Origin of the sequence: Polynucleobacter victoriensis, assembly GCF_900187875.1 — a bacterium.
Classification (GTDB): domain Bacteria; phylum Pseudomonadota; class Gammaproteobacteria; order Burkholderiales; family Burkholderiaceae; genus Polynucleobacter; species Polynucleobacter victoriensis.
Genome location: NZ_FYEX01000001.1, coordinates 173,015 through 230,685, shown reverse-complemented (window position 1 = coordinate 230,685; position 57,671 = coordinate 173,015). Strand labels below are relative to the sequence as shown.

The following is a 57,671-nucleotide window of genomic DNA, read 5'->3' as shown; positions in this document are numbered from 1 at the left end:
TCCATTTGCTGGTCGTGTGGAGTCAGTCGAAGTCCAGTTGGGTGAGACTGTTAAGAAGGGGCAGTCGCTAGCCTATATACAGTCCCCAGAATTTGGAGTGGCACAATCAGATGCTCGTAAAGCGCAGGCTGCGGCAATATTAGCTAAATCAACTTTAAGCCGTGCCAAAGAGCTTTATGCCCACGGAATCATCTCGAAAAAAGAGTTTGAGCAAATTGAGTCGGATACTGCACAAGTAATTGCAGAGTTTGATCGGGCTAGCGCCAGAATTAAAGCACTAGGCGCCAGTTATAACTCTATTAATCAGAAATTTCCACTCAACACCCCAACTGAGGGGGTTGTAGTAGAAAAAAATATTTATCCTGGCAGAGAGCTAAATTCTGATTTATCAAATGTACCCTTACTGACCATTACTGACCCAAATAACATGTGGGCTGTTTTAGAAGCCTCAGAGGTTGATCTTGGGCGCTTTGAAGTAGGTGCGGAGGTAACTATTTATAACAACACGCTGCCAAACGAAAAGCTAACTGGAAAAATTATTCAGATTGCTGACTTCATTGACCCAGTTACTCGAACTTTAAAGGTCAGAGTGGAAGTTCCGAATCAAAATAAAAAATTGCGTGCTGAAATGTTTGTTCAGGCAGATATTCCAGTAACCAACTTAGAGGGAATCATTGTTCCAGCTAGAGGAGTATTTTTAATTGGGGACCAGCACTTCGTGTTTGTTGAATTAGATGTCAATAAGTACGAGCGCCATGAAGTGAAAGTGGGTAAACGTTTTGCGGATAAAGTTGAGATTCTTGAGGGTTTGAAACAAGATCAAAAAGTTGTGACAGAAGGTAACTTGTATCTTCAAGAAATTCTTCGATCAAGTGTGAGAGCTCAAAAGGGGAAAGTTGAGTCATCGCCAGCCCGACTCTTGGATGATGTGTATCAAGGTATTACACACTAAGGGTTGATTGAATGCTTAATCGGATTATTCGCTTTTCTTTAGATCAAAAACTATTTGTTAGTTTAGGTCTTTTAATACTTATTTTGGCGGGTACTTTTGCCTTTAAGAGTTTGCCAGTTGAGGCATTCCCTGATGTTTCGGATATTCAGGTGAACGTCATTACCCTATATAACGGTAGAGCAGCTGAAGAGGTCGAAAAGCAAGTAACTATTCCTATTGAGGTAGCTTTATCAGGGCTTCCAAACTCAGTTCGAGTTTTTTCTCATACTCAGTTTGGCTTGTCATTTTTGATGGTGACATTTAACGATAAGACTACTGACCTCATAGCAAGGCAGCAGGTTATTGAACGCTTGCGCAGCGTTGATTTGCCTAATGGTGTCCAGCCTGATGTGGCGCCTTTATCTACTGCTATTGGTGAGATTTATCGATTTCGCTTAAAGGGTATTGGTAAAAGCACTCAAGAACTTAGAACTTTACAGGATTGGGTTGTTGAGAAGCATATGCGACAAGTGCCAGGTGTTGCAGACTTGGTCACCATAGGTGGTCAGGTCAAGCAGTACGAGGTTAATCCTAACTTGGCTAAGATGCGGGATTACAAGATTAGTCTTGCTCAATTATTTAATGCTTTATCAAGAGCCAACTCTAATGCGGGTGGTGGTCGTGTAGAAGAAGGTCATCAGCAGTTTTTATTGAGATCAATCGGATTATTTAAGTCTTCTGCAGAGATTGCTGGCGTGGTAGTTGCTGAAAATCGGGGTGTACCGATTTTGGTGAGAGACATTGCTGAAATTAAAACTTCATTTGCGCCTCCGCAAGGTCTAATGGCACAAGATCAAGAAGACGATATTGTGGTTGGTACTGTTTTAATGCGCAAAGGCGAGAACCCAACTAGGGTGCTTGAGGGTATTAAAGAAAAAGTGGAGAAATTAAATCAAGAAATCTTGCCAAGAGGGGTAGAGATAGAGCCTTATTACGACCGCTCATGGCTGATTGATAAAACGCTCAAAACTGTATTTGGCAATTTGGTTGAAGGCGCAATATTGGTTGTTTTGGTGCTCTATGCATTTTTGCTAAATGTTAGGGCTGCTGCGATTGTTGCAATCACTATCCCATTAGCATTACTTTCGACCTTCATAGGTTTGACCATTGTTGGTATACCCGCCAATCTTTTATCTTTAGGAGCGATGGATTTTGGCATCATTGTTGATGGTGCAGTAATTGTGGTTGAAAACATCTTTAGACGTTTGGGTGAACTTAGCCCTGAACATTTGGAGAGTTCTCGTCAGAGAAAGAGAGCGATTTTTAGAGCTGCAACAGAGGTGGGTCGTCCCACATTGTTTTCTATCATCATCATTATCGCAGCTCATATTCCAATTTTCACCTTGCAAAGGCACGAGGGAAAAATATTTGCGCCTATGGCCTATACCGTAACATCAGCACTGATAGGCTCATTGATTATTTCATTAACAGTAATACCGATGCTATGCCATTTGTTCTTAACGAAAGACATTGGCCATGAGGATTCTAGGTTTGTCCATTGGTGTAAAGATCGCTATAAAGCAGCTTTAGATTGGGCCCTAAATAGCAAGGCTAAAGTGTTGAAAATAGCAGGCGGTCTAATGCTGATAACAATTGTTGTTGCTAAATTGCTAGGTAGTGAATTTTTGCCAGAGTTGGATGAGGGTGCTATGTGGATCAGTGTTGATTTACCCGCATCGGTGTCAATTCAGGAGGCGAAAGAGCAGGCTAGGGTGATGAGAGAGGTGATTTCTCAAACGCCTGAAGTATTAACAACTATTTCTAAAGTGGGTCGTCCAGATGATGGCACTGATCCGAAGCTAATTAATACAGTCGAAATTTTGGTTGATTTGAAACCTGAAAAAGATTGGCGCTTTTGGCATAAAAAGTCTCACATTGTTAGTGAAATTGATGCCAATTTAAGATCATTGCCTGGTGTTGAGCCTAATTTCTCACAACCAGTTAGAGATAACATCCTGGAGAGTATTTCTCAAATCAAGGGTCAAATCGTCATCAAAGTTTTAGGTGATAGCTTGACTAGAAATAAAGATGTTGCCTCCGATATTTTGAATCAGGTTTCAAAAGTAGAGGGTGTTGTGCGAGCCTTTATCGATAGGGAAGGTGAGTTACCTCAATTTATTTTAGAAATTGATCGGGTACAAGCTGCTCGTTATGGTTTGAATGTTGGCGATCTTCAAGACGTCATTGAAACTGCTTTAGGCGGTAAAGTTGCTACAGAGCTATGGGAAGGAGAGAAGCACTTCTCAGTAGTTGTGCGTCTAAAAGAGGGCGAGAGGTATTTGGGTAATCTACCTAATACCTTGGTGTCAGCCCCAAATGGTGCACAAATTCCTCTATCTGAAGTTATGAACTTCAAGACAATTTCAGGTGCTATGAATATTAGTCGCGAAAACGGACAACGAGTCACTTCTATTGGTGTGTTTATTCGTGATAGAGATATGGGTAGTGTCGTGAAAGATATGCAAGCTGCAGTTGCTAAGAATGTAAAAGTGAATGATGTCAGAATTGATTGGTCTGGAGAGTTTGAGAATCAAGAGCGCGCCATGGCTCGCTTGTCGATTGTGATTCCAATTTCAATTTTGGTTATTTTCTTACTATTATTTAATGCCTTTAATTCGCTACCCAGTGCGTTGTTGATTATTTCAAACGTACCATTTGCGATGATTGGTGGCATTTTCTTATTGTTTATAACTGGTACACCATTGTCCGTTTCTGCAGCAATTGGGTTTATTGCTTTGTTTGGGCAAGCTGTTCTAAATGGTGTGATTTTGGTGACCTACTTTAACCAGTTGCAAGTCGAAGGTTACAGTCTCAGAGAAGCGGTGATCAAGGGTTCGGTTGAGCGTTTGAGAACAGTATTGATGACAGCGCTCTTGGCCATGTTGGGTTTGTTGCCAATGGCGCTATCAACAGGCATAGGATCAGAAACTCAGAAGCCCTTAGCAATAGTTGTTATTGGCGGCTTGGTAACTGCAACATTACTCACCTTGATTGTGTTGCCAATTCTTTATGAAACATTCTCGAATTACTCAGCAAAACATTTGTCTAACGATTAGCTAGATGGGCTTTGATTAAAAAAGGGGCTACAAAGCCCCTTTTTTAATCTTGATCATGACTAACTATCTTCTATCTTTAAGCATTGATCGATTAGATACTTTTCTATAGTCAATGTTATTTTCATGAGCATTAATTGATTTTTGAATAAATCGTAATGTTTCATTTGTAACGATTTCTCTTTCATTATCAACTGTAATGATGTGGTAGCAATCACCAAGCCATACTGCTTTTCTTGTTTCGCTTCCAACCTCATCAATTATCTGCTCCGTGTTGCGTGGTGCAGCAGTTTCATCGTCAATGGCATGTATGCACAACACATCCGCCTTTACCTCAGATAATGAATTTCTCACTTCTTTCATCATTTTTCGGGCAGTGTAGAGATGTCTTGCTGAAATTTGAGCTGCACCTACTTGAGATACGCCATCTTTGAGCATTGATTTCGCTACACGTCGACGTAATTCAATATTTTTAATGCCAAAAGGATCCTGCTCCTTATATGACCAATTTCTTAATCCCAGTAGGTAAGGAACTAGCATTAAATTTTCATACCATTTAATTGCCCAGCCGTCGTAACGTAATATGGGTGAGAGTAGGGATACAGAAGTGATATCAGATCTCTCTGATGCAACTGCGAGAGCTAATGTTGCTCCCATGCTCAATCCGCACAAAGAAACTGTCACATGTTTTTCAAGAAGCTCGGTAACAATCATGTTGACATGCTGACTCCACAGCTCCCAGTCAATTCTTTGTGATTTATTGAGCATCGACGCTGTGTAGTTTTCAATTTCGCAAATGTGAACTTGATACTCAGCATCTTTTAATGCTTTAGGTATTGAGCCTAATTCCATGGATGTGCCGCATAAACCATGTATTAAAACAACGGCATGTTCTGAATTGGAGGCTTTAAAAGTAGTCACTAATAAAAATTTTAGATGTGAGGTGTAGGCACAAAAAACTAACTGTATTATTTGCAGTATAGATAAAAAATAAGATTTAAAACATTATGAAAATTAAAAATAGTAAGCGCTGGAGCTCTCCAGATTGGAAGCCTTACCTGATTGGTGCAATTGGTTTCTTTTTGGCTTTTTTTCTAAGATTTTCATTACATGATCGTTTGGATGAGCATTTCCCAACTTTATTTTTTGCAATTAATTGCACTATGCTGGCTTACTTTTATGGATTTTGGCCCTCATTTGTATTTTTATTGATGAGTATTCCTGTTTCTATTTATTTCTTTATTGAACCTTATGGTGCGTTTGATATTGGAATTGATACAGATGTGACTGATCAAATAGTTTTCCTAATTATTACTTTATTAACAGCCGTGTTTTTTGAAAAATTAAGACGGGAGCAATATCGTGCGACTCTCTTACAAAGAGTCTCAGAAAGTCGGTTTCAATTATTGGTGGAGAATGATGCGGAGCTGCGCCAAGCAATTTTTGCAGCCAAATCGCAAACAGATAATTAGCGGGTATCAGGATGTCAAATATTAAAAAAGGGACTTTAAGTCCCTTTTTTATATTGTGAATTTGGCGGAGAAAGCGGGATTCGAACCCGCGGTAGGCTATTAACCTACGCACGCTTTCCAGGCGTGTGACTTAAACCACTCATCCATCTCTCCGTGAAGAGCGCAATTATATACGCCCCCATGATTTGAAGAGTTTGGCTTACTCAGCCTCAGCCATGCCGCCAACAACGTGGCTAAAGCCACCGTCAACGTATGTGATTTCGCCAGTAATACCGCTAGCAAGGTCAGACATTAAAAATGCCGCTGCATTACCTACATCCTCAATGGTGACGTTACGACGCAATGGTGCATTAGCTTCAACGAAATCCAAAATTTTGCCGAATCCTTTAATGCCTGAAGCCGCCAAAGTTTTGATGGGACCTGCTGAAATGCCGTTACAGCGCACACCCTTAGGGCCCACGGAGTTGGCTAAGTAACGTACGCTGGCCTCTAGAGAAGCTTTTGCTAGACCCATGGTGTTGTAGTTAGGTACCACCATTTGTGAGCCAAGGTAAGTTAATGTGAGTAATGCTGACTTGTCATTAAGCATTGGTAGGGCAGCTTTAGCCATCGCTGGAAAGCTGTACGCTGAAATATCGTGAGCAATTTTGAATGACTCTCTTGATAGACCATCTAAGAAGTCTCCGGCAATTGCTTCACGCGGTGCAAAACCAATGGAATGGATCAAGCCATCAAATTTTGGCCAAGTAGCCGATATGTCGGCAAATAGCTTGTCAATTTGTTCGTCGCTACCGACGTCACAATCAAAAATCAGTTTGCTGTCGAATTCGGCAGCAAATTCAGTGATACGGTCTTTGAAACGTTCCCCTACATAAGTAAAGGCTAATTCAGCACCTTCACGATGGCAGGCTTTGGCGATACCATAAGCAATAGAACGGTTAGAAAGTAGGCCTGTAAGGACGATTTTTTTGCCGGCTAAGAAACCCATTTTTGCTTCCTTTTATCTTTTTGATGCATTTGTTAATGTCTAATTACAATTGTCACACATGCTGATGATTAGACCCTTACTTCTGACCGCTATTTTAAGCCTATTCACCATGGCTGGAATAGGTCTGTCTGGCAATGCTTGGGCTGCTCATGGGTTTGCTCAGTACGGAGATTTGCTCTACCCAGCAGGGTTTAAGCATTTTTCTTACGTTAATCCAAATGCCCCTAAAGGTGGCACCCTCAACCTGCCTAATCCTGATCGAAGAACCAGCTTTGATAAATTCAATCCATTCACACTCAAAGGTGTGACTGCACCTGGTGTGGCTCAGTTGATGTTTGAAAGCCTACTGATTGGCAGTTCTGATGAAATCGCATCCTCCTATGGTCTTTTGGCTGAAGACGTTAGCTTGGCCAAAGATCAGTTGAGCGTTACTTTCCGTTTGCGAGCAAACGCACGATTTAATGATGGAGCCCCTGTTTTAGCCAAAGACGTCAAATATTCTTTTGATACCTTGATGAGCAAATTGGCCAGTCCGCAATTTAAAACTGTTTATGCAGATGTGAAGCAGGCGGTTGTGGTTTCTGAGCGAGTGATTCGTTTTGATTTTCATCGTAAAAATACAGAGTTGCCACTATTAGTGGGATCAATGCCTGTCTTTTCTGAAAAGTGGGGCAAAGACGCCACGGGTGCGGGTAAACCATTTAACCAATTGACCTTTGAGAAGCCCATTGGAAGCGGACCGTATCTGATTGAGTCTTATGATATTGGTAAAAGTATTGTCTTCAAGAAAGATCCTCAATATTGGGGGGCTGATTTAAACGTCAGAGTAGGGTTCTTTAACTTTGATCGTGTTTCTTATCGTTTATACAAAGACGACACAGCTAGGTTGGAGGCGCTGAAGGCTGGTGAGTTTGATACTTTGGTTGAATACCGAGCTAAAAATTGGGCCAAGAGTTATGTTGGTCCTAAATTTAGAGACGGCACATTAAAGAAGCAGCATTTTTCTCATAGGAATGGTGCTGGCATGCAGGGTTTTGTAATGAACATTCGCAAGCCGATTTTTCAAGATCAGCGTGTGCGTGAGGCTTTGACCCTTGCGCTGGATTTTGAGTGGATGAACCGCTTATTGTTCTACGGTCAATATCATCGTATTGATAGTTATTTCTCAAACAGTGATTTAGGTGCCTCATATCAACCTGCGAGCATGCCCAGTGCTGCTGAAAGAAAAATATTAGAACCTTTGCAAAGAGCTTATCCCAAGCACTTTCCTGCAAAAGCATTGGGTCCTATGACCTTGCCTGTGACAACGGAAGCGCCATCAAGCTTGCGTCAAAACTTAAGACAAGCCAGAGAGTTGTTGGCGCAAGCAGGGTGGGTATACAAAGATGGTGCACTCAGAAATGCTAAGGGACAAGCTTTTGAGTTTGAGTTCATGGATGATGGTGGCGCCATGTCTCGCTTGGTGTTGGCTTATGCACGTAACTTAGAAAAACTGGGTATCAAGGTCGATATTAGGACTACTGATTACGCTTTGTATCAAAAGCGCCTAGAAGAATTTGATTTCTTCATGACTAGTATGAAGTTCCCTGACTCTCAAAGCCCAGGCAATGAGTTGTGGGATCGATATGGCAGTGAGTCTGCAACAACTAAAGGCGCTGACAACATCATTGGTGTGCAATCACCAGTGGTGGATGCGCTTATAGGAGAAATTGTCAAAGCCCAAACTAGAAAAGATTTAATCACAGCTACTAGGGCATTGGATCGGGTTTTGACCCACAGTTATTATGTGGTGCCACATTGGTATAGCCCGACCCATCGCGTAGCCTATAAATCAGATTTAGCATTCCCGCAGCCGCCAAATTATTTTGCCGCCGAGTCATGGATACTTTCTACGTGGTGGCGCGTGCCACCATCAACCAATAAAGCTGGAGTCTCTCAGTGAACGGTGCTTTATTCCGCTACATCTTCAAGCGTGTCTTATTGATGATTCCTACCTTGCTGGGAGTAATCACTTTGACGTTTGCCGTGATTCAATTTGTGCCTGGCGGTCCTGTAGAGCAAATGATGTTAGAGCTCAAGGGTCGGGGTGAGGCTAGCGTGGGGGCGGGAGAGTCATCAGGTGGTGGAGCAACTTATCGAGGACGTCAGGGCGTTGATGAAGAGCGTTTAAAAGAAATTAAAGCGCTCTATGGTTTTGATAAGCCTGTGCATGAAAGATATTTTCATATGCTCAAACGTTTTGCGATGTTTGATTTGGGTCAAAGCTACTATCAGCACAAGAGTGTTTGGGAGTTAGTTCTTTCAAAGATGCCTGTTTCAATTAGTTTGGGACTGTGGACTTTTTTAATCACCTATCTGATATCGATACCACTTGGGATTAAAAAAGCGGTACGTGCAGGGACTCGATTCGATACCGCTACGAGCGTAGTTATCTTGATTGGTTATGCCATTCCTGGTTTTGTCTTGGGTGTGCTCTTATTGGTTTTATTTGGCGGCGGCAGTTTTTTACAGCTATTCCCTTTGAGAGGTTTAACTTCTGATAACTGGGCTCAGTTAAGTTTGATCGGTAAAGTCATGGATTATTTATGGCACTTGGTTTTACCTATTACAGCTTCTGTGTTGGGTAGTTTTGCTGTCATCACAATTCTGACCAAGAACTCTTTCTTGGAAGAAATTCGCAAGCAGTATGTCATCACTGCAAGAGCTAAAGGGTTGAGTGAGGATAGAGTTCTCTGGAAACATGTATTTCGTAATGCAATGATTCCGTTGGTAACAGGGTTTCCTTCGGCATTCATTGGGGCATTCTTCACAGGCTCTTTACTCATCGAAACCTTGTTCTCGTTAGACGGTTTAGGGTTGCTTTCCTATGAGGCTGTGATTAGACGTGATTACCCATTGGTATTGGGCACTCTATATCTTTTCACTTTAATTGGTTTGGTGACCAAATTAATTTCGGATATTGCTTATGTCTTGGTTGATCCGCGTATTCAGTTTGATAGCCAAGGGGGTCGTGCATGAGTATGACTCTACTGCGTCGGTTACGTGAGAGTGATCAGTGGGCCCGATTTAGAGCCAATCGCTTGGGCTATTGGAGTTTGTGGATATTTATAGTTTTATTTGTATTGAGTTTGTTTGCAGAGATCATTGCCAATGATCGACCTCTCTTAGTCAGGTACGAGGGTAGCTTCTATGCGCCAATTGTTAAAGACTATCCTGAAAAAACTTTTGGTGGTGACTTTCCTACACCTACAGATTACCTCGATCCTGATATTAAAAAAACTTTTAGTAAAAAAGGTAATTGGGCGATTTATCCACCTATTACCTATCGTTATGACACACTGAATTACTTTGCTAAAGAGCCTAATCCAGCATCGCCATCGAGAGATAATTTGTTAGGCACTGATGATCGTGGTCGTGACGTGTTGGCCCGGTTGATTTATGGCTTTAGATTGTCGGTCTTATTTGGCTTGTGCCTGACTATCATTGGTGTTTTTATTGGTGTCTTGACTGGTGCCTTGATGGGCTATTTTGGTGGTCGTTTAGATTTGATCTCGCAACGTGCCATTGAAATTTGGAGTTCGATGCCAGAGCTTTATTTGCTGATTATTTTTGCTTCTATATTTTCTCCAAGTGTTGGCCTATTAATTGTTTTGCTATCGCTATTTGGCTGGATGGGTTTGTCGGATTACGTGCGTGCAGAGTTTTTAAAAAATCGTTCTTTGGAGTATGTGCGCGCAGCGCAAGCTCTAGGTTTGTCTAGTCAACAAATCATGTGGCGACATATCTTGCCAAACAGTTTGACGCCAGTAATTACATTTTTGCCGTTTAGGATGAGTGGCGCCATCTTGGCACTCACCAGCCTGGATTTTTTGGGTTTGGGTGTTCCACCTGATAAAGCAAGCCTCGGAGAGTTATTGTCTCAAGGTAAGGCTAACTTAGATGCTTGGTGGATTTCTTTATCAACTTTTTTGGTTTTGGCTGGCACATTGATGTTGCTTACTTTCATGGGTGATGCATTGCGTGATGCTTTTGATAACCGTCGTGCAAAGCAGGGGAATGGCTTATGAGCCAAGAGATGTTGGTCGATATTCGGAATCTAACCATTCGCTTTGGTCGCAAAGTGGTTGTCAACGATCTTAGTCTGCAAGTAGCAGAGGGTGAGCGTATTGCGATTGTGGGTGAGTCTGGCTCAGGCAAAACCTTAACGGGCTTATCTCTAATAGGTTTGCTTCCAGAGGGCGGGGATGTTACTGGTAGCGTTTCTATCAAAATTGGTCGTGAGCAAACAAAGGCTCATGATTTGCTGAAGTTATCTGAGCGTGAGTTGCGTGGAATTCGTGGTAAAGATGTGGCGATGATTTTTCAGGAGCCCATGACAGCTTTGAACCCTCTTTACACAGTGGGCAATCAAATCATGGAAGCTGTGCAGTGTCATGAACCATTACTAACCCAGCAAGAATGTAAGAGTAGAGCGATTGCTTTATTAACAAAGACTGGTATTCCACAGCCAGAAGAGCGTTTTTCGTACTACCCACATCAACTATCTGGTGGACAGAGACAGCGTGCCATGATCGCTATGGCTTTGGCCTGCAAACCAAGATTGTTAATCGCTGATGAACCTACTACAGCCTTAGATCCTAGTTTGCGTCTGCAGATTTTGGATTTACTAAAAGAGCTGCAAGAAGATGCCAAAGCAGATGGTGGCATGGCCGTGATTTTGATCACACATGATTTGAATATCGTGCGCTACTTCGCACAGCGTGTGGCTGTCATGCATCAAGGCAAGTTACTGGAGTGTCGCTCTACTGAAGAAGTATTTGATCGACCAGAGCATACCTATACAGAAAGTCTTGTTCATAGCTCTCCAGTTAGAAATGTTTTGCCATTGGTGCCTATCGCGCCTGTTCTACTGAAAGCGCAAGATATTTGCGTGGATTATCCAAAAGCCGGTAGCGGATTTTTGAGTACAGGGATTAAGAAATTTATTAGAGGTTTACATTTTTCAGACTTGTTTAAGCGGGAATACGAGTCTGTGGTTAAAAACATCAGCTTGGACCTAAAGCAAGGAGAGACTTTAGGCATTATTGGTGAGTCTGGCTCTGGTAAATCAACCTTGGCCATGGCTTTATTAGATTTGCTTGGGCAAACTGGGGCAAGAACTAGTGGGCAGGTAGAAGTGTTGGGATACTCATGGGCGAAGATGACGTCTAGAGAACGCAGTCAGTTAAGGGCTTCTTTTCAGGTGATTTTCCAAGACCCATTTGGATCTTTATCGCCTCGCATGACGGTGGGTCAAATTATTGGAGAGGGGTTAGCGTTGCATCAGCCAACGCTATCTGAAGACGGTAGAAAAGCCAGGGTGATTGAAGTGCTCAAAGAAGTAGGGCTTGATCGCACGGCGTATAACCGTTACCCACATGAGTTTTCTGGTGGGCAGCGACAGCGGATTGCAATTGCTCGGGCATTAATTCTCAAGCCGCAAATTTTGGTCTTGGACGAACCAACATCTGCGCTAGATGTGACTATTCAGAAGCAAGTATTGACGCTTCTGTCTGATCTGCAACACAAGTACAACATGGCTTATTTGCTGATTAGTCATGACTTGGAAGTGGTTCATGCTATGTCGCATCGCATCATTACCTTGAAAAAAGGCAAACAAATCAATCATGTAGCCTTATAACCTGAGACTAGCTTGTAAGCTAATGTTCAGGTTATAATGTCCCTTCATGTCTAAAACACAGCAAAAGCTTCTCGCATTGTTCGTAGTGATTGTATCGCTCCAAACCCCAGCGGTTTTGGCGCAGTCTGCTACTGAGCCTGAAGCATCCAATCGCATCACATCAGTTGCCAGCCAATTGGCAAATACAGTGACTTCATCTGTCGTAGACGGTACAGAGTCATTGATCAATAATGCGATGCAATTAATTGGTGTGCGTTATCGCTGGGGTGGTAATACGCCACAAAGTGGTTTGGATTGCAGTGGTTTTGTGCGTTATGTATTCAATGACACATTCGGTTTCTTGTTGCCTCGTAAATCTGCGCAAATGAGCCAAGTGGGCTTAGAGATTCGCAAAGATGAATTACGTCCAGGTGATCTAGTATTTTTCAACACCATGCGTCATGCCTTCTCACATGTGGGTATTTATGTGGGGGATAACAAATTTATTCACGCACCATCAAAAGGCAAGTCAATTCGCGTGGATGATATGACTAAGGCTTATTGGGAAAAGCGTTATAACGGTGCGCGTCGCATGGAAGGTTTTGATGCGATGACTGAGCAACAGCGCCAGCAGTTATTGCTTGATTACCAAGAGCGTATTGAAAAGTCTGGCAGACTCTAATACACAAACTCAGTTAAATAAAAAAGAGCCGTAAGGCTCTTTTTTCTTAACCAAAATAATTATTACTTCATCCCAAGTTTGCTTTTGATTTCAGCCATTTGTTTCATGGCGGCCTCTTCACCAGCCAAAATGGCAGCATTGCGCGCTTTGAAGTCAGTGCCTTTCATATTGCTCAGTGGCGGACGAATAACCACTTGAGCATTTTCGAGTTCAAACTGGTTGATACTTTGCCCCATGATAGAAGTCGTTTGTAGCAAGATGCCTAATGTGCCACTGCTATCTTGACTGCTAGGCTCTGTGGAAATATTTACGGCAATCACAAAATCAGCGCCCATTTGTTTAGCGTAGCGAACAGGTACTGGAGATACTAGGCCACCATCAACATATTCATGTCCATTGATGGTGGTTGGCTGAAATACTCCTGGCACGCTGCAGGATGCACGTACCGCTTGTCCGGTATCGCCACGGCGAAATAGTACGCCAGCACCAGTTTGTAAATCGGTTGCAACGATACCTAAGGGCATCGCCATATTTTCTATGGACTGGTTTTTCAAAAGACGATTGATAGTTGTTTGTAGCGCATCGCCTTTGATCATGCCGCCAAATTTGCCTGAGAAGGGTAGAGCCCAATCAGTAATCGATGCCTCATCCAAAGACAAAGCTATTTTGTTGAGATCAGTGCCTTTATTGCCAGCAGCATATAAAGCGGCAATAACGCTGCCGGCGCTGGTGCCAACCACTAAGTCAGGTTTGATTCCCCCGGCTTCCAATGCCTTAATCACGCCAATATGAGCAAACCCGCGTGCCGCGCCGCCACCTAAGGCAAGACCAATTACGGGCTTTTTACCCATCCAGCTGGCGCAGCCAGGTAATGATAGAGAGCTAATTGCCCCTAAACTGATGGCGGTCAAGAACCGTCTTCTAGAATTGTGGTAATCTATATGAGAATTATTCTCAATTGTATTTAATTGATTACGTAAAACGGAGCGGTTCTTCATATGTTTTTAAGCAAAAAATCCTTGTTAGTGGCAATGGCTACTGTAGGTCTTACCACATCATTACCAGCATTATCTCAGTCTTCTGGGGTTTTGAATTTATATTCAGCCAGACACTATCAGACGGATGAGGCACTTTACGCAGACTTTACCAAGCAAACAGGTATCAAGATTAATCGCATTGAGGCAGATGACAATGCTTTGTATGAGCGTTTACGTAGCGAAGGTAAAAATAGTTCAGCGGATGTAATCTTGATGGTGGATGCAGCAAGGTTGTGGCGTGCTGAGATTGATGGCTTATTCCAGCCAGTCAAATCTAAAGTACTAGAAACAAGAATACCTAAAAACCTTCGATCAAACGATGCTGGTCAAGGTTCACAGTGGTTTGGCTTTTCTACACGTGCTCGTGTGATTGTTTACAACAAAGCCACAGTTAAAGCTAGCGATGTGGATACCTATGAAAAATTAGCGGATCCTGTAAATAAAGGCAAGGTGTGTACTCGTTCGGGGTCTCATCCTTATATGTTGTCTTTGATTGGTGCTATGTATGAGCGTAGCGGTGAGGCAGCTACTGAAGCATGGGCTAAAGGCATGGTGGCTAATATGGCTCGTGCACCCAAAGGTGGTGACACAGATCAAATCAAAGGGGTTGCATCTGGTGAATGCGGTGTTGCATTAACGAATTCATATTACTTGGCACGATTGATGAGGTCCGATAAGCCAGCTGATCAACAAGTAGTTTCTAAGATTGGTTTAATTTGGCCTAATCAAGCAAGCTCTGGCGCGCATATGAACGTGGCAGGTGGAGCAGTTGCTAAGAATGCTCCTAATAAGGCTGCAGCGATTAAATTCTTGGAATATTTGGCCAGTGATTCAGCTCAACAGTACTTTGCGGATGGCAATAATGAGTGGCCAGCAGTTAAATCTGTAAAAACCAATAATCCAGCACTAAATAAATGGGGTAGCTTTAAAGAAGAAAACATTTCTATTGCTGCAATAGGTAAAAATCAAATTTATGCACAAAAAATTCTAGATAGAGTTTCCTATAAGTAAAAAGAAAGCCTAGAATCTCAGGCTGAGATGAATACACAGCCTGAGAACTCCAATAAAACCAGTGAAGCTTGTTATCACTGTGGTGGCGACTTAGTAGAAGATAGTCCTTATGAGGCTGAGTTGGGTGGGGCGCCACGTTATTTTTGTTGTGCAGGTTGTATGGCCATTGCTCAAACAATTCATGGGCAAGGATTGGATGCCTTTTATGCCAGACGTATTCCGTTAGGAGGTAAGCCAGAGGGTTTAGATCATTTAGGCGATCAAGTCCCTGAGCATTTATTGGCTTATGACGATTCTGTTTTGTTGGATCGTTTTACGCGACCATCAGCACAATATCCCAGTGAGATTGAAACAACGCTGCGTTTAGAAAAGATTCGCTGTGCTGCCTGCGTTTGGCTCAATGAGCAGCATCTCAAGCGCTTGCCGGGTGTTAAAGATGTGCAAATCAACTACGTGACTCAGCGAGCAATTGTCAGATTTGACCCTCAACAGGTTCAGTTATCTAGGCTCTTGCATGCGGTCGAGCAAATTGGTTATGAGGCTTGGCCTTTCGAGCCATCGATGAGTGCTGGTATTGCAAAAAAAGAGCGCCGCCAGCTTTTGATGCGTTTAGGTGTAGCCATGTTGGGGATGATGCAGGTGATGATGTACGCCTGGCCAACCTATACAGATGCACAAGATTTATTAGCGGAGCATGCACTCCTTTTGGATTGGACCAGTTGGGCTCTAACGGTGCCAGTAGTTTTTTACTCGGCAGGCCCAATGTTTATCGCAGCTTGGCACAGCATCAAATCATTTCCTAAGACGGGTATGTTGGGCATGGATGTGCCTGTGACTCTCGCGATAGCCTTGGCATTCATAGCGGGAACAATTAGTTTGGTATTTGGTGTTGGTGAGAGTTATTTTGATTCCATCACCATGTTTGTGGCATTTTTGTTGGGCGCTAGGTATTTGGAATTACTGGCAAGACAAGATGCTCAAGGTGGTGCTGAAGCGTTAGCCAAACAATTGCCTGCAACGTGTGAACGTTTGGAACAATACCCAGCTGAGGAATCTAAAACTGTTGCTGTAGTCAGATGTCAGGTTGGTGATGTTTTACGTATTTCTCCTGGTGAGTTGGTGCCGGTCGATGGTGTCTTAATTGCGGGAGTTGCTAACTTAAACGAAGCCTTGCTAACAGGCGAATCAAGATCAGTTGCTAAAAATATTGGTGATGCTTTATATGCCGGTAGTCACAACATCGAAAGTCCAATTTTGATGAGAGTCACGGCAGTTGGGCAGGGTACTCGTATTGCAGGTATTGCATCGCTTTTAGATAAAGCATTAGAAGCAAAACCACATATGGTGGGCTTGGCAGAGAAGTGGGCTGGATACTTTGTAGTCTTCTTAATGATGGCTGCTGGGTTAACTGCCGTTGCTTGGTATTTTTTAGATCCAGTTAGAGCTTGGGAGACAGCAGTAGCTGTATTAGTCGCAAGCTGTCCCTGTGCTTTATCTCTAGCAACGCCAGCAGCTATGGCTGCTGCACAAGGGGCTATCACCAAGCTAGGGTTGCTGGTGGTGCGTGGTCATGTGATGGAAACATTGGCAAAAGCCACTGATCTAGTGTTGGATAAAACAGGCACACTCACAACGGGGCATCCTGAATTAAAACAAGTCCTGAATATTCGAGCGGGCGTTACAGAGAATGATGTTTTAGCCATTGCTTTGGCGATGGAGATTGGGCAAAAGCATCCATTAGCTTTAGCCATCATTGATGCAGCCCAAAAGAAAAAAATTAGTCCTGCAAAATTATCTGAGCCAACTGTTAGCGAGTTGGGCAAGGGGTTGAAATCTGGTCAATATCAATTAGGCAGTCGTCAATGGTTATCTGTTGGTGCGATTGATGTGCCTCTAGAGCACCAGCAATCTAGTTTGGTTTACTTGAGAGATGAAGAGGGGCTATTAGCAGTTTTTGCATTGCTTGATAGTCCAAGGGAGGGTGCAAAAGAGCTGATTCAAGCAGCGCAGCATAGAGGCATCCACGTTCATCTTTTATCTGGTGATGATGCAAAGACAGTTGCTTGGTGGGCAAATTACTTTAGCATTGATCAACATCGTGGTGGTGCATTGCCTGAGGATAAGTTTTCATACATTGAAGAGTTACAGTCAAAGGGAGCAACAATTTGGGCAGTTGGTGATGGTGTTAACGATGCACCATTTTTAGCTAAAGCAGATGTCTCTGTGGCAGTGGGCAATGGGGCGCCATTGGCGCAAGCTGGCGCTGATGCAGTCTTAACAACTGAGTCACTCAGACCTTTATCTCAAGCATTGCAATTAGCAGATAAAACAAAAATCATCATGCGTCAAAACTTAATATGGGCATTTGTTTACAACGTCGTAGCTATACCCATAGCCATGATGGGTTGGGTTAATCCATGGATTGCGGGCATAGGCATGTCAATCTCGTCGTTGGCTGTCACTTTAAATGCATGGCGTCTGAGAAAAGTTAGCTCTTTAAGCTAACTGTTAAAGCAACGTTCTCAAAACAATAGGTTAGACTCACGCCATGGAAAGCTTATATCTTCTAATCCCAATGTCACTGGTCGTGATTGGTTTCATCGTGGCAGTTCTTTATTGGTCTGTAAAAAATGGCCAGTTTGAGGATTTAGAAGGACCTGGTCATGCGATCTTGATGGATGATGACACGCCCAAATCCAATTCTGTATCAGACAAAGTAGACACTTTGTCCCCGATTAATACAAAAAACTAACTCTCCCTCACAAACTTGACCTATATCAAGGTCTTGAAAAGCACCAAGTTCGATAATCAGGACTGGGATAAATCGGCCATTCGGCTAGTAAAGGGAGAAACCATGGGATTTGCCGTGGGTAATACGCAAGACAACTTTAACTACAAAGTTGTACGCCAATTCGCTTTAGTAACAGTGCTTTGGGGCATTGTGGGCATGTTGGTGGGGGTGATTTTGGCTGCTCAGCTGATCTGGCCAGATATCACATTCAATATTCCGTTTTTGAGCTATGGTCGCCTGCGCCCGTTGCATACTAATGCGGTTATTTTTGCCTTCGGTGGTAGCGCGTTATTTGCGACTTCCTACTACATCGTGCAGCGTACCTGTCAGGTTCGTTTGTTCTGCGATAAGTTAGCTGCCTTCACTTTCTGGGGTTGGCAGGCAATTATCGTAGCAGCAGCGGTGACTCTACCTTTAGGTATTACTACCTCTAAAGAGTATGCCGAACTAGAGTGGCCAATCGATATTTTGATTACCTTGGTTTGGGTTGCATATGCCGTAGTTTTCTTCGGTACTGTGATCAAGCGTAAAACTAAGCATATCTACGTTTCTAACTGGTTCTTCGGTGCTTATATTTTGACGATTGCGATGTTGCATATTGTTAATAACATTGAAATGCCAGCTAGCTTATTTAAGTCATATTCAGCTTACGCTGGTGCACAAGACGCCATGATTCAGTGGTGGTACGGTCACAACGCGGTGGGCTTCTTCTTGACTACAAGTTTCTTGGGCATGATGTATTACTTCATTCCTAAGCAAGCTGAGCGTCCAATCTACTCATATCGTTTGTCAATCGTTCACTTCTGGGCATTGAACTTTACATATATGTGGGCGGGTCCTCATCACTTGCAACACACAGCATTGCCTGACTGGACTCAGTCTTTAGGTATGGTGTTCTCATTGATCTTGTTAGCGCCATCATGGGGCGGCATGATTAACGGCATCATGACTTTGTCTGGCGCATGGCATAAGCTTCGTCGTGATCCTATCTTGAAGTTCTTGATTACCGCTTTGTCTTTCTACGGTATGTCGACTTTTGAAGGTTCAATGATGTCTATTAAGACAGTGAACAGCTTGTCACACTACACAGACTGGACGATTGGTCACGTGCACTCAGGTGCTTTAGGTTGGGTGGCAATGATCACTATCGGTTCTATGTACTACTTGATCCCACGTTTGGTTGGCGAAAAAGAAATGTACAGCACTAAGTTAATTGAGTTGCACTTCTGGATTTCTACGATCGGTGTTGTTCTTTACATCGCCGCTATGTGGATTGCTGGTGTGATGCAAGGTTTGATGTGGAGAGCTTTCCAACCAGACGGCACATTGACATACAGCTTTGTTGAATCTGTAAAAGCAACATATCCGTTCTATGCAATTCGTTTGTTGGGTGGTTTGTGCTTCTTGTCAGGTATGTTTGTAATGGCCTACAACGTGTTGAAAACAGTTCAGCACAAGAAGTTTGTAGATGCTCCAATTCCAACTGCTATTGCAGCTGCCCACTAAGCTAAAGGAGAGATTCTATGTCTGATAATAAAAAGTTCTTCTCTCACAATACGCTAGAGAGTAATGCTGGTTGGTTGATTGTGATGACAATTTTTGTTGTTGCAATCGCAGGCTTGGTACAAATCGTGCCATTGTTCTTCCAACATTCAACAACTAAACCTGCTGAGGGTGTAACACCATATTCAGCGCTACGTTTGGCTGGACGTGACGTCTATCAACGTGAGGGTTGCTTAGGTTGCCATTCACAGCATATTCGTACATTACGTTCAGAAACAGAGCGTTATGGTCCTTACTCAGTGGCAGGTGAGTCTGTATACGATCACCCATTTATGTGGGGTTCAAAGCGTACAGGTCCTGACTTGGCTCGTGTAGGTCAGCGTTATTCTGATGATTGGCATCGTATTCACTTGCGTAATCCACGTGATGTAGTGCCTGAGTCAAATATGCCTGGCTATCCATGGTTACAAAACAAGCCAGCTAGCAATGTGGGTGATATTTCAGCTCACATGACAGCTTTGCGTCGCTTGGGTGTGCCATATACAGATGAGCAAATTGCAAATGGTCCAAAAGAGTTAGAAGGCAAAACAGAAGAAGATGCTTTGATTGCTTACTTACAAGGTTTGGGTACCAATCGTCGTGCGGTGCAAGCTGCTAAGACGAGCGCAAGTAACTAATTAGAGGTTGAGAGATCTTATGGAAAACATCGTACCGTATCTATCGGCAACATCGACGATTTTAGGGTTGATGTTTTTCGTGGGCATTATTTGGTGGGCTTGGTCTGCCAATCGTCAAGCAGCTAATCAAGAATCAGCTAACTTGCCATTTGATCTCCCTGATGAATACAAGAAGGACGATAAAAAGGATAAATCATGAGTGATTTTTTCAGTAGCGGTTGGGGTGTATATATTGCCCTAGTGACAGGTGTAGGTATCGTATGGTGCTTATATTTGTTGTTCTCACAACGTAAAACAAATGTGACATATAAGCCTGATGGTTCAGTTGCTGATACAGGTCACGTTTGGGATGACGATTTGCGTGAATTGAATAACCCATTGCCACGCTGGTGGATGTGGATGTTCTTGTTGTCATGCATTTTCGGTATCGTTTACTTAACTCTATATCCAGGTATGGGTGAGTACAAGGGTACATTGGGTTATTCAACAACTGGTGCGCATGATGCCTCTGTTGCTCAGGCTAACGATCAATTGAAGCCTGTATACGCTAAATACATGGGCTTAGATGTTAAGCAGGTAGCTGCTGATCCTGCAGCTCGCGAGATGGGTCAACGTTTGTTCTTGAACCATTGTGCACAATGTCACGGCTCTGATGCTGGTGGTTCAAAAGGTTTCCCAAATTTATCTGATAGCGATTGGTTGTATGGTGGCGAGCCACAGGACATCAAAACAACTATCTTGGGTGGTCGCGCTGGTGTAATGCCTCCATTTGCACACTTAGAAAGTGGACAAGTAAGCGACGTAGCTAACTATGTGCGTAACCTGTCTGGTTTGGCTGCTGACCAAATTAAAGTAGGTCGTGGTGCTGAAGTGTTTAAAGCTAACTGCGCAGCATGTCACGGTGGTGATGGTAAAGGTAATACTGCAATGGGTGCTCCTAACCTTACCGACAAAGTATGGTTATACGGTAGTTCTGAAGCAACCATCGTTGAGACTGTGACTAAAGGCCGTAATGGCATGATGCCAGCTCACGAAGCTATTTTGACTCCTGAAAAAGTTCATTTATTGGCAGCTTATGTTTGGGGCTTGTCAAATGTTAAAGACAAAACTGCTAAGTAATGACTGGTGATTTTCTAGAGAAAGAGGAAAGCTCTCAGAATACTGTTGAGCTTTCTCTCTACGAAGTAAGGCGCAAAATTTACCCCCGCTCAGTGAGTGGGGTTTTTGCCAAGTGGCGCATTGTTTTAGTGCTGTTTACCCAAATCCTTTTTTATGGATTGCCTTGGGTGCAGTGGAATGATCGACAAGCTGTTTTATTTGATTTAATTTCTCGTAAGTTTTATATCTTTGGCTTGGTTTTATGGCCACAAGACATTATTTACTTAACGCTGCTATTAATCTTGTCAGCGTTAGCACTTTTCTTATTCACAGCTGTTGCTGGGAGACTGTTCTGTGGCTATGCATGCCCTCAAACAGTTTATACGGAACTATTCATGTGGATAGAGCGCAAGATCGAAGGCGATCGTTTTGCGCGTATTCGTTTAGATGGTGAAGAGTGGCCATGGAGTTTCCGTAAATGGCGCATCAAACTTTCCAAACACTTTTTGTGGGTATTAGTAGCCTTGTGGACAGGCTTCACATTTGTTGGTTACTTCACGCCTATTAAAGTGTTTGCTGCTGAAATCATTGGCTTTACGCTTGGTCCATGGCAAGCCTTTTGGTGGTTGTTCTATGCATTTGCTACCTGGGGTAATGCAGGCTTTATGCGTGAGCAAGTCTGTAAGTACATGTGTCCTTATGCGCGTTTCCAAAGCGTGATGGTCGATAAAGACACCTTCTTGGTGACTTACGATAAAACCAGAGGAGAGCCACGTGGCAGTCGATCTAAAGCTGCTAACCATAAAGAGCTTGGTTTAGGTGATTGCGTTGATTGCAGTATTTGTGTTCAGGTTTGTCCAACAGGTATTGATATTAGAGATGGCTTGCAATACATGTGTATTGGTTGTGGCGCTTGTATCGATGCCTGCGACCAGGTGATGGACAAAGTTGGTTACGATAAAGGCTTGATCAGGTACACATCTGAGCGCGCCATGTTGGAACACATGGATAATAAAAAAGCACGCCATTACATCTTTAGGCCGCGCGTGATGGTTTATATCGGCATCATGACTGTGCTGATGATTGCATTTATTACCTCAGTATTTTTGCGTAATCCATTGCGGGTCGATGTGATGAGAGATCGTGGTGCATTGGCAAGAGAAATTGAAGGAACTAAGATTGAAAACGTCTATCGCTTGCAAATCATGAATTCTTCTGAAAACGCAATGAAAGTGCAGTTATCGGTTACTGGTTTACCTAGCATGCACATACTTAACTCTCAAGGTAAAGAAATTGGTGAGTTGATTGTTAACCCTTCAAGTAATTTATTGATGCCGGTAAAGGTGAGAGTCTTGATGGAAGATGTGAAGCCTGGCACTCATCCAATCAATTTTGATATTGAAGCAAAAGAAGATGGTCCCAATGCATCAGCGGCACTTAGAGTGCGTGATGAAAAATCTAGTTTTATTGTTCCAAGGTAATATTGGAATAAAGGAGCGGTGATGATGTCAAAAAATGTGACGAACAAGCCTTGGTGGAAGCAGTTATGGCCTTGGTTGATTATCAGTGGTCCAGCTATTGGATTTGTTGGGGCTGCAATCACCATTTGGTTTGCATTTACCAAAGATGTGGATCAGCCAATACGTGATGGCGTTCAAAAACAAGGCTTCAAAGTAGAGCAGGTGGCCAAATGAAATATCGTATTTTCATGTGGATTTTGTGGCCTTCATTCCTGGTGGCCGGCTTGGCTGAGGGTTTGTTATTTACGCTCGTGCACCCAGAAGATATTGTTTTTTTAGGTTATCCAGTTCAAGCCTCTCATGAGGCTATTTATACAATTGGCTTCTTTGTCCTTTGGTTCTTTTTGGCATTATCAAGCACGTTAAGTATTTATATCTTGCCTGGTTCTTTATCAGATCTAAATGAGAAATTTGATAGAAGCTTGTTCTGACCTTCATGAGAAACACACGAATAAAAAAGCAGCGATTAAGCTGCTTTTTTATTGGGTGAACTATTTAAGTTAATTGGATTTATGCTGCCTTTGATGGGTTTGCACAATGAATCGCACGTGATTTACCAGCTAGTTCCAATAAACCATCCATATCGACTAGTTTGATATGTCGTTGTTTAATTTGGATTAAGCCTGATTCTGTAAAACGAGAGAAAAGGCGACTAACAGTCTCTAATTGAATACCTAGGTAGCTACCGATTTCTTCACGACTCATGCGCAAATGGTATTCAATTGGTGAATAACCACGAGCAGCCAAGCGGTCTGACAAATTTAACAAGAAGCTAGCTAAGCGCTCTTCAGCCCGTAAGCTTCCAAGAGATAGAAGATGTCTTTGATCTTGAGTGAGTTCACGGCTCAAAATGCGATGGAATTGATGTTGTAGAGATGGTATTTGGCGGGCTAGTGATTCAAAGTCACTAAATCTGACAACACAGGCCTCGCTATCTTCAAGAGCAATGGCGTTGGATTGATAGTGATTTTCACCAATACCATCTAAACCTAGCATTTCGCCAGGAAGGTGGAAGCCAGTAATTTGCTCTCTACCATCTGGAAGGGCGTATTCTGTTTTGAGGGTGCCAAACTTGATACCATAGACCGCTGTCAGTGGTTCACCTTGTCTGTAAAGAGAGTCTCCTTTTTTGAGTCGGACTCTTTCTGTGACCAAAGTGTCGATTTTGTTCGCATCGTCAGCGCTTAGACCAACAGGCAGGCAAAATTGACCTAATACACAGGTTGAACATTTATTAGGAGATTCTGCGCTTGAAATACGATTCATTAATCTTTGCTTTTCATCAAGTTGATTTGCATCAATAGATATTATTCTATAACTTTGTTAAACACATTACTACTTAGGGAATATTAATAAGTATGGTCACCAGCACCTTATTTTTGACCATTTTTATTGGGGCTCTAGTGAGTGGTTGGCATTGCGCGCTCATGTGTGGCGGTATAGCGGCAGGCGTTGAGCGCCTCAAAAGCTCTGCGGACGCTGTGCCACTTAGAAAAATATCACGTTTAACCATGGTTTTTGAGCAGCTAACCATGCATCTAGGCAGAATTTGCACGTACGTTACCTTGGGAGCCTTTGCTGGATTGGTTGGTGTACCGATTTGGCAGCAAGGTTGGTTGCCCATACAAAGATTGTTATTTGCTTTGGCTGCATTGATCTTTGTATTTCAGGCTTACCGAATTTTGGCTCAAAGTAAGGGGGGTAGCAGCCCTTGGGAGCTTTGGTTGAATGCCAAAACTGCATCTTTGTGGGCTAAGTTGGCGCGGTACATTTCTGATAAAAGTAGTCCTAAATCTCATTTTTTGACAGGTATGGTCTGGGGCTTGGTGCCATGCGGGCTGATTTATAGCGTTCTACCTATCGCTTTTTTGTCGGGTGACCCAGCTTCTGGGGCCTGGTTGATGCTGGCCTTTGGTTTGGGCACTTTACCTAACTTGCTATTAATCAGTGGTTTTTCTGCCAGATTGGCGGGGTGGGGTCACCAAACTTGGGCTAGGTACCTGGCGGCAGCCCTGATGTTAAGCACTGGTTTATTTGGTTTATATAGAGCTTTTACCTTGCCCAATGATCTTTTGAGAGGCGGTTTTTGCATTGCTTCAACTTTGAATTACAATAGCTACCTAGTCGGTTAATAAGAATTACATGATGAATGGTCGGTGTCTATGTGCCGATCGTCCTTAACCCTAATATTAATAGTTCCCTTTTTTAATTTATGAATCCAGAACAGCTCAAGCTGGTGCTTGAAACTGCACTCTTATGTGCAGAACAGCCTATGACTATTAACGACTTACGTCGTCTATTCATGGAAGAAATTTCTACAGAAGACATGACCGCCGCCTTATTAGAGGTGCAGTCTGCTTGGGCTGATAAAGGCATGGAGCTTTTAGAGCTTGCTACAGGTTGGCGTTTTCAAAGTCGTTTAGCGATGCGTGAGTATCTAGATCGCTTAACGCCAGAGAAGCCACCGAAATATTCAAGAGCTGTGATGGAAACATTGGCCATCATCGCTTACAGACAGCCTGTGACACGTGGCGAAATTGAAGAGATTCGTGGTGTGACAGTTAGTTCAAATGTTATCAAGCAGCTTGAAGATCGTGGTTGGGTTGAGGTAGTAGGGCACAAGGAAACTGTTGGTCGCCCGGGTTTATACGCCACCACAAGACAATTTTTGAATGACCTAAGTCTGACTACATTGCAAGAGTTACCTATGCTCGATGATGCAGAAGCTCAAGCAGCGTCTGTTGCTCAGCGTGTAATTGAATTTGAAGGTGACCAAGCGGTTGCGGTTGATCAGGTAATTGACGTAGTTGATACATCAAGCAGTGAAGAGCCTGCGTCAGTAGATGCTACTGACAATATTGAAAATAACGAAAAAACTAATGACTAGTCCTGAATTTGAATCTGATAAGCCTGTTAACGTGAGCGGGCAAGAGGCTGGTGAAAATCGCTCAAGCGATTCTGCGGAAGGCGCATCTGATAATGGTGAGCGTCGTCCTAAGAGATTTGGACGTGGACCCTTTAATAAGGGGCGCGGTAAGTTTCGTCCTCGTGGCGAGAAGAAAATTGACGGTGAGAATGTTGAGGGCGAGGTATCGGCTGATGAATCTGCTCCGGCTGATGAATCTGCTCCGGCTGATGGTGCTGTAGGTGATGAGTCTACTCATACGCGCCACCCTAGATCTAGAGGCCAAAGACCTCATAGAGGCGAGCAGCGTGGTGATCGTCCGCAAAGGCCACAACAAGCAAAACCAAATCCCCTGAGTGAAGAAAGTCAGGCTTTGTTTGCTTCGGTGGTTTCTGGTGAGTTTGATGCAAGCCTAGATGCTCCTGAAGTTGAACCTGAAGTAACTCATGAAATGGTCGCACAAACTTTGGCTGAGATTGAGGCTGAAGCTGATCACGAAGAGGGTGAGGAGAAAGAGTCTGTTGCTGAAGAAGAGGCAATGCCTGGTTTGCAGTTCTCAAGCGTTGATGAGTTGCCGTTAAGTTTGCGTGATGAAGTTTGGTCAGATCTTGATGATATCGATGAAGAAGGTTTTGACGAAGACACAGTGAAGTTGCACAAAGTGTTAGCTGATGCTGGCATGGGTTCACGCAGAGACATGGAAGACTTGATCATTCAAGGTCGTGTATCTGTTAACGGTATGCCTGCTCACATCGGTCAACGTGTTGGCCCCACAGATCAAGTGCGTATCAATGGCAAGATGGTGCATCGTAAGATTCAAACTAAGCCGCCTCGCGTCATCATGTATCACAAGCCTGCGGGCGAAATCGTGAGCCAGTCAGACCCAGAGGGTCGTCCTACCGTATTTGATCGTCTGCCTAAAGCAAAGCAGGGACGTTGGATTGCTGTTGGTCGTTTGGACTTTAATACAGAAGGTTTGTTGTTGTTTACAACTTCTGGTGAGTTGGCAAATCGTTTAATGCACCCGCGCTACGGTGTGGAGCGTGAATATGCCGCACGTATTTTGGGTGATTTAGAGCCAGAGCAAGAAAAGCTATTGAAAACTGGTGTGCAGTTGGATGATGGTGTGGCTCGTTTCTTAAGATTGGTCAGTGGTGGTGGTGAAGGTGCGAACCGTTGGTATCACGTTGCTTTGACGGAAGGTCGTAATCGCGAAGTTCGCCGAATGTTTGAGGCAGTAGGTCACATTGTTTCTCGTTTGATTCGCACGCGTTATGGCCTATTTGTATTGCCTCCGCGTTTACGCCGAGGTCGTTGGGAAGAAGTGCCATCAGACCAAATTGTTCAGTTAATGAAGTTGGCGGGGCTAAAAGTTCCACAAGGTATGGGTGACAAACAGCGTCGCGATCCTAGAGAGGGTGGTCACCGTGGTCATCGCGACCAAGGTGGCGGTCAGCCAGACCCAATGCAGACATCGGTTTCTTATTGGGGGTCGAAAGATGCCTTAAGGCAGGCTTCTAATACCAATCGTTTTTCTCAGGGACATGCTGAAGATCGTGGTGGCAAGTTCAAAGGTAAAAATGGCGGAGGCAGAGGTAAACCTGGTCAAGCAGGTCGGTCAGGTGGTTTTGGTCATCGCCGTGATGAAGATAGTCAGGCTGGTGTGCACCACGGTAGTGCATTTGGTGCTGGTGCGGATAAACCAAGATCTGGGCAAAAGTTCGGTAAAAAGGGGCCAGGTCAAGGTGCTCATCGTTCAGGTCAGGGCCAAAATAGAGGACCTGGTGGTAAACCAGGGGCTAAATTTGGTAAAAAATTCACAAAAAGCTAGCCAAAACAGGGGGATTCTAGGTGATTTCCCTTGGCAGTTTTAGTGAGTTCCTATATAATTCAAGTGTTTAGTAGTTCCGGCTAAAGTTGCGTTCAACGTAGGTCGGGCATGTTCTTTTTGTTTAGGAATATGGGCTATATGCCCATTTTTTTTTGGTGAAAATTTTAGTAATAGCTTATGGCGAACGAACAAGTTTTGATTGCTGACGCTCTGAAGAGTCTGGGTTACCTACTCGTTGATATTGAACGAGAAGGTCGTGGCTTGTTGCGCGTAACAATTGAAAACATTGATTTTGAACGTCCGATTGATATTACTGATTGCGAAAAAGTTAGTCGTCATCTGAATTACAGCTTGCCTGTAGATAACGTTAACTATGAGCGCTTGGAAGTTTCATCACCTGGTTTGGATCGTCCTGTAAAGACCGTTGCTGACCATATCCGTTTTGCGGGTTTGGAGGCTAATGTGAAATTACGTGTGGCTCATGCCGGCAGAAAGAACTATGTAGGTGTTTTACAAGGATTGATCAGTGGAGACGCTGATTCAATTGATGCCAAGCTGGGTTTGTTGTTGAAGAACGCAGATGGTAGTGAAGCCATGTTTGAATTTACTCTGGCCGAGGTTGATAAAACTCGGTTGGTTCCCGTCGTTGATTTCAAAGGAAGAAAATCATGAGTCGTGAAGTCCTCATGCTAGCTGATGCATTAGCACGTGAAAAGAACGTTGATAAAGATATCGTATTCGAAGCGCTTGAGATGGCATTGGCCTCTGCAAGTAAAAAACGCTACGAAGAAGATGTTGATATGCGCGTATCAATTGATCGCAACACTGGCGAGTATGAAACATATCGCCGTTGGTTGGTCGTGCCAGACGAAGCTGGTTTGCAAGAGCCAGATAAAGAGATTCTTTCTTTCGAAGCCAAAGAGCAAATTGCTGACATTGAGATTGGCGACTACATTGAAGAGCAGGTTGAATCAGTTGCTTTTGGCCGTATCGGTGCACAAACAGCCAAGCAAGTGATTTTGCAACGCATTCGTGATGCTGAGCGTGAGCAAATTTTGAATGACTACCTAGAGCGTGGCGAAAATGTCATGACGGGTACAGTAAAACGTGCAGATAAAAATGGTTTGATTATTGAATCAGGTCGCGTAGAAGCATTGTTGCGCCGTGACCAAATGATTCCAAAAGAGAATCTAAGAAGTGGTGACCGAGTGCGTGGTTTTATTTTGAAAGTAGACCGTGAAGCACGTGGTCCACAAATCGAGTTATCACGTACTGCACCGCAATTCTTGATCAAGTTATTTGAGAATGAAGTGCCTGAAATGGAGCAAGGTTTATTAGAGATTAAGGGCGCCGCTCGCGATCCTGGTATCCGTGCAAAGATTGCTGTTGTTGCTCATGACAAGCGCATCGATCCTATTGGTACTTGTGTAGGTGTTCGCGGTACACGTGTGACTGCAGTTCGTAACGAAGTTGCGGGTGAGGCAGTGGATATTGTCTTGTGGTCTGAAGATCCAGCGCAGTTTGTGATTGGTGCTCTAGCGCCTGCTCAAGTTCAATCAATCGTTGTTGATGAAGAAAAGCATGCGATGGACGTAGTTGTTGATGAAGAAAACTTGGCAATTGCGATTGGTCGCAGTGGTCAAAACGTGCGCTTAGCAAGTGAATTAACTGGTTGGCACATCAACATCATGACTCCAGAAGAGTCTGCACAGAAGACTGAAGAAGAGTCAGAGAAGGTTCGTGCTTTGTTCATGGATAAATTGGATGTGGACCAAGAGGTTGCAGACATTTTGATCGAAGAAGGCTTCAATAGTTTGGAAGAGGTTGCGTATGTACCTTTGTCAGAAATGCTAGAAATTGATGCATTTGATGAAGACACTGTAAATGAATTGCGTACTCGTGCTCGCGACTCATTGTTAACAATGGAGTTGGCAAAAGAAGAGCGTGTTGAAGAGGTATCGCAAGACCTACGTAGCTTAGAAGGTATGACTACGAATCTTGTTGCCAAGTTGGCGGAAGGTAATGTCCATACCCGTGATGACCTAGCGGAATTGGCTGTTGATGAGTTAGTTGAAATGACTGGCATCAACGAAGAAGACGCGAAGGCTCTCATTATGAAAGCTCGTGCACATTGGTTTAACTGATTCATAAGGGGTTCGCATGGCGACCACGACCGTAGAAGATTTAGCAAAAGAACTGAAGCGAACTCCAGCAGCATTGCTGGAGCAGCTTCAGGCTGCAGGTATTAATAAGACATCTGCAGAAGATAAGCTAACTGAGAAAGATAAAACGAAATTGCTAGAGCATTTGCAAGTTGCACATGGCTCTGATGCTGGTGCTCGTAAAAAAATTACTTTAACTAAGCGTGAAACGACTGAAATTCGTCAAGCTGACTCTGCAGGTAAAACTCGCACAGTTCAAGTTGAGGTTCGTAAAAAGCGTGTTCTAGTTAAGCGTGACGAGTCTGCAGCACTAGAGGCTCCAGTTGCTAAACCAGCTGCACCTGTTGAAGCTGCGCCTGCAAACATATTGGACGATGCAGAATTGGCCAAGCGTGAAGCGGAAGCTAAACGTCAAGCTGAGTTGTTGGCTCGCCAAGAAGCTGACATGAAAGCTGAAATGGATCGTAAGGCTCGTGAAGAGTCTGAAAAAGCAGAAGCAAAAGCAAAGGTTGAAAAAGAAACAGTTTCAACTGAGGTAACTGCTGAAGAAGTTAAAGCAAAAGCTGATGTTGAAGAAAAGCAAAAAGTTGCGGATGCGGCTGCTGCAAAAGTGCGTGATGACGAATTGGAGAATATTCGAGTACGTCGCGCTAAAGCAGAAGCTGAAGCTTTAGCGATTCGTGACATGATGAACGCCCCAGCTCGAGTGCTAAAGGCTGCTAAGCCTGCTGAGGAAGAAAAGAAGGGCACTTTACACAAGCCAGTTAAGGCTGAAGGTGCTGAAGAGAAAAAGAAAGACAAGTCAGGGGTTGCAAAACCTGGCACTAAAACAATCAAATCTTCTGAGTCATCATCGACTTGGAATGAAGATGGTAAGAAGCGCCCAGGCGGCTTGAAAACTCGTGGTGATACTACGGGTGGTGCTGGCAACTGGCGCACCGGTGGTGGCAAGAAAAAACATCAACAGCAGGCTAGTGAAGTGCCAACTAATTTTGTGGCACCAACAGAGCCTGTTGTCAGAGATGTTCATGTTCCAGAAACCATTACTGTTTCAGAGTTAGCTCATAAGATGTCTGTTAAAGCAGCTGAAGTTATCAAGTTGCTAATGGGCATGGGTCAGATGGTTACCATCAACCAAGTGCTAGACCAAGATACAGCGATGATCATCGTTGAAGAGATGGGTCATAAAGCATTTGCAGCTAAATTAGATGATCCTGATACAGATTTAACAACGGATGCTCATGATGCGGAATTGCTCACAAGACCTCCAGTTGTTACTGTGATGGGTCACGTTGACCACGGTAAAACATCATTACTGGATTCAATCCGCCGTGCCAAAGTTGCATCGGGTGAGGCTGGTGGTATTACTCAGCATATTGGTGCTTACCATGTGGAAACACCACGCGGCATGATCACATTCTTAGATACTCCGGGTCACGAAGCTTTTACGGCGATGCGTGCTCGTGGTGCTCAAGCAACTGACATTGTTATTTTGGTGGTGGCTGCTGATGATGGTGTGATGCCCCAAACAAAAGAAGCGATTTCGCACGCTAAGTCTGCTGGTGTGCCATTGGTTGTAGCAATTAACAAAATTGATAAGCCTGAAGCAAATCCAGAGCGCGTTAAGCAAGAGTTGGTGGCTGAGGGTGTGGTTCCTGAGGAGTATGGTGGTGATTCACCATTTATTCCAGTTTCAGCAAAGGCTGGTACAGGTATTGATGATCTTTTGGAAAACGTATTGTTGCAAGCTGAGGTTCTTGAACTAAAGGCTCCTAAAGATGCTGCAGCTAAAGGTCTAGTGATTGAAGCTCGCCTTGATAAAGGTAAGGGTCCGGTTGCAACGATTCTTGTTCAATCAGGAACTTTACGTCGTGGCGACATGATCTTGGCAGGTTCTTCATTCGGTCGCGTTCGTGCGATGTTGGATGAAAACGGTAAGCCATGTAATGATGCTGGCCCATCAATTCCGGTAGAGATTCAAGGTTTATCAGAAGTACCTGCTGCTGGTGAAGAGGTGATTGCTGTTGCTGATGAGCGTAAGGCTCGTGAGATCGCGCTATTCCGTCAAGGTAAGTTCCGTGATGTGAAGTTGGCTAAGCAACAAGCAGTCAAACTTGAAAGCATGTTTGAGAATATGGGTGAAGGCAGTGTGGAAGCGAAGAACTTGCCAATCATCATCAAGGCAGACGTTCAAGGTTCTCAAGAAGCTTTGGCTCAATCATTGCAAAAACTATCAACTTCAGAAGTGAAAGTTCAAATTGTTCACGCTGCAGTGGGTGGTATTACTGAAACAGACATTAACTTGGCGGTTGCTTCTAAGGCTGTTGTGATTGGCTTTAATTCACGTGCCGATGCATTAGCTCGTAAATTGGCTGAAGCCAATGGCGTTGATATTCGCTACTACAACATCATCTACGATGCTGTTGATGAAGTGAAAGCAGCGATGAGCGGCATGTTAACGCCAGAGAAGAAAGAAGAAGTCACTGGCTTGGTTGAGATTCGTCAAGTGATTCAGGTTTCTAAAGTGGGTTCAGTAGCTGGTTGTATGGTGCTAGAGGGCATCGTTAAACGTTCGTCACGTGCACGTTTGTTGCGTAATAACGTGGTGGTGTGGACTGGCGAGTTGGATTCATTGAAGCGCTTTAAAGATGACGTTAAAGAAGTTAAAGGTGGTTTTGAGTGCGGTTTATCACTTAAGAACTACAACGACATTCATGAAGGTGATCAATTAGAGATTTTTGAAGTTACAGAAGTAGCTAGAACGCTCTAATTGCTTTAAGTCGTTAACATGCCAGTTAAAAATCATCGTAATCAAAGAGTGGCCGACCAAATCCAAAGGGATTTGGCCGAGCTCATTCCACGTGAGATTCGCGACCCCAAAGTGGGCTTGATTACTTTGCAGGCTGTTGAGTTAACAACTGACATGGCTCATGCCAAGATTTTTTTTACTGTTTTAGGTGCTGAGCCTGAGTATGCATTAGCAGCACTTCGTGAAAAAGCTGGCTATTTGCATTCATTGTTATTTAAGCGTTTACATATTCACACAGTTCCTACTTTACATTTTCATCATGATGAGTCTGTGGCTCGTGGGGTGGAAATGTCTCGTTTGATCGATCAGGCGCTTGGCGACCACGATAAGGCTTAAGTTATGCCCCAAGGTATTCATGGGGTGGTGCTACTGGATAAACCAGAAGGTATCAGCTCTCAAACGGCAGTCACAATCGTTAAACGTGCTTTTGATGCAGAAAAAGCAGGTCATACGGGTACATTAGATCCAATGGCAACAGGTTTGCTGCCAGTGTGTTTGGGTGAGGCAACAAAGTATTCGCAAGACTTGTTGGATGCGGATAAGACTTATTTGGCCACCATTAAGTTTGGTGAAAAAACCACAACGGGTGATGCTGAGGGTGAGGTAGTTGAAGTGAGAGTTGCTAATTTTGATGTGACTGATGAAATACAGTTGCAAGAAAAATTGGCAGAAGTATTACTGAAGTTCACGGGTGAGATTGCTCAAGTTCCGCCGATGTATTCGGCCTTGAAAAGGGACGGTAAGCCTTTGTATGAGTACGCTCGTGCAGGTGAGACTTTAGAGCGTGAAGCTCGTCATGTCACGATTCATTCATTGAAATGGATTAAGGTGGAGTGGCCGGTGGCGCAATTAGAAGTGAACTGCAGTAAAGGTACTTATGTCAGAACTTTGGCAGAAGATATCGGAGAGTATTTGGGTGCTGGGGCTCATTTGATTGGCTTACGACGAGAAAAAGTAGGCCATTTAAGTTTGGGGCATGGCGTTACTTTGGAGAATGTGAAAGCTAACTCTAGAGAAGAAAACATGAAGTCGGAGTATTTGCTGCCTGTAGATGCTCTCGTACAAGACCTCAATTCATTGGGGCTTAGTGATGAAGAGGCAAATCGCTTGCGCTTGGGACAAAGAGTTCCTGTGAGCAAAGCGGGTAGTGAAGAAGAGTTGATGAGGATTTATCGCGGTGCGATTGAGTCTTCAAATTTTATGGGTACAGCAGATTGGCGCAAGGGTGTTTTGCATCCGCGACGTTTGATTGCCCAAGTAGTAGTAACGAATTTAACCAATTGAAAAAAGTGAAAGCAGAACCATGAGTAATATTCGCGCATTAAGAAATATCGCCATCATTGCCCACGTTGACCACGGTAAAACTACCTTGGTTGACCAATTATTACGTCAGTCAGGCACATTCCGTGACAACCAACAGGTTGCTGAGCGTGTGATGGACTCAAATGATATTGAAAAAGAACGTGGCATCACGATCTTGTCAAAGAACTGTGCTGTTGAGTACGAAGGTACGCACATTAATATCGTTGACACCCCAGGACACGCAGACTTCGGTGGCGAGGTGGAGCGTGTGTTATCTATGGTTGATGGTGTGTTGTTGCTTGTGGATGCTGTTGAAGGCCCAATGCCACAAACACGTTTTGTGACTAAAAAAGCTTTGGCTCTTGGTTTGAAACCAATTGTGGTTGTGAACAAGGTAGACCGTCCAGGCGCGCGTATTGATTACGTTGTAAACGCAACATTTGAACTATTTGATAAATTAGGTGCAACAGAAGAACAATTGGATTTCCCAGTTGTGTACGCTTCAGGTTTGAGTGGTTATGCAGGTTTAACGCCTGATGTACGTGAAGGTACGATGGCGCCATTGTTCGAAACGGTTCTTAAATACGTACCGATTCGTGACGAAGATCCAGATGGTCCTTTGCAATTCCAAATTTCATCAATCGACTACAACAGCTATGTAGGTAAGATTGGTGTGGGTCGTATTAGTCGCGGTACGGTGAAGGCTGGTCAAAGTGTGGTTTGTCAAAACGGTCCAGATGGCACGCCATTTAACGGTCGTGTAAACCAAGTATTGAAGTTCCAAGGCTTGGAGCGTGTACAGGTTGATCAGGCAGCATCAGGTGACATCGTTTTGATTAACGGTATTGAAGATTTGGCAATCGGTACAACGGTCTGTTCACCAGATAAAGTTGAGCCACTACCTATGTTGAAAGTGGATGAGCCAACTTTAACGATGAACTTCATGGTTAATACAAGCCCATTAGCTGGTCGTGAAGGTAAATTCATTACTAGTCGTCAGATTCGTGATCGTTTGCATCGTGAGTTGAAATCGAACATGGCTTTGCGCGTTAGCGATACTGACGATGACACAGTGTTTGAGGTGTCAGGTCGTGGTGAATTGCATTTAACCATCTTGATTGAGAATATGCGTCGTGAAGGCTATGAGTTAGCAGTTTCACGTCCACGCGTGGTTTTCCATGAAGAGAACGGCATGAAGATGGAGCCGTATGAGAATTTAACCGTAGACGTTGAAGATACAACTCAAGGTTCTGTGATGGAAGAATTGGGTAAACGTAAGGGTGAGTTGCAAGATATGGTGTCAGACGGCAAAGGCCGTACACGTCTTGAGTACAGAATTCCTGCGCGTGGTTTGATTGGTTTCCAAGGTGATTTCTTGACGATGACTCGTGGTACTGGTTTGATGAGTCATACATTTGATGCTTATGGTCCAATGAAAGAGGGTATGGTTGGCGAGCGTCACAACGGTGTATTGATTTCTCAGGATGATGGTGAAGCAGTAGCCTACGCTTTATGGAAGTTGCAAGACCGTGGCCGTATGTTTGTGGTTCCTGGTGATGCGCTTTATGAAGGTATGGTGATTGGTATTCATAGTCGTGACAATGACTTAATTGTGAACCCAATTAAAGGTAAGCAATTAACCAACGTACGTGCTTCTGGTACTGATGAAGCTGTTCGTCTAGTTCCAGCTATTCAGATGTCTTTGGAATATGCCGTTGAATTCATCGCAGAAGATGAGTTGGTTGAAGTAACTCCAAAGAGCATTCGAATTCGCAAGCGCTACTTAAAAGAGCACGAGCGTAAGAAGGCTAGCCGTGAGACAGTTGCTTAATTAAAGTAACTGAATTAACAAAGCCGCATACTTTTTAGGTGCGGCTTTGTTGTCATTGGATCTCTGATTATGCAAAGCCAATCTGGTATTTCTCCTAGCAAGGTATTTCTACCTCAGGGTGGTCATGCTTTCGGGACGGTACTAGATTTTCTCGTGGATAAATTTCCGGCGATTCAAAGAGATGAGTGGGTATCAAGGTTTAATGATGGTTTGATATTCGACTCTGACGGCTTAACTCTTAGTGTTACCAGTCAATATTTGGCCGGCACATTTGTTTATTACTTCAGGCGTGTTGAGTCTGAAGAGAGGATTCCTTTTAATGAGACTATCGTTTACCAAGACGACTATCTATTAATTGCTGACAAGCCTCATTTCTTACCGGTCACCCCAGGTGGACATTATTTACAAGAAACTCTTTTAGTACGTTTGAAGAAATCCACAGGTATTGAGACATTGAGTCCAATTCATCGGATTGATCGTGAGACAGCAGGTTTGGTAGCGTTTTCAAAACGAGCATCTGATAGAAACGCTTATCAAGCATTGTTTAGAGATAGGCTTGTTGAAAAAACCTATCAGGCAATTGCACCATATCAAGAAGATTTGCAGAATCGTTTTCCAATTCATTACCAAAGTAGGATTGAAGAGTCTTCGGTATTTATTCAAATGCATGAAGTGGCTGGTGAGCCGAACTCTGACACTTGGATTGATATTGAGGAGGTAAGTGGTTCTTGGGCGAAGTATTCTCTGAAGTTAGGTACAGGAAGAAAGCATCAGTTGAGAGTGCACATGAGTGCTTTGGGTATACCGATTAAGAATGACCAGATTTATCCAGTATTGCAGCCCCATGTGATGAGCAATAAAGACTTTACCCAGCCGCTGCAATTATTGGCAAAGGAGTTATCTTTTGTTGATCCTATTAGTGGCTTAAAGCATCATTTTTTTAGCACTCAAGCACTTCATCTATAAAATTGACACATGTCACAAAATCAAAAACGCTTAGCGGTAGCTCCAATGATGGATTGGACTGATCGTCAGTGCCGAACTTTTCATCGCAGTCTAACTAAGAAGGCTGTTCTCTATAGTGAGATGGTGACAACAGGTGCGTTGATTCATGGTGATGTGCCACGACATTTAGATTTTGATGAAATTCAGCACCCAGTTGTTTTGCAACTGGGTGGTAGTGAGCCTCAGGATTTAGCAACATCGGCAAAGTTAGCGCAAAAGTGGGGCTATGACGAAATTGATTTAAATTGTGGTTGCCCATCGGAACGCGTTCAGCGTGGATCATTTGGTGCTTGTTTGATGGCAGAGCCTGATTTAGTAGCTGACTGCGTTAAAGCGATGGTTGATGCTGTGGATATGCCAGTAACGGTCAAGCATCGAATCGGTTTAAATGAGATGAATGTTCAGGATAATCTCAACGATTATCAATTCACGCTAGATTTCATTTGTAAGGTCGCCAATGCAGGTGCCAGTCAAGTAACTATTCATGCGCGTAATGCCATCTTGAAGGGGTTATCTCCTAAAGAGAATAGAACAATTCCTCCGTTACGTTATGACGTAGCTAAACAACTACGTATTGATGCGCAAAAGCATTTTCCGAATCTAAAAGTTTTACTCAATGGTGGTTTGGAAACCAATGGGGATATAGCTCGATATTGGAATGACTTTGATGGTTTCATGATTGGTCGCGCTGCTTACCATACGCCTGGGATGATGCTCGATTGGGATGAGATGTTTGAGACTGATGGGCAGGCATTCGGACATTTTTTTGGCGTAGAGCAATGGAATCGAATTACTGAAGAATTAATTGGGCAATGTTCCGGTTGGTTAAAGCACTGTCAGGCAACTGGCGAGCATTTTCATATGGCTGCTATCACCAGGCATATTCTCGGTTTGGCTCATGGCAAGGGAGGATCTAAGCATTGGCGCAGAAAATTATCAGACTATCGGTTGTTGGGCGCAGTAAAGACTGAACAAGACATTAGAGGTTTTTTTGAGGATGCCAATCAAGAGTTAAGAATGTATGTTGAACAAGAGGACTCAGACAGGTTATAATCTTATTTCTCTACGGTGGCTGTAGCTCAGTTGGTAGAGTCCAGGATTGTGATTCCTGTTGTCGTGGGTTCGAGCCCCATCAGCCACCCCAAAATACCGAAAAGCCCCTTATGAGGGGCTTTTTTTATTGCAGATAACCCTACTCAACACAATTGATGAATTGTCTGTAATATCAGCCGTAATGCTCACTAATATTCATCCATCATGAAAAACCTCGTTTTTATATCTATTTTGTCTTTGTGTACTCTTAACTTGGCTCACGCTAATGGCGAGGCCACCTATAAACAAGTTTGTTTGGCTTGTCATGGTGCCGGCGTTGCGGGTGCACCTAAAGTTGGTGATAAAGCGAAGTGGGCTCCTCTTATTAAGGAGGGGCAGGCAACATTAACAGCTCATGGTTATGTGGGAGTTCGTGGTATGCCCCCTAAGGGTGGTAAACCTGATTTAACGTTAGCTCAATTTGCTGATGCGGTGGTTTATATGGCTAACCAATCGGGTGGCACGTGGAAAAGTCCAGATGAAAAGCTCATGCATGCTATTCATGAGGAAGTTGAAAAGCGTAAAAAACAACTCGCTAAAAAATAAGTTTCAAAATTAATTTATTGCTGGTGAAAATAAATCATTAGCGTAACCAATATGGTGCCTATTGATAATTGACTCAACATGGTTCTGTAGGTGAGTTTGTGTAGCAATCTGTTTTCAAGATTTTCCATGTCTTTGGTCATCTCTTTGCGCAAATCCTTTAAGCAATCCCACAGATTGGTCATTTGGTTTCGAAGATCTTTAATTTCTCCTCTCACATCTTTAATTTCTTCCCTAACTTCTTTGATGTCATTTTTTAATTCATTCCGCACTAGGTGTAGTTCTTCTTTAGTTGCTAAATGAGCTTTATCTTTTGCTAGTTCATGCATCGCATGGCTAAGTGAACTTGCCTGAGTAGCGCTAAAGCCATTGCTTTCAAATGTTTCTTTGAGTGTGAGTGTGTCGATCATTGTGTCCTCTTGTTCGTACAAATTAATAATTTATATTTTTTATAAGCAAATGACAAATCGATAAAAATGATGGCGACTAAGCAGTGGGGTTAATTGGAGGATTAATGGAACATGTTCGTGAGAAAATAATCCTTGTGAAAACATTTTTAAACATTCTCTCGCATGGCTTTTTATGGTTGTTGGCGGTGATGCCATACGCATGGGTTGTGCGTATTGGTTATGCTATGGCGGCAATCGCTCCGATTTTTTCAAAGTCGCGAGTGAAGGTCATTAATGCCAACTTGAAAGCGTGTTTTCCAAACTTAAGTCAGGCTGAGCGTGATCAGTTAGCGAAACAACATTGGCGCTTATTGGGTAGAAGTTTTGCCGAGCGTGGTCGCTTATGGTTAGGTAGTCCACAATCGATTGATGAGTTTGTGACTGTTTATCCGGAAGTGGATATGAACGATGGCAAGCCGCGTCTTTATGTCAGTATGCATATGGTTGGCATTGAAGCGGGTCTCATTGCAATCACTATGCATCTTCAGAAAATCAAAGCAGCCCCTGGTATTACTTTGTATGTCTTTATGAAGAATGAGTACTTCGAGCCTCGAATTAAAAAATGGCGTGAGCGATTTGGGGCAAGGATGTTATTACGACAAAGTCATGGTCGTGAATTGATTCGTGAAGCTCGTAAAGGTACTTTTGTGTGTCTCTCTCCTGATATGGATCTTGGAAGAAACGATTCGGAATTTGTGCCATTTTTTGGAGTTCCTACCAATACAGTATTGGCGGTATCTAAAACAGCTCGCTTAGCAGGTGCAGAGGTATGCCCAATTTTCACAACATTAAGAGCAGATGGTTCTGGGTATGATTGCCATGTCGGCAAGCCATGGCCGAATTTCCCATCAGATGATCCGGTTGCAGATACAGCACGAATGAATGCTTATTTTGAAGAGGTGATTAAGCCGCGCATCCCTGAGTATTACTGGATACATAAACGCTTTAAGAATCGCCCTGATGGGCAACCATCTATCTATTAGTAAAGAACTAACTTGCTTATAGGCCACCAGGTCTAATTAGACCAACAGCAAGACCCTCAACTGTGATTTCATCACGGCGAGGATCAACAATGATGTTTTCGAAATCAGGATTTTCGGCGATCAATTCTATTTTGACGCCATGCGGACCTTTGGATTGTGACCAACGTTTAACAGTGACCTCATCGTCCAGTCGAGCCACGACGATTTCACCATTACGAACTTCGCTAGTTTTCTTAACGGCCAAATAATCACCATCCAAGATACCAGCATCTCTCATACTCATGCCGCGTACTTTTAAAAGGTAGTCGGCACCCTTATCAAATAAAGAAGGGTCACATGGAACTTGTTTTTGTATATGTTCTACAGCAAGGATTGGTGAACCAGCTGCCACTCGTCCAATTAAAGGAAGTGTGAGTTGCTGCAGTGCTGGAATAGGGAGGTTGAGTTGCTTAGGAAGTTTGATGCCTCGTGAAGTTCCTGGAGTCAACTCAACATAACCTTTGCGTGCCAGTGCTCGTAAATGTTCTTCTGCAGCGTTGGCGGAGGCAAAACCCAAGCGTGATGCAATTTCAGCTCGAGTCGGAGGTAAACCGCTGCGAGAGATAGCATCCGTAATCAGGCTAAGAATCTCTTCTTGGCGGGCTGTTAGCTTAGGTTTGGCTGTGTTTTTGTCCATACTGTCATTCTATACAGTGATTTCATAAGATGCAATACCCATTGATAATGTTTTCTATGAATTCTGGTCATTTATTACTTTTGGGTATGGGGGGCACGATTGCTGGCTTAGCCAGCGATCCGAGTAAGCCCATGGCTTATCAAGCCGGTCAAATTAGTGTTGCTGAATTGCTCCATGAAATTGGCTTGGAGTCTGATATTGGCCACGTAGAGGCTATGCAAGTAGCCAATATTGATAGCCGTCATATGACTGAAGAGTTATTGATTACGCTTGGATGGGCTGTAAAAGCTGGTTTGGAAGATGAGGCTGTTATCGGAATCGTGATTACTCATGGTACCGATACCATGGAGGAAACAGGCGTTTTTTTACATGCCACGTTGGGCAAGTTAGCTAGCCACTACAAAAAAGCTGTTGTTTTAACTGGGGCGATGTTGCCATCCAATGCCGACCATGCAGATGGCCCACTTAACTTGCGGGCAGCTCTTTATTTGGCCAAAGAGGCCAAAGACACGGAACAATACGGTATTTTGGCTATGATGGCTGGAAAGCCATGTTTAGCAAGAGACCTGTCAAAACAACACACGCATGCCTTGGATGCTCTAGTGGTCAACGCTAGGGAGTTAGATGGTCCGATTCACAAGCGCCAAGCTGACCTTAGTCTGCCTGGTGAGGCTCAATGGCCGTGGGTTGAAATTCTGACCAGTCACGGTGGTGCTAAGGGCGAATTAGTGGATGCGCTTGTGGCTCAAGGTGTTGAGGGGATTGTGATTGCTGGTACCGGGCAGGGGAGTGTTAATCGAGTCTTGGCTGAAAGACTAGTTTGGGCTGCCCAAATGGGAGTTGCAGTCGTACGATCATCAAGAACAGGTGCTGGAGCGGTGTTTTCTGAGATTCCTGAGCCAGATACTGCCTGGAACTGGCTATCAGCAAGGGATTTATCTCCCCCTAAAGCCAGAATCGCCCTCCAATTGGCTCTTTTAGAGGCAAATTCGCGAAAAACTGAGGATTGGCAGAGTATTTTTGCTACAATCTAAGGCTGTAGTTTTTTTACCTTGTCACACTGGTCAGTTATCTAAACAGTGGTAGCTGAGACGCCCAGGTGACTTTTATCCATAAGGAGTAATTAATGCGTCATTACGAAATCGTTTTTATCGTCCATCCGGACCAAAGCGAGCAAGTACCTGCCATGGTTGAAAAGTACACAAGTACTATTACAACTCAAGGTGGTAAAGTTCACCGCGTTGAAGATTGGGGCCGTCGTCAAATGGCTTACATGATCGACAAGCTCGCAAAAGCTCACTACGTTTGCATGAACATTGAGTGTGGCCAAGCTACTCTTGATGAGTTAGAGCACGGCTTTAAGTTCAACGATGCTGTATTGCGTCACTTGGTAATCAAGACTAAGAAGGCTGAAACAGAGCCATCAATCATGATGAAGCAAGTTGAACGTGAAGAAGCTCGTAAAGCTCTTCAAGCAACGGAGGCGCCTGCTGCCTAATAGGCACTGAGCGGGTTTGGGTTGAATCGTTTCATCCTAACAGCCGCCCTAGTCGCTAAGGAAGCTCTTCGATATACGCCAGCAGGAGTACCTGTCATTGAATGCCTACTAGAACATAGTGGGGAAGTTCAAGAAGCAGATCAACCTCGGCAAGTCAGAATGAGTCTCGAAGCGATTGCAATTGGATCAGTTCATCAGCAACTTGATCGAATAGCGTTGGGGAAGGTAGTTAGATTTGAAGGTTTCTTAGCTCACAAAACCCTGCGCAGTCAGCGACTCGTCTTTCATATCACGCATATTGAATTGTAAAAAGGAAACATCATGGCATTTGTAAAAAAAGGTGATGACCGCAAGAACAAGCGTCCAGCACAAAACCCATTATTTAAACGTAAACGTTTTTGCCGTTTCACAGCAGCAAACGTTGACCAAATCGATTACAAAGATGTAGACACACTACGTGACTTCATCGGTGAAAACGGCAAGATCACTCCTGCTCGTTTGACTGGTACTAAAGCTTTGTATCAGCGCCAATTGGAAACAGCTATCAAACGCGCGCGCTTCTTAGCTTTGATGCCTTTCACTGACCAACATAAGAAATAATCAGGAGTCACTATGCAAATTATTCTCCTAGAAAAAGTAGCTAACCTTGGTAACTTAGGCGACGTTGTTCGCGTTAAAGATGGTTTCGCTCGTAACTTTTTAATTCCACAACGCATGGCTCGTCGTGCAACTGCTACAGCGATTGCTGAGTTTGAAGCTAAACGTGCTGAGTTGGAAAAATTGGCAGCTGAGAAGTTGGCAGCAGCGCAAGCAGTTGGTGCAAAACTAACTGGCTTGACAGTTGAGATTAGACAAAAGGCTGGTGTTGATGGTCGTTTGTTTGGTTCTGTAACTAATCATGACGTTGCTGAGGCATTGAAAGGTAAAGGTTTCTCTATTGAGAAAGCTTCTATCCGTATGCCAACAGGCCCATTAAAGATTGTTGGTGACCACCCGTTATCAGTTGCTGTTCACACAGACGTAGTTGTTGAAATTACTGTCCAAGTGATTGGCGAGCAAGCGTAATTAATCATTTAATTGAACGATATCTCCTGATATCATCAGTTCATGGTTGATTCAGCGCTACAAGCTTTAAAAGTACCCCCGCATTCCGTCGAGGCCGAGCAATCGGTGCTCGGCGGTTTGCTTTTGGATAACTCTGCATGGGATAGGGTTGGGGACTTATTAACTGAAAAAGATTTTTATCGCCCTGATCATGGTTTGATCTATCGCGTGATTGGTAAGTTGGTGGGTGAAGCCATGCCAGCTGACGTGATCACCGTTGCAGAAGCCATGAAAACCCAGGGTGGTGGTGAGTCAATTGGTATTGATTATCTAAATGCCTTGGCTCAATCTACTCCAAGTGCATCAAATATTCGTGGTTACGCAGAAATCGTGCGTGATCGCAGTGTGTTGCGTCGACTCATTCAAACTTCAGACATGATTGCAGGAAGTGCCTTCACTCCTGAAGGTCGTTCTGTTCAAACTCTGTTGGATGAGGCTGAGTCTAGAATTTTAGCTATTGGTGAAGATAGCAATCGCGGTAAAACTGATTATTTTGAAATCGCCCCATTGTTAACAGATGTGGTGAATCGTATTGATGAGTTGTATCACCGTCAGGGTTCTACTGATGTAACAGGTGTAGCTACAAGTTTCATTGATTTAGATCGCCAGACCAGTGGTTTGCAAAAAGGCGATTTAATTATTGTCGCGGGTCGTCCTTCTATGGGTAAGACCAGTTTTGCTGTGAATATTGCGGAAAACGTAGCTCTTAAAGAAGGTTTGCCTGTTTTGATTTTCTCGATGGAGATGGGCGCCTCTCAATTAGCTTCTCGTATTTTGGGCTCAGTTGGGCGTATTGACCAATCGCGCATGAGAACGGGTAAGTTAACAGATGATGAGTGGCCAAAGATTACTGAGGCGATTTCTCGTTTAAATGACACCAACATCATGATCGATGAGACCGGTGCGCTGAGTAGTTTGGAGTTGCGCGCCAGGGCGCGAAGAATCGCACGTAAGTGCGGTACTTTGGGTTTGATCGTGATTGACTACATCCAGTTAATGAGCGGTAACAGTGGCGGCGGCAGTGAGAACCGTGCCACAGAAATTTCAGAGATTTCTAGATCCTTAAAGTCTTTGGCTAAAGAACTTCAGTGCCCAGTGATTGCACTGTCACAATTGAATCGTGGCTTAGAGCAACGTCCGAATAAGCGTCCTGTTATGTCAGATCTTCGTGAATCTGGTGCTATTGAGCAAGATGCGGACGTGATTTTGTTCATCTATCGTGATGAGGTCTACCATCCAGACACCACTCCAGAGAAGGGCGTGGCTGAAATCATTGTGGCTAAGCAGCGTAATGGTCCGATTGGTACGATCAAGATGAGTTGGCAAGGCCAATTCACAAAATTTGATAACTTGGCGCTAGCTCCAGGGCAATCCTCTGGTGGTTACGAGCCGTTTTAATTAATTTAGGTAAATCCCCTAGCTAATAGACTAAAATGATGACACTTTTGTGTCGTGTCATATAAGGATACTTATGCTTGGTCGTTTCATGCCTAAAGAAGAGAATTTCTTCGAATTATTCAATCAACACGTTTCATTATGTGTTCAAGGGTCTAAGGATCTTTTCCAGTTGATTAACGACTTGCCCAATGCTGCGGAGCATGCTCGTGCGATTCAGTCTTCTGAGAAAAAAGCTGACAAAATTACCCACGAGACAATCGATTTACTTCACAAAACATTTATTACTCCGTTAGATCGTGATGAGATTCATAAACTCATCACAACCATGGATGACATCTTGGACTTGATGGAAGATGTGGCTGAAGTTATTCAGTTATACGATGTATCTCAAGTGACTCCAGAGGCAGTTGAGTTAGCACGTATTTGTGAAGCTTGCTGTGAGCGCGTAAGCGCTGCGGTAATGAAGTTACATGACATGAAAAACGCCAAAGATATTTTGCGCATTTCTACAGAAATTGACATGCTTGAGTCTGACGCGGACCGAGTGATGCGTTCAGCAATTTCTCAATTATTCCGTAATGAAAACGACTTTAAACGCTTGATGAAGCTCAAAGCAGTCTATGAGTTGTTAGAGACAATCACGGATAAGTGTGAGGATGTGGCTAACATCCTTGAAGGCATTGTTCTGGAAAACGCGTAATGACTCCGGTAGAGATGAGTATTTGGGTGGTGGCCCTATTAGTGGGCTTAGCCTTGCTATTCGACTTTATGAATGGCTTTCATGATGCGGCTAACTCAATTGCGACAGTTGTATCAACAGGGGTTCTAAAACCACAACATGCTGTGGCAATGGCGGCTTTTTTTAACTTTATCGCCATCATGATCTTTCAGCTCAAAGTGGCGGCGACTGTAGGTAAAGGAACCATTGACCCAGCGATTGTGGATCACTATGTGATCTTTGGGGCTTTGGTTGGTGCGATTGTATGGAACGTGATTACTTGGTGGGGCGGTATTCCATCAAGTTCTTCTCATGCTTTGATTGGTGGTCTAGTTGGTGCTGCCTTAGCTAAGGTGGGGCCATCTGCATTGATTACTGCTGGTGTTGTGAAGACCGTTGCATTTATCTTAATTTCGCCACTATTAGGATTCTTATTTGGTGCGCTGTTGATGCTTTTATTCTCATGGTTGTGCTTCAGAATGTCGCCAGCTCATGTGGATAGATGGTTCCGCCGTTTCCAATTGTTGTCCGCATCTATGTATAGCTTAGGACATGGTGGTAATGATGCGCAAAAGACCATCGGTATTATTTGGTTGTTGTTGCTAACTGGTGGTTATATGACGACTGCTGACACTTCGCCACCAACATGGGTGATTATTTCTTGTTATGTGGCCATTGGTCTTGGAACTTTATTTGGTGGCTGGCGTATTGTGAAAACCATGGGTCAAAAAATTACTAAGCTCAAGCCATTTGGTGGCTTCTGCGCTGAAACAGGCGGTGCTATGACGTTGTTCTTAGCTGGCGCTCTAGGTATTCCAGTTTCAACGACTCACACCATTACTGGTGCGATTGTTGGGGTTGGTTCAGCACGCCGTATGTCATCTGTGCGCTGGGGCTTGGCTGGTAGCATTGTCTGGGCATGGATTCTCACCATTCCAGCTTCTGGTTTGATGGCTGCAGCAGCTTGGTGGATTGGTAAGCAAGTGCTGTAAAAAGTAAAAATCTTACAAAGTAAAAAGCCTGATTCAATCAGGCTTTTTTATTTATGCCACCAAAGATTAACCAAACTATCTTTGAATGATTCGTCTGGCTTCTGTGTACCTTTGCGACCAGTAGGAGGATGTGATTTTTTCTAGACGTACCGTACCTCCTTTTGATGGGGCATGCACAAAGCGACCTTTACCTACATAAATGCCCACGTGAGAGTGACGACTGCCTTGTGTATTAAAAAATACCAAGTCGCCAGGCGCTGGTGTGTCGTTGCCAAGAGAGGTGCCTATTTGCCCCATCTCTTCAGTCGTTCTAGGTAGTTTCTTATTCGCGGTGTTTTGATAAACATACCCAATTAATCCGCTGCAATCGAAACCACCTTTAGGTGTATTACCACCGTAGCGATAGGGGACCCCAACTAAACCAATTGCTGCAATTGAAATATCCTCTGTGCCTGCACTAACTTCCTTATCAAAGTCAGGTAGTGAAGAAAATCTGGGCAGCATGGCGCATGCAGACAGGATGCCACAAGTGCCAAAAACAATGAATGTTTTTTTGAGACTCTTAAATACCAAAGAAAAAGAAGGCGAGAACTTCCTCGCCTTCTTAATTAGAGCTTGATTAAAGAGCGTCTGCTGCATGGTCTGCAAGGCGAGAGCGTTCACCACGAGCCAATGTGACGTGACCGCTGTGGCGCCAGCCTTTGAAACGATCAACCACATAGGTAAGGCCTGATGAACCCTCCGTTAGGTAGGGTGTATCAATTTGCGCGATATTACCTAGGCAAACAATTTTTGTACCTGGACCTGCTCGGGTTACCAAGGTTTTCATTTGTTTCGGTGTTAAGTTTTGCGCTTCATCGATAATCACGAATTTGCTCACGAATGTCCGACCACGCATGAAGTTCATACTCTTAACCTTGATGCGCGAACGAATCAATTCTTGAGTGGCGGCACGACCCCATTCACCAGCACCATCTTCGCTGCGATGAAGAACTTCTAGGTTGTCATCAAATGCCCCCATCCAAGGTTGCATCTTTTCTTCTTCAGTGCCGGGCAAGAAGCCAATATCTTCACCAACAGGTACCGTTGCACGAGTAATGATGATTTCGTTATAGCGTTTGCTATCGAGCACTTGTTCCAGTGCTGCTGCAAGCGCTAGCAATGTTTTACCTGTACCAGCTTGACCCAATAAAGTAACAAAATCAATATCTGGATTCATGAGCAGGTTCATCGCGAAGTTTTGTTCGCGATTACGAGCGGTGATACTCCAAACATTATTCTTTTGGTGAGAGAAGTCGCGCAATGTTTGTAGTAGGGCAGTGCGACCTTGTACTTCTCGAACTTGGGCATAAAAAGGTGTGCCACCATCAGAATTTTCTTGATAAACAAATTGATTCACCATCATTTGCGCAACGGTTGGACCTGTTACGCGATAGAACATCGTTCCTGATTTGCTATCACTCCAACTTTCCATGTCCTTGCCGTGCTTTGGCCAAAAATCTACTGGAAGTTGAAGAACGCCTGAGTACATCAAATCGCGGTCTTCGAGTACTTGGTCGTTGAAGTAATCTTCAGCAGGTAAACCTAATGCGCGTGCCTTAATGCGCATATTGATATCTTTGGATACCAATACAACCTGACGATCTTTACGACTTTGTTGTAGTTCTCTGACAACTCCCAAAATCATGTTGTCTGCTTTGCCTGTAGGCAAGCCATCAGGCAAAGTAATGCTACTTAATTGAACTTGGAAGTAAAGATTGCCAGTGGCATCTTTATTGCCTAATTTGTTGAGTGGTATGCCATCTTCTAAAACACCACTTGTGTTGGCAACCAATTGATCTAAAGAGCGGCTGACTGTACGCGCATTGCGTGCTACTTCGCTCATACCCTTCTTATGATTATCTAGTTCTTCTAGAGTCATCATGGGTAGATACACGTCATGCTCTTCAAAGCGGAAAAGCGCTGATGGGTCATGCATTAATACGTTTGTATCTAGTACGAACATACGGATGATGCCGTCATCTGGAATCTTGCGCACACGAGGAGAAGACTTCACCGCATTGGCAGAAGACTTCTTGCTCGATTTACTTGGAGCTCTCATTTTTTCAATAGCAATATCTGCTAGTGATTGTGAGTTGTCGGTTTCGACATCAAAACTTGCTGAACCTTCTGCTAATTCTGTAATTTCTTCTACTTCCTCAACTTCAATTCTTTTTGGTCGTTTCTTTAAGTCTGCTTTTGGTTGACGACTGATGTTCACTTTATCTGCTGCTTGAGTTGGGATAGGTGGCAGAGGCATTCCGAAGGTCTCCTAATAAAGAAAAAGCCGCCTACCTGGTGGGGTGGCGGCTTGTGAGGTAAAGGTATTTTTCAACATCTAGGTGATAAGTTATCCTAATTTTTATGACAATGCAATCATAAAGCGATGGCAGCCTTCAAAACATCCTGGACGTGACCTGGAATCTTGAGGCCACGCCATTCGTGTCTTAAGATACCTTGTTCATCAATCAGGAAAGTGCTGCGTTCAATACCTCGAACTTGCTTGCCATACATATTTTTCATTTTCATGACGCCAAATAGTTGGCATAGGGTTTCTTCTGTGTCTGCAAGTAGTTCGAAAGGAAGTTCAATTTTTCTTTTGAAGTTTTCATGAGACTTAAGGTTGTCTCGAGAGATGCCTACAACCAAGGTATTGGCTTTGGTGAATTCATCAATCGTGTCTCTAAATTCCATTGATTCAACAGTACACCCTGGGGTTGAGTCTTTTGGATAGAAATACATCACAATTTTGCGACCCTGGCAGGCTGTTGGTGTGAAAACCAAGCCACTAGTAGCCGGTATTTCAAAATAGGGTATTGGTTTGCCAAGTGCTACGGTCATACAGTCTCCATTATTTAATTTTTGTTGGTATAGCTGTATTTATATCAGACTTATTCTACAAATCGATTGTTTTTCTTATTTTTCAATTAATAGTGCTGCAATCACGTTGCGTCCTTCGGCCATCAGAATATTGTAGGTGCGACAGGCGGCTTGCAAATCCATGGTTTCAACCCCGATTCTGGCCTGAATTAGGGGTTTTAGGAGTTCTGGTTTGGGAAATCGTATCTTTTGGCCACTACCAAAAATCACCACAGCAGGCTTTTGGCTAGCAATTAGCTCAAAATCCTCAATTTTTAGGTCTTCGAAACGGCTACAAGACCATTCTAGGACAGGGCCTTCTGGTCCCAAAATGATGGAATGATCGTAACGCTGAGCGTTGATTTCTATGTAATTAGACCCGTAAGCTGAAACCGTATTTAAGCTGGGTTGTCGATCCGGTTGTAGTTTCACTTGGGTATGCCCTCAGGCTCTGTCATAATTACAAAATTATAAATAAATTAAGACTTTATAGTGTTTCTATAAGACTTTAAGTGACTATTGTGAAAGAAATAAAAAAATCCTCCAAATTAAATAACGTTTGTTATGACATACGTGGACCTGTGCTCGAACTTGCTCAGCAAATGGAGGAAGAGGGTCAGAAAATTATCAAGCTCAATATTGGTAATGTGGGGGTGTTTGGTTTTGATCCGCCTGAAGAAATTCAGTTGGACATGATCCGTAATTTGCCAAATTCAGCAGCCTATTCTGATTCCAAAGGTATCTTCTCGGCGCGTAAAGCAATCATGCATTACTGCCAAGAGAAGGGTATTCAAGGTGTAACTTTGGATGATATCTACACTGGCAACGGTGTATCTGAACTAATCGTATTGGCAATGAATGCATTGCTAAATGCTGGAGATGAGGTGTTGGTGCCAGCGCCTGATTACCCGCTATGGACAGCTGCTGTGAGCTTATCTGGCGGCACTCCTAAGCATTACATGTGTGATGAGGCGCAGGAATGGGCCCCAGATATTGCTGATATCAAATCAAAAATTACACCTAAGACCAAAGCGATTGTGGTGATTAACCCGAACAATCCAACTGGTGCTTTGTATGGTGATGCGGTATTGAAAGAGATCATCGCCTTGGCGCGTGAACACGGTTTGATTATCTTTGCTGATGAGATTTACGATAAAACCTTATTTGATGGTGTTAAACACACTTCAATTGGCGCTTTATCGACTGATGTTGTAACAGTGACATTTAATGGTTTATCTAAGAACTATCGTTCTTGTGGCTACCGTTCTGGTTGGATGGTGGTGTCTGGTGATAAGAGTGGCGCTAAAGACTACATTGAAGGTTTAAATATGTTGTCATCGATGCGCTTGTGTGCCAACGTGCCTGGCCAGTACGCCATTCAGACTGCCTTGGGCGGATACCAAAGTATCAATGATTTAGTGGCAGAAGGTGGGCGTTTACGTCGCCAAAGAGATCTTGCTTGGGAGTTGGTGACGCAGATTCCGGGCGTGACTTGTGTCAAGCCAAAGGCAGCCTTGTATTTATTTCCAAAATTGGATCCTGAGATGTATCCGATTGAAAACGATCAAGAGTTCATTGCAACCCTGTTGCGTGAGGAAAAAGTTTTATTGGTGCAAGGCAGTGGCTTCAATTGGCCTCATCCAGATCATTTCAGAATTGTATTTTTGCCTCATGAAGATGTGTTGCGCGAGGCAATCGCAAGACTGGCTAAATTCTTAGAGCGTTATCGTAAGAAATACGGCAAAAAATAATTCAAGTTAATAAATTAATTTATTTCATTTTTCACATTTACTAAGTAAGAGCTTTTATTCATGAAACCTATTCAAGTTGGCCTTTTGGGCATCGGTACTGTTGGTGGTGGTGTATTTACTGTCCTTGACCGTAATCAGGAAGAGATTACCCGTCGTGCAGGTCGTGGCATTCAGATTCGCACTGTGGCTGACTTAGATACCAAGCGTGCAGAGGAATTAGTAAAAGGTCGCGCTAAGGTGGTGAATGATGCCAAGTTGGTGGTGAATGACCCAGAGATTGATGTGGTGGTGGAGTTGATTGGTGGTTATGGCATCGCTAAGGAATTAGTCTTGGCCGCAATTAATAACGGCAAGCATGTTGTGACTGCAAATAAAGCATTGTTAGCTGTTCATGGCAATGAGATTTTTGCTGCAGCCCAAGCTAAAGGTGTGACAGTTAACTTTGAGGCGGCAGTAGCAGGCGGCATCCCAATCATCAAAGCTTTGCGTGAAGGCTTAACGGCTAACCGCATTGAGTGGATTGCGGGCATTATCAACGGCACAACTAACTTCATTTTGTCTGAGATGCGCGACAAAGGTTTGGATTTTGATGTAGTGCTAAAAGAAGCGCAACGTTTGGGTTATGCAGAGGCGGATCCTACATTTGACATTGAAGGTGTTGATGCTGCTCATAAGGCGACCATCATGAGCGCGATTGCTTTTGGTATTCCAATGCAATTTGATAAAGCGCACGTAGAGGGTATCACCAAACTATCTGCTGTAGATATTAAGTATGCGGAGCAATTGGGTTACCGTATTAAGCTTTTAGGTATTACTAAGAAAACTAAAGATGGTATCGAGTTGCGTGTACATCCAACATTGATTCCAGCTAAGCGTTTGATTGCTAACGTTGAAGGTGCCATGAACGCTGTACAAGTGATGGGTGATGCGGTTGGTACAACGCTCTACTACGGTAAGGGTGCGGGTTCAGAGCCAACTGCTTCAGCAGTCATTGCCGACTTGGTTGATGTGGCGCGCTTACAAACTGCAGATCCTGAGCACCGTGTGCCACATTTAGCATTCCAGCCAGGTTCTATGGTTAATACCAGCATCATGCCAATGGGTGAGGTGACAACTAGTTACTACTTGCGCCTACGCGTAGCTGATGTGGCCGGCGTGTTGGCTGATATTACCCGTATCTTGGCAGATAACGGTATTTCAATTGATGCCATGTTGCAACGTGAAGCGGGTGATGGTGAGAAGCAAACTGATTTGATCATGTTGACTCACGAGACCAAAGAGAAAAACATTTTGGCTGCGATTGCCAAGGTAGAAGCTTTGAAGACTGTGGAAGGTTCGGTAACAAAGATTCGTTTGGAAAATTTAAGTTAATTATTCATCAATGCATTACATATCAACACGCGGTCATAACGCGAATCAAACTTTTTCTCAGATTCTTTTGGGCGGCCTGGCTGCGGATGGCGGTTTGTACTTGCCATCTAAGTATCCAAAAATTACACCAGCTCAGTTAGATGCTTGGCGTGGTCTATCCTATGCTGACTTGGCTTTTGAGGTTTTGAGTCTTTATTGTGATGACATCCCTAAAGAAGACTTAAAAGCACTCGTTCAGAAAACATATACAGCTCAGGTGTATTGCAATGGCCGTGCTGATGATCGCGCAGAAGACATTACGCCGATTCATTGGTTAGGTGATGAGCAAGGAACGCGCCTTGGTTTGTTGAGCCTGTCTAATGGCCCAACATTAGCGTTTAAAGATATGGCTATGCAGCTTTTGGGTAATTTGTTCGAGTACACCCTCAACAAGCAAGGTCAAGAATTAAACATTTTGGGTGCGACATCTGGTGATACAGGAAGTGCAGCTGAATATGCCATGCGTGGCAAAAAGGGTGTGCGTGTATTCATGTTGTCGCCGAACGGCAAAATGAGCCCATTCCAAGTTGCGCAGATGTACTCGTTGCAAGATGAGAATATTTATAACATTGCGATTGATGGTGTTTTTGATGATGCGCAAGACATTGTCAAAGGTGTGAGTAATGATCATGCCTATAAAGCAAGGCACAAGATTGGTACGGTGAACTCAATCAATTGGGCGCGTGTGGTTGCGCAGGTGGTGTACTACTTCCAAGGCTATCTATTGGCAACGAAGACCAGTCATGAGAAAGTTTCTTTCTGTGTGCCATCGGGTAATTTTGGTAATGTGTGTGCAGGGCATATCGCTCGCATGATGGGTTTGCCAATTGAGAAATTAGTGGTTGCCACCAATGAGAATGATGTTTTAGATGAATTTTTTAAAACAGGCATCTATAGAGCTCGCAAATCTGCAGAAACGTTTCATACGACTAGTCCATCTATGGATATTTCAAAAGCCAGTAACTTTGAGCGTTTTGTTTATGACTTGGTTGGTCAAGATGCTGCAAGAACTGCGCAAATGTTCAAGGATGTTGAAACAAAGGGTGGTTTTGATTTATCAAATGATCCGGCATACAAGGACATTGCTAAATATGGTTTTGTCTCGGGCAAGAGCACGCATGCCAATCGTTTAGATACGATTCGCGATATTCACGCTAAGTACAGTGTATTGATTGATACACATACTGCAGATGGTGTGAAAGTGGCTCGTGAGAATTTGCAAAAAGATATTCCGATGTTGGTGCTAGAAACTGCCTTGCCGATTAAATTTGCTGAAACTATTGAAGAGGCTATTGGTCGTGCACCTGATCGTCCTGCATCATTTGTGGGTATTGAAGATAAGCCACAGCGAGTAACAGTGATGCCTGCTGACTTGAATCAAGTTAAAGATTTTGTTGCTAAACACACTGGTTTGTAATTGATGACTAATAACTCCCAGTCTCAGCGCAAAACACCTGTTATAGGTTTTGTCGCTTACTCTGGAACGGGCAAAACAACTTTAATTGAGCAATTAATTACTTGTTTTACGCAACAAGGAATCAATATTGCTGTGATTAAGCATACCCACCATCATTTTGATATTGACCAACCTGGCAAGGACTCATATAGGCACCGCAAGGCTGGTGCTCATGAAGTTTTATTGGTTTCTGATCAGCGCTGGGTATTGATGCATGAGCTAAAAGAAGCCTCTGAGCCAACTATAGAAGAGCAATTAAGCAAGTTATCACCTTGCGACTTGGTGATTGTTGAGGGCTTTAAAAATGCCAACATTCCTAAAATTGAACTTTGGCGTGCAGAGCATGAGGAGTGCGTTACACGAGCATGCAAGGCTAATGAAGATTTAAATATTTTGGCAATTGCTTACCCGGGCGGTAAGGATGCGCTGAAGAAACCTGAACTTAATAGGGATATTCCAGTTCTAGACTTGGATAACGTTGAACAAATTGCACAGCATGTGATGTCAGTTGTTGGTGTTTTGGCAAAATAATCGCAATACCATTAGACTTACTTCATGTCACAGGCAAATGCAAAACCACCAATGAAAACTGCTGCAGAGGCATTGCAGCATCTCTTATCCAAAGCCATATCAGTAACTGAGCTTGAATGGGTGACTACTCAAGAGGCCTTGGGTAGGGTTTTAGCAGAGGATGTGCTAAGTCTTGTAGATGTGCCACCCATGAACAATACGCAGATGGATGGTTACGCAGTCAGATCAGCTGATATTCAAAAAGTCGGGCAATCTTTTGAGGTGTCTCAGCGTATTCCTGCGGGTCATGTGGGTGTTGAGTTAAAGCCAGGAACCGTTGCGCGCATATTTACTGGTGCAACTATTCCTTTGGGTGCTGATGCGGTTGTGATGCAAGAGGCATGTGTTGCCAATGGTGATCAAATTGTTATTCAAGAGATTCCAAAGGCGGGTCAATGGATTCGTTTGCAAGGTGAGGATCTTAGAGCTAATCAAGTAGCTTTAAGCAAAGGGACATATTTAAGAGCCCAGGAGTTGGGTGTTGCTGCCTCAGCAGGTCACGCCAAGCTACCTGTTTTGAGAAGAATTAAAGTGGCAGCTTTTTTTACTGGTGATGAATTAACGTTGCCTGGTGAGCCATTAAAGCCCGGCGCAATTTATAACTCTAATCGTGACACGCTATTAGCCTGTATCAGAGCTTTAGGTTGTGAGGCAACTGATTTGGGCATTGTTCCAGATACTTTGGATGCCACAAAAGCAGCCTTGCGCAAGGCCAGTGAAGATCATGACTTGATTATCACTTCTGGTGGTGTATCCGTGGGCGAGGAAGATCATATTAAGCCTGCGGTAACCGCCGAGGGTCGTTTAGACATGTGGCAAATAGCTATTAAGCCAGGTAAACCATTGGCATTTGGTGCCGTTAGAAAGCAGGCAACACCAAATTCTGAAGCGTGGTTTATGGGTCTGCCTGGTAACCCTGTTTCAAGTTTTGTGACATTCTTATTATTTGTCAGACCATTTATTGCCAAGTTGCAGGGGCGTGCAGTCATTTCTACGCCATCAATGATGATGCGCTCAGATTTCGATTGGCCGCGTGCAGATCGCCGTAATGAGTTTCTTAGGGTGCGCATCAACTCTGAGGGCGGTTTGGATTTATTCCCTAATCAAAGTTCGGGCGTTCTCACAAGTGCCGCTTGGGCTGATGGTTTGGTGGATAACCCGCCTAATCAAACAATTAAAAAAGGTGATTTGGTTAAATACATGCCTTTTTCTGGAATGATTTAATCTATCGTTATGAAAGTAACTGTTAAATTCTTTGCATCACTGCGCGAAACCTTGAAGACCTCTCAAGAATTGCTAGACGTGCCAGTTGGGGTTGTAACGGTAGCAGACTTGCGCGAGCATCTTAGGGCTAGAGGTGATCTTTGGGCTGAAGTGCTGGCAGAGGGCAAAGCAATTCGTATGGCTTTAAATCATGAGATGGTTGATGGCTGCGTGTCTCTTGTTGATCAAGCAGAAGTAGCCTTTTTCCCTCCAGTCACGGGCGGTTAAATAATGCCAGTTCGTATTCAAACAGAAGATTTTGATTTGTCAGTGGAGTTGAAAAAACTCAGGGCGGGTGATGCACGTATCGGTGCAGTCGCTGCGTTTGTCGGAACGGTGCGTGATCGTAATGATGGTTCAGAAGTGGCTGCCATGACTTTGGAACACTACCCAGGAATGACCGAAAAATCTCTTGAAGAGATTATTGAGAAAGCTAAAGCTCGTTGGGATATCTATGATGTACTCATCATCCATCGAGTTGGTCCTCTTCAAATTGAAGATCAAATTGTTTTAACTGCTGTTACAAGTGCTCATCGCGGTGAAGCTTTTGCTGCTTGCGAATATGTGATGGACTACTTGAAGACCTTAGCGCCATTTTGGAAAAAAGAAGAAACCCCAGAAGGTGCGCGTTGGGTAGATGCGCGCTTGAGTGATGATGAAGCACTCAAGAAGTGGCAGTAAGTCTTCGGTAGCTAAATTACATCAAGCGTTTAAATGGTGGCAGGCCAGCTAGTAATTTCTTGCCATAAGGTTTGGTTTTTAAGCGCTTATCTAAAACAATAATTGTTGCGTGATCAGTTTCTGTTCTGATGCCACGCCCAACCCATTGTTGTAATTTCAATGCCACAGCTGGTACGCTAATTTCATAAAAAGGATTGCCTTGATTCTTCTCTAGCCATTCAGCTTTTGCTTCTTCAATTGGTGAGTCGGGTGGCGCAAATGGCAGTTTAGTAATAATCACAACTTCGCACATTTTTCCTGGTAGATCTAGACCTTCACCAAAGCTTTGCATCCCGAACAAAATGCTGCGTTGACCTTCATTGATTCTAGATTCATGACTTTTGATTAGTTGATGACGGGGCATGTCACCTTGCATCAACACATCTTTTAAGAATTCGTCAGGTAAATCCTCATAGACTTGTTTCATCTGTTTTTTCGAGGTAAACAAAACCAAGGCGCCATGTTGGAGGTTTTGAAGTTGTTTGGGAATTTCAGTCGAAAGTTCTTCTGTGTGACCAGTTGCATTAGCGCTTGGACATTGAATCATTTCAGGAACAACAAATGTGCCTTGTTTTTCATAATTGAATGGCGATTCCGCTTCAAAAGTATTGGTTTTTGAAAACCAATTCAAGCCAGTTTGGGATAGGAAATATTGAAAATCACCAAGAGTTCTGAGTGTGGCAGATGTTAAAACTGCTGCCGAACTGGTAGACCAAAGTGTTTGAGCTAAGTTTTGGGCAGCGCTAATGGGCGATGCATGTAATTTAAAGTCAAAGGTCGATCCTAAATCTTGCCACTCAACCCATTTGGCAATTGGAGGATTTGCATCAGCCTGCATTAGATGCCAAGTATTTGATAGATTTTCTGTTTTAGATTGATAGCTACCAATTTCTAAAATGGCAGGGCTAAATGAATCTTTATCAATGCTGTTATTTCTGTGGTCATTGAGTTGCTGCAAAATTTTGCTGATACGGTTGTTTAGTCCAATAGCCAGTGGCCCAATTGTTTCTGCATAAGTAGCAAATTCATCACTAAGATGGCCATTTTTGAAACGATGAATTGGTTCTTCATGGGTAACAAAATTGGCTAAACGTAATGAGTTAATCATTTGGCGTGTATGCATGATTAAATCTTCTACATAACTATGTATTTCCTCTACTATTTTTCCGCTTGATTCTGGAAGTAGGGCATCCGCTCGCAATACTGCTGCCATAATTTTTTCAAGCCACCGAGTGCTCGCAATCAGTCCAACTGATGAGGCAAAGTGTTTGATACCAACTTGAGGTAGGTTGTGCGCCTCATCAAATACATACAGAGTTTCAGATGGATCTGGCAATATTTTTGAGCCTGAAGCAATCGTTGAAATGACCAAATCGTGATTGGCAATAATTAAATCGGCTTTGACTAGTTCTCTACGCGCATTGAAATAAGGGCACACATTAAAGCGTTGGCAGTGTCTACCTAGGCATGAGCTGCGCTCTGCAGCAATTTTTGACCACATGGCATCCGTAATCTCATTCGGTGCTGTGTCTTTCTCGCCGTTCCATTCACCTTCATTAAGTGCCATTAAAGCGTCTGCGTAGTTGTCTTTGTCTTGCTCTTTGGGTGGGCCATCCCAGTTGGCATCTTCAAATAGTGCAGCTTGTTTTGTTTTACCGCTGATTTGTTCGAGTCGAATATTGCAAACATATCGACCGCGTCCTTTTGCTAAGGCATATTCAAAAGAAATTGGCGACAGCTTGGCTAGGGCGGGTAAATCTTTTTGCAGTAATTGTTCTTGTAAGGCCACGGTACCAGTACTGATGATGACTCTTTTACCTAGG

General features: G+C 43.6%; 57 protein-coding genes and 2 tRNA genes (2 of these 59 running past the window's edge). 47 read left to right on the top strand and 12 right to left on the bottom strand.

The genetic code is table 11. From position 1 onward, the window contains the following. Positions 1–952 carry the 3' portion of an efflux RND transporter periplasmic adaptor subunit gene (locus CFR83_RS01135; protein ID WP_088812080.1) on the top strand. 467 nt of this gene lie to the left of the window's left edge, so only the last 952 of its 1,419 coding nucleotides appear in the window; its start codon lies beyond the left edge, outside the window; it ends in the stop codon at positions 950–952. An 11-nt stretch (positions 953–963) separates the two neighbouring features. After that, complete coding sequence (locus tag CFR83_RS01130) at positions 964–4,047, top strand: efflux RND transporter permease subunit (protein WP_088812079.1); 3,084 nt, start codon at positions 964–966, stop codon at positions 4,045–4,047. A gap of 63 nt (positions 4,048–4,110) precedes the next feature. Here CFR83_RS01130 and CFR83_RS01125 read toward each other — a convergent pair whose 3' ends face one another. After that, the gene (locus CFR83_RS01125; RefSeq protein WP_243383300.1) at positions 4,111–4,965 is read right to left on the bottom strand and encodes an alpha/beta hydrolase; all 855 of its coding nucleotides are present in this window, start codon (positions 4,963–4,965) and stop codon (positions 4,111–4,113) included. 86 nt (positions 4,966–5,051) lie between these two features. Here CFR83_RS01125 and CFR83_RS01120 point away from each other — a divergent pair, with 86 nt between their 5' ends. Beyond that, positions 5,052–5,516: a DUF4118 domain-containing protein gene (locus tag CFR83_RS01120; protein WP_088812077.1), complete on the top strand. Its 465-nt coding sequence runs from the start codon at positions 5,052–5,054 to the stop codon at positions 5,514–5,516. Positions 5,517–5,578: 62 nt separating this feature from the next. Here CFR83_RS01120 and CFR83_RS01115 read toward each other — a convergent pair. Continuing rightward, positions 5,579–5,669 (bottom strand) — tRNA-Ser (locus tag CFR83_RS01115). 46 nt (positions 5,670–5,715) lie between these two features. Further along, complete coding sequence (gene fabI, locus CFR83_RS01110; protein WP_088812076.1) at positions 5,716–6,504, bottom strand: enoyl-ACP reductase FabI; 789 nt, start codon at positions 6,502–6,504, stop codon at positions 5,716–5,718. 58 nt (positions 6,505–6,562) lie between these two features. Here fabI and CFR83_RS01105 point away from each other — a divergent pair, with 58 nt between their 5' ends. From CFR83_RS01105 to CFR83_RS01085, 5 genes are read left to right on the top strand one after another with little or no spacing between them, the layout of a single operon-like run. Then, positions 6,563–8,446: an extracellular solute-binding protein gene (locus CFR83_RS01105; protein WP_423808364.1), complete on the top strand. Its 1,884-nt coding sequence runs from the start codon at positions 6,563–6,565 to the stop codon at positions 8,444–8,446. After that, complete coding sequence (locus CFR83_RS01100) at positions 8,443–9,522, top strand: microcin C ABC transporter permease YejB (protein WP_088812075.1); 1,080 nt, start codon at positions 8,443–8,445, stop codon at positions 9,520–9,522. The genes CFR83_RS01105 and CFR83_RS01100 overlap by 4 nt, the downstream gene beginning before the upstream one ends. Further along, positions 9,519–10,571, top strand: coding sequence for an ABC transporter permease (locus CFR83_RS01095; RefSeq protein ID WP_207758541.1), 1,053 nt, complete (start codon positions 9,519–9,521; stop codon positions 10,569–10,571). The genes CFR83_RS01100 and CFR83_RS01095 overlap by 4 nt, the downstream gene beginning before the upstream one ends. After that, positions 10,568–12,184 carry an ABC transporter ATP-binding protein gene (locus CFR83_RS01090; protein ID WP_088812074.1) on the top strand — a complete coding sequence of 539 codons (1,617 nt, stop codon included), beginning with the start codon at positions 10,568–10,570 and terminating at the stop codon, positions 12,182–12,184. Before CFR83_RS01095 ends, CFR83_RS01090 begins: the two co-directional genes overlap by 4 nt. A 46-nt stretch (positions 12,185–12,230) precedes the next feature. Then, positions 12,231–12,845 carry a C40 family peptidase gene (locus tag CFR83_RS01085; RefSeq protein ID WP_088812073.1) on the top strand — a complete coding sequence of 205 codons (615 nt, stop codon included), beginning with the start codon at positions 12,231–12,233 and terminating at the stop codon, positions 12,843–12,845. 62 nt (positions 12,846–12,907) lie between these two features. On the opposite strand, the gene CFR83_RS01080 is transcribed toward CFR83_RS01085, so the two are convergent. Next, positions 12,908–13,756, bottom strand: a complete 849-nt coding sequence (locus tag CFR83_RS01080; protein WP_423808363.1) for a patatin-like phospholipase family protein — start codon at positions 13,754–13,756, stop codon at positions 12,908–12,910. A 120-nt stretch (positions 13,757–13,876) separates the two neighbouring features. Here CFR83_RS01080 and CFR83_RS01075 point away from each other — a divergent pair, with 120 nt between their 5' ends. The 10 genes from CFR83_RS01075 to CFR83_RS01030 all read left to right on the top strand — a co-directional run bounded on the left by CFR83_RS01075 (position 13,877) and on the right by CFR83_RS01030 (position 22,913). Then, a complete protein-coding gene (locus CFR83_RS01075) occupies positions 13,877–14,893 on the top strand; it encodes an extracellular solute-binding protein (protein ID WP_243383365.1) in 1,017 nt (338 codons plus the stop codon). A gap of 27 nt (positions 14,894–14,920) precedes the next feature. Beyond that, entirely contained in the window at positions 14,921–17,398 is a 2,478-nt protein-coding gene (locus CFR83_RS01070) for a heavy metal translocating P-type ATPase (protein WP_088812071.1), read from the top strand. Between the two features lie 43 nt (positions 17,399–17,441). Continuing rightward, a complete protein-coding gene (gene ccoS / locus CFR83_RS01065) occupies positions 17,442–17,645 on the top strand; it encodes a cbb3-type cytochrome oxidase assembly protein CcoS (protein ID WP_088812070.1) in 204 nt (67 codons plus the stop codon). A 102-nt stretch (positions 17,646–17,747) separates the two neighbouring features. Beyond that, positions 17,748–19,190, top strand: a complete 1,443-nt coding sequence (gene ccoN / locus CFR83_RS01060; protein ID WP_088812069.1) for a cytochrome-c oxidase, cbb3-type subunit I — start codon at positions 17,748–17,750, stop codon at positions 19,188–19,190. 17 nt (positions 19,191–19,207) lie between these two features. Then, entirely contained in the window at positions 19,208–19,864 is a 657-nt protein-coding gene (ccoO, locus tag CFR83_RS01055) for a cytochrome-c oxidase, cbb3-type subunit II (RefSeq protein ID WP_088812068.1), read from the top strand. 19 nt (positions 19,865–19,883) lie between these two features. Continuing rightward, on the top strand, positions 19,884–20,063 hold the full coding sequence (locus CFR83_RS01050; protein WP_088812067.1) for a cbb3-type cytochrome oxidase subunit 3: 180 nt from the start codon (positions 19,884–19,886) through the stop codon (positions 20,061–20,063). Then, positions 20,060–20,983, top strand: coding sequence for a cytochrome-c oxidase, cbb3-type subunit III (gene ccoP / locus CFR83_RS01045; protein ID WP_088812066.1), 924 nt, complete (start codon positions 20,060–20,062; stop codon positions 20,981–20,983). Before CFR83_RS01050 ends, ccoP begins: the two co-directional genes overlap by 4 nt. Then, on the top strand, positions 20,983–22,443 hold the full coding sequence (gene ccoG, locus CFR83_RS01040) for a cytochrome c oxidase accessory protein CcoG (RefSeq protein ID WP_088812065.1): 1,461 nt from the start codon (positions 20,983–20,985) through the stop codon (positions 22,441–22,443). The genes ccoP and ccoG overlap by 1 nt, the downstream gene beginning before the upstream one ends. Positions 22,444–22,464: 21 nt before the next feature. After that, entirely contained in the window at positions 22,465–22,656 is a 192-nt protein-coding gene (locus tag CFR83_RS01035) for a hypothetical protein (RefSeq protein WP_243383299.1), read from the top strand. Next, positions 22,653–22,913: a hypothetical protein gene (locus CFR83_RS01030; protein WP_088812064.1), complete on the top strand. Its 261-nt coding sequence runs from the start codon at positions 22,653–22,655 to the stop codon at positions 22,911–22,913. Before CFR83_RS01035 ends, CFR83_RS01030 begins: the two co-directional genes overlap by 4 nt. A 79-nt stretch (positions 22,914–22,992) precedes the next feature. On the opposite strand, the gene CFR83_RS01025 is transcribed toward CFR83_RS01030, so the two are convergent. Continuing rightward, positions 22,993–23,748, bottom strand: a complete 756-nt coding sequence (locus CFR83_RS01025) for a helix-turn-helix domain-containing protein (protein ID WP_088812063.1) — start codon at positions 23,746–23,748, stop codon at positions 22,993–22,995. A 92-nt stretch (positions 23,749–23,840) separates the two neighbouring features. On the opposite strand from CFR83_RS01025, the gene CFR83_RS01020 reads away from it, so the two are divergent. The 13 genes from CFR83_RS01020 to CFR83_RS00960 all read left to right on the top strand — a co-directional run bounded on the left by CFR83_RS01020 (position 23,841) and on the right by CFR83_RS00960 (position 37,965). Next, complete coding sequence (locus CFR83_RS01020) at positions 23,841–24,614, top strand: sulfite exporter TauE/SafE family protein (protein ID WP_088812062.1); 774 nt, start codon at positions 23,841–23,843, stop codon at positions 24,612–24,614. A 140-nt stretch (positions 24,615–24,754) separates the two neighbouring features. Continuing rightward, on the top strand, positions 24,755–25,369 hold the full coding sequence (scpB, locus tag CFR83_RS01015) for an SMC-Scp complex subunit ScpB (RefSeq protein WP_243383298.1): 615 nt from the start codon (positions 24,755–24,757) through the stop codon (positions 25,367–25,369). Further along, the gene (gene rluB / locus CFR83_RS01010) at positions 25,362–27,218 is read left to right on the top strand and encodes a 23S rRNA pseudouridine(2605) synthase RluB (RefSeq protein ID WP_088812060.1); all 1,857 of its coding nucleotides are present in this window, start codon (positions 25,362–25,364) and stop codon (positions 27,216–27,218) included. The genes scpB and rluB overlap by 8 nt, the downstream gene beginning before the upstream one ends. Before the next feature lie 177 nt (positions 27,219–27,395). Then, positions 27,396–27,890: a ribosome maturation factor RimP gene (gene rimP / locus CFR83_RS01005; protein ID WP_088812059.1), complete on the top strand. Its 495-nt coding sequence runs from the start codon at positions 27,396–27,398 to the stop codon at positions 27,888–27,890. Then, positions 27,887–29,362: a transcription termination factor NusA gene (gene nusA / locus CFR83_RS01000; protein WP_088812058.1), complete on the top strand. Its 1,476-nt coding sequence runs from the start codon at positions 27,887–27,889 to the stop codon at positions 29,360–29,362. Before rimP ends, nusA begins: the two co-directional genes overlap by 4 nt. A gap of 16 nt (positions 29,363–29,378) precedes the next feature. Next, positions 29,379–32,150: a translation initiation factor IF-2 gene (infB, locus tag CFR83_RS00995; protein ID WP_088812057.1), complete on the top strand. Its 2,772-nt coding sequence runs from the start codon at positions 29,379–29,381 to the stop codon at positions 32,148–32,150. Positions 32,151–32,168: 18 nt separating this feature from the next. Next, positions 32,169–32,525 (top strand): 30S ribosome-binding factor RbfA, encoded by a 357-nt coding sequence (rbfA, locus tag CFR83_RS00990; RefSeq protein ID WP_088812056.1) that lies wholly within the window; start codon positions 32,169–32,171, stop codon positions 32,523–32,525. A 3-nt stretch (positions 32,526–32,528) separates the two neighbouring features. Next, positions 32,529–33,473 carry a tRNA pseudouridine(55) synthase TruB gene (gene truB, locus CFR83_RS00985; RefSeq protein ID WP_088812055.1) on the top strand — a complete coding sequence of 315 codons (945 nt, stop codon included), beginning with the start codon at positions 32,529–32,531 and terminating at the stop codon, positions 33,471–33,473. 19 nt (positions 33,474–33,492) lie between these two features. After that, a complete protein-coding gene (gene typA / locus CFR83_RS00980; protein WP_423808362.1) occupies positions 33,493–35,322 on the top strand; it encodes a translational GTPase TypA in 1,830 nt (609 codons plus the stop codon). A 69-nt stretch (positions 35,323–35,391) separates the two neighbouring features. Further along, positions 35,392–36,288 (top strand): pseudouridine synthase, encoded by an 897-nt coding sequence (locus CFR83_RS00975; protein ID WP_088812054.1) that lies wholly within the window; start codon positions 35,392–35,394, stop codon positions 36,286–36,288. 9 nt (positions 36,289–36,297) lie between these two features. Continuing rightward, the gene (gene dusA / locus CFR83_RS00970) at positions 36,298–37,380 is read left to right on the top strand and encodes a tRNA dihydrouridine(20/20a) synthase DusA (protein ID WP_088812053.1); all 1,083 of its coding nucleotides are present in this window, start codon (positions 36,298–36,300) and stop codon (positions 37,378–37,380) included. 15 nt (positions 37,381–37,395) lie between these two features. After that, positions 37,396–37,471 (top strand) — tRNA-His (locus tag CFR83_RS00965). Between the two features lie 113 nt (positions 37,472–37,584). After that, on the top strand, positions 37,585–37,965 hold the full coding sequence (locus CFR83_RS00960; RefSeq protein WP_088812052.1) for a c-type cytochrome: 381 nt from the start codon (positions 37,585–37,587) through the stop codon (positions 37,963–37,965). 14 nt (positions 37,966–37,979) lie between these two features. On the opposite strand, the gene CFR83_RS00955 is transcribed toward CFR83_RS00960, so the two are convergent. Further along, the gene (locus tag CFR83_RS00955; RefSeq protein ID WP_133062451.1) at positions 37,980–38,393 is read right to left on the bottom strand and encodes a coiled-coil domain-containing protein; all 414 of its coding nucleotides are present in this window, start codon (positions 38,391–38,393) and stop codon (positions 37,980–37,982) included. An 83-nt stretch (positions 38,394–38,476) separates the two neighbouring features. Here CFR83_RS00955 and CFR83_RS00950 point away from each other — a divergent pair, with 83 nt between their 5' ends. After that, a complete protein-coding gene (locus CFR83_RS00950; protein WP_088812050.1) occupies positions 38,477–39,394 on the top strand; it encodes an LpxL/LpxP family acyltransferase in 918 nt (305 codons plus the stop codon). A 16-nt stretch (positions 39,395–39,410) separates the two neighbouring features. On the opposite strand, the gene lexA is transcribed toward CFR83_RS00950, so the two are convergent. After that, a complete protein-coding gene (gene lexA / locus CFR83_RS00945) occupies positions 39,411–40,070 on the bottom strand; it encodes a transcriptional repressor LexA (protein WP_088812049.1) in 660 nt (219 codons plus the stop codon). 56 nt (positions 40,071–40,126) lie between these two features. Here lexA and CFR83_RS00940 point away from each other — a divergent pair, with 56 nt between their 5' ends. The 8 genes from CFR83_RS00940 to CFR83_RS00905 all read left to right on the top strand — a co-directional run bounded on the left by CFR83_RS00940 (position 40,127) and on the right by CFR83_RS00905 (position 45,780). Continuing rightward, positions 40,127–41,104, top strand: a complete 978-nt coding sequence (locus tag CFR83_RS00940) for an asparaginase (RefSeq protein WP_165765029.1) — start codon at positions 40,127–40,129, stop codon at positions 41,102–41,104. Between the two features lie 92 nt (positions 41,105–41,196). Continuing rightward, positions 41,197–41,568 (top strand): 30S ribosomal protein S6, encoded by a 372-nt coding sequence (gene rpsF / locus CFR83_RS00935; RefSeq protein ID WP_088812047.1) that lies wholly within the window; start codon positions 41,197–41,199, stop codon positions 41,566–41,568. A 21-nt stretch (positions 41,569–41,589) separates the two neighbouring features. Continuing rightward, complete coding sequence (gene priB, locus CFR83_RS00930; RefSeq protein WP_088812046.1) at positions 41,590–41,877, top strand: primosomal replication protein N; 288 nt, start codon at positions 41,590–41,592, stop codon at positions 41,875–41,877. A 12-nt stretch (positions 41,878–41,889) separates the two neighbouring features. Then, positions 41,890–42,168, top strand: a complete 279-nt coding sequence (gene rpsR, locus CFR83_RS00925) for a 30S ribosomal protein S18 (RefSeq protein ID WP_088812045.1) — start codon at positions 41,890–41,892, stop codon at positions 42,166–42,168. Between the two features lie 12 nt (positions 42,169–42,180). Next, positions 42,181–42,633: a 50S ribosomal protein L9 gene (gene rplI / locus CFR83_RS00920; protein ID WP_088812044.1), complete on the top strand. Its 453-nt coding sequence runs from the start codon at positions 42,181–42,183 to the stop codon at positions 42,631–42,633. Positions 42,634–42,675: 42 nt separating this feature from the next. Then, positions 42,676–44,070, top strand: coding sequence for a replicative DNA helicase (gene dnaB / locus CFR83_RS00915; protein ID WP_088812043.1), 1,395 nt, complete (start codon positions 42,676–42,678; stop codon positions 44,068–44,070). Positions 44,071–44,143: 73 nt separating this feature from the next. Beyond that, positions 44,144–44,770 (top strand): DUF47 domain-containing protein, encoded by a 627-nt coding sequence (locus tag CFR83_RS00910; RefSeq protein ID WP_088812042.1) that lies wholly within the window; start codon positions 44,144–44,146, stop codon positions 44,768–44,770. Then, positions 44,770–45,780 (top strand): inorganic phosphate transporter, encoded by a 1,011-nt coding sequence (locus tag CFR83_RS00905; protein ID WP_088812041.1) that lies wholly within the window; start codon positions 44,770–44,772, stop codon positions 45,778–45,780. Before CFR83_RS00910 ends, CFR83_RS00905 begins: the two co-directional genes overlap by 1 nt. Before the next feature lie 75 nt (positions 45,781–45,855). Here CFR83_RS00905 and CFR83_RS00900 read toward each other — a convergent pair whose 3' ends face one another. The 4 genes from CFR83_RS00900 to CFR83_RS00885 all read right to left on the bottom strand — a co-directional run bounded on the left by CFR83_RS00900 (position 45,856) and on the right by CFR83_RS00885 (position 49,110). Further along, on the bottom strand, positions 45,856–46,419 hold the full coding sequence (locus tag CFR83_RS00900) for a C40 family peptidase (protein WP_088812040.1): 564 nt from the start codon (positions 46,417–46,419) through the stop codon (positions 45,856–45,858). After that, a complete protein-coding gene (locus CFR83_RS00895; RefSeq protein ID WP_088812039.1) occupies positions 46,400–48,079 on the bottom strand; it encodes a PhoH family protein in 1,680 nt (559 codons plus the stop codon). Before CFR83_RS00895 ends, CFR83_RS00900 begins: the two co-directional genes overlap by 20 nt. 116 nt (positions 48,080–48,195) lie before the next feature. Then, positions 48,196–48,660, bottom strand: coding sequence for a peroxiredoxin (locus CFR83_RS00890; RefSeq protein ID WP_088812038.1), 465 nt, complete (start codon positions 48,658–48,660; stop codon positions 48,196–48,198). Between the two features lie 75 nt (positions 48,661–48,735). After that, a complete protein-coding gene (locus CFR83_RS00885; RefSeq protein ID WP_088812037.1) occupies positions 48,736–49,110 on the bottom strand; it encodes an Mth938-like domain-containing protein in 375 nt (124 codons plus the stop codon). Between the two features lie 89 nt (positions 49,111–49,199). On the opposite strand from CFR83_RS00885, the gene CFR83_RS00880 reads away from it, so the two are divergent. Genes CFR83_RS00880 through moaE form a run of 7 tightly spaced genes read left to right on the top strand, consistent with a single transcriptional unit; the run spans position 49,200 to position 55,809 of the window. Beyond that, positions 49,200–50,429: a pyridoxal phosphate-dependent aminotransferase gene (locus CFR83_RS00880; protein ID WP_088813146.1), complete on the top strand. Its 1,230-nt coding sequence runs from the start codon at positions 49,200–49,202 to the stop codon at positions 50,427–50,429. Positions 50,430–50,489: 60 nt separating this feature from the next. Continuing rightward, complete coding sequence (locus tag CFR83_RS00875) at positions 50,490–51,800, top strand: homoserine dehydrogenase (RefSeq protein WP_088812036.1); 1,311 nt, start codon at positions 50,490–50,492, stop codon at positions 51,798–51,800. A gap of 10 nt (positions 51,801–51,810) precedes the next feature. Then, positions 51,811–53,256, top strand: coding sequence for a threonine synthase (gene thrC, locus CFR83_RS00870; protein ID WP_088812035.1), 1,446 nt, complete (start codon positions 51,811–51,813; stop codon positions 53,254–53,256). A 3-nt stretch (positions 53,257–53,259) separates the two neighbouring features. Further along, positions 53,260–53,826, top strand: a complete 567-nt coding sequence (gene mobB / locus CFR83_RS00865) for a molybdopterin-guanine dinucleotide biosynthesis protein B (RefSeq protein ID WP_088812034.1) — start codon at positions 53,260–53,262, stop codon at positions 53,824–53,826. 24 nt (positions 53,827–53,850) lie between these two features. Further along, positions 53,851–55,089 carry a molybdopterin molybdotransferase MoeA gene (locus CFR83_RS00860; protein WP_088812033.1) on the top strand — a complete coding sequence of 413 codons (1,239 nt, stop codon included), beginning with the start codon at positions 53,851–53,853 and terminating at the stop codon, positions 55,087–55,089. Between the two features lie 9 nt (positions 55,090–55,098). Continuing rightward, the gene (gene moaD, locus CFR83_RS00855) at positions 55,099–55,356 is read left to right on the top strand and encodes a molybdopterin converting factor subunit 1 (protein WP_088812032.1); all 258 of its coding nucleotides are present in this window, start codon (positions 55,099–55,101) and stop codon (positions 55,354–55,356) included. 3 nt (positions 55,357–55,359) lie between these two features. Continuing rightward, positions 55,360–55,809, top strand: coding sequence for a molybdopterin synthase catalytic subunit MoaE (gene moaE, locus CFR83_RS00850; protein WP_088812031.1), 450 nt, complete (start codon positions 55,360–55,362; stop codon positions 55,807–55,809). A 16-nt stretch (positions 55,810–55,825) separates the two neighbouring features. Here moaE and dinG read toward each other — a convergent pair whose 3' ends face one another. Next, positions 55,826–57,671: the 3' portion of an ATP-dependent DNA helicase DinG gene (gene dinG, locus CFR83_RS00845; protein ID WP_165765028.1), read on the bottom strand. It continues 251 nt past the right edge of the window; the window shows 1,846 of its 2,097 coding nt (coding positions 252–2,097); its start codon lies beyond the right edge, outside the window; its stop codon occupies positions 55,826–55,828.

Bases quoted from the DNA above. Each gene is read 5' to 3' on its own strand.
- CFR83_RS01130 (WP_088812079.1), top strand. From the start codon at position 964: ATGCTTAATCGGATTATTCGCTTTTCTTTAGATCAAAAACTATTTGTT.
- CFR83_RS01120 (WP_088812077.1), top strand. From the start codon at position 5,052: ATGAAAATTAAAAATAGTAAGCGCTGGAGCTCTCCAGATTGGAAGCCT.
- fabI (WP_088812076.1), bottom strand. From the start codon at position 6,504: ATGGGTTTCTTAGCCGGCAAAAAAATCGTCCTTACAGGCCTACTTTCT.
- CFR83_RS01105 (WP_423808364.1), top strand. From the start codon at position 6,563: ATGCTGATGATTAGACCCTTACTTCTGACCGCTATTTTAAGCCTATTC.
- CFR83_RS01095 (WP_207758541.1), top strand. From the start codon at position 9,519: ATGAGTATGACTCTACTGCGTCGGTTACGTGAGAGTGATCAGTGGGCC.
- CFR83_RS01090 (WP_088812074.1), top strand. From the start codon at position 10,568: ATGAGCCAAGAGATGTTGGTCGATATTCGGAATCTAACCATTCGCTTT.
- CFR83_RS01085 (WP_088812073.1), top strand. From the start codon at position 12,231: ATGTCTAAAACACAGCAAAAGCTTCTCGCATTGTTCGTAGTGATTGTA.
- CFR83_RS01075 (WP_243383365.1), top strand. From the start codon at position 13,877: ATGGCTACTGTAGGTCTTACCACATCATTACCAGCATTATCTCAGTCT.
- CFR83_RS01070 (WP_088812071.1), top strand. From the start codon at position 14,921: ATGAATACACAGCCTGAGAACTCCAATAAAACCAGTGAAGCTTGTTAT.
- ccoS (WP_088812070.1), top strand. From the start codon at position 17,442: ATGGAAAGCTTATATCTTCTAATCCCAATGTCACTGGTCGTGATTGGT.
- ccoN (WP_088812069.1), top strand. From the start codon at position 17,748: ATGGGATTTGCCGTGGGTAATACGCAAGACAACTTTAACTACAAAGTT.
- ccoO (WP_088812068.1), top strand. From the start codon at position 19,208: ATGTCTGATAATAAAAAGTTCTTCTCTCACAATACGCTAGAGAGTAAT.
- CFR83_RS01050 (WP_088812067.1), top strand. From the start codon at position 19,884: ATGGAAAACATCGTACCGTATCTATCGGCAACATCGACGATTTTAGGG.
- ccoP (WP_088812066.1), top strand. From the start codon at position 20,060: ATGAGTGATTTTTTCAGTAGCGGTTGGGGTGTATATATTGCCCTAGTG.
- ccoG (WP_088812065.1), top strand. From the start codon at position 20,983: ATGACTGGTGATTTTCTAGAGAAAGAGGAAAGCTCTCAGAATACTGTT.
- CFR83_RS01035 (WP_243383299.1), top strand. From the start codon at position 22,465: ATGATGTCAAAAAATGTGACGAACAAGCCTTGGTGGAAGCAGTTATGG.
- CFR83_RS01030 (WP_088812064.1), top strand. From the start codon at position 22,653: ATGAAATATCGTATTTTCATGTGGATTTTGTGGCCTTCATTCCTGGTG.
- CFR83_RS01025 (WP_088812063.1), bottom strand. From the start codon at position 23,748: ATGAATCGTATTTCAAGCGCAGAATCTCCTAATAAATGTTCAACCTGT.
- CFR83_RS01020 (WP_088812062.1), top strand. From the start codon at position 23,841: ATGGTCACCAGCACCTTATTTTTGACCATTTTTATTGGGGCTCTAGTG.
- scpB (WP_243383298.1), top strand. From the start codon at position 24,755: ATGACTATTAACGACTTACGTCGTCTATTCATGGAAGAAATTTCTACA.
- rluB (WP_088812060.1), top strand. From the start codon at position 25,362: ATGACTAGTCCTGAATTTGAATCTGATAAGCCTGTTAACGTGAGCGGG.
- rimP (WP_088812059.1), top strand. From the start codon at position 27,396: ATGGCGAACGAACAAGTTTTGATTGCTGACGCTCTGAAGAGTCTGGGT.
- nusA (WP_088812058.1), top strand. From the start codon at position 27,887: ATGAGTCGTGAAGTCCTCATGCTAGCTGATGCATTAGCACGTGAAAAG.
- infB (WP_088812057.1), top strand. From the start codon at position 29,379: ATGGCGACCACGACCGTAGAAGATTTAGCAAAAGAACTGAAGCGAACT.
- rbfA (WP_088812056.1), top strand. From the start codon at position 32,169: ATGCCAGTTAAAAATCATCGTAATCAAAGAGTGGCCGACCAAATCCAA.
- truB (WP_088812055.1), top strand. From the start codon at position 32,529: ATGCCCCAAGGTATTCATGGGGTGGTGCTACTGGATAAACCAGAAGGT.
- typA (WP_423808362.1), top strand. From the start codon at position 33,493: ATGAGTAATATTCGCGCATTAAGAAATATCGCCATCATTGCCCACGTT.
- CFR83_RS00975 (WP_088812054.1), top strand. From the start codon at position 35,392: ATGCAAAGCCAATCTGGTATTTCTCCTAGCAAGGTATTTCTACCTCAG.
- dusA (WP_088812053.1), top strand. From the start codon at position 36,298: ATGTCACAAAATCAAAAACGCTTAGCGGTAGCTCCAATGATGGATTGG.
- CFR83_RS00960 (WP_088812052.1), top strand. From the start codon at position 37,585: ATGAAAAACCTCGTTTTTATATCTATTTTGTCTTTGTGTACTCTTAAC.
- CFR83_RS00950 (WP_088812050.1), top strand. From the start codon at position 38,477: ATGGAACATGTTCGTGAGAAAATAATCCTTGTGAAAACATTTTTAAAC.
- lexA (WP_088812049.1), bottom strand. From the start codon at position 40,070: ATGGACAAAAACACAGCCAAACCTAAGCTAACAGCCCGCCAAGAAGAG.
- CFR83_RS00940 (WP_165765029.1), top strand. From the start codon at position 40,127: ATGAATTCTGGTCATTTATTACTTTTGGGTATGGGGGGCACGATTGCT.
- rpsF (WP_088812047.1), top strand. From the start codon at position 41,197: ATGCGTCATTACGAAATCGTTTTTATCGTCCATCCGGACCAAAGCGAG.
- rpsR (WP_088812045.1), top strand. From the start codon at position 41,890: ATGGCATTTGTAAAAAAAGGTGATGACCGCAAGAACAAGCGTCCAGCA.
- rplI (WP_088812044.1), top strand. From the start codon at position 42,181: ATGCAAATTATTCTCCTAGAAAAAGTAGCTAACCTTGGTAACTTAGGC.
- dnaB (WP_088812043.1), top strand. From the start codon at position 42,676: ATGGTTGATTCAGCGCTACAAGCTTTAAAAGTACCCCCGCATTCCGTC.
- CFR83_RS00910 (WP_088812042.1), top strand. From the start codon at position 44,144: ATGCTTGGTCGTTTCATGCCTAAAGAAGAGAATTTCTTCGAATTATTC.
- CFR83_RS00905 (WP_088812041.1), top strand. From the start codon at position 44,770: ATGACTCCGGTAGAGATGAGTATTTGGGTGGTGGCCCTATTAGTGGGC.
- CFR83_RS00900 (WP_088812040.1), bottom strand. From the start codon at position 46,419: ATGCAGCAGACGCTCTTTAATCAAGCTCTAATTAAGAAGGCGAGGAAG.
- CFR83_RS00895 (WP_088812039.1), bottom strand. From the start codon at position 48,079: ATGCCTCTGCCACCTATCCCAACTCAAGCAGCAGATAAAGTGAACATC.
- CFR83_RS00890 (WP_088812038.1), bottom strand. From the start codon at position 48,660: ATGACCGTAGCACTTGGCAAACCAATACCCTATTTTGAAATACCGGCT.
- CFR83_RS00875 (WP_088812036.1), top strand. From the start codon at position 50,490: ATGAAACCTATTCAAGTTGGCCTTTTGGGCATCGGTACTGTTGGTGGT.
- thrC (WP_088812035.1), top strand. From the start codon at position 51,811: ATGCATTACATATCAACACGCGGTCATAACGCGAATCAAACTTTTTCT.
- mobB (WP_088812034.1), top strand. From the start codon at position 53,260: ATGACTAATAACTCCCAGTCTCAGCGCAAAACACCTGTTATAGGTTTT.
- CFR83_RS00860 (WP_088812033.1), top strand. From the start codon at position 53,851: ATGTCACAGGCAAATGCAAAACCACCAATGAAAACTGCTGCAGAGGCA.
- moaD (WP_088812032.1), top strand. From the start codon at position 55,099: ATGAAAGTAACTGTTAAATTCTTTGCATCACTGCGCGAAACCTTGAAG.
- moaE (WP_088812031.1), top strand. From the start codon at position 55,360: ATGCCAGTTCGTATTCAAACAGAAGATTTTGATTTGTCAGTGGAGTTG.